This window comes from Paenibacillus sp. EKM10P, assembly GCF_011800655.1.
GTDB classification, from domain to species: domain Bacteria; phylum Bacillota; class Bacilli; order Paenibacillales; family Paenibacillaceae; genus Paenibacillus; species Paenibacillus polymyxa.
Genome location: NZ_JAALET010000007.1, coordinates 173,015 through 222,164, shown reverse-complemented (window position 1 = coordinate 222,164; position 49,150 = coordinate 173,015). Strand labels below are relative to the sequence as shown.

At 45.0% G+C, this 49,150-nt stretch carries 50 protein-coding genes and 1 rRNA gene; 9 read left to right on the top strand and 42 right to left on the bottom strand.

Annotation, left to right across the window (positions count from 1 at the left end; translation table 11 throughout):
* The 16 genes from HFE01_RS17790 to uptA all read right to left on the bottom strand — a co-directional run.
* Positions 1–64, bottom strand: a 16S ribosomal RNA gene (locus HFE01_RS17790); the annotation flags it as partial.
* 495 nt (positions 65–559) lie between these two features.
* On the bottom strand, positions 560–1,495 hold the full coding sequence (locus HFE01_RS17785) for a nucleotidyltransferase-like protein (protein WP_052132615.1): 936 nt from the start codon (positions 1,493–1,495) through the stop codon (positions 560–562).
* Positions 1,496–1,551: 56 nt separating this feature from the next.
* A complete protein-coding gene (locus tag HFE01_RS17780; RefSeq protein WP_019688588.1) occupies positions 1,552–3,270 on the bottom strand; it encodes a glycosyl hydrolase family 18 protein in 1,719 nt (572 codons plus the stop codon).
* A gap of 186 nt (positions 3,271–3,456) precedes the next feature.
* Positions 3,457–3,888, bottom strand: coding sequence for a Fur family transcriptional regulator (locus HFE01_RS17775; protein WP_013373015.1), 432 nt, complete (start codon positions 3,886–3,888; stop codon positions 3,457–3,459).
* 108 nt (positions 3,889–3,996) lie between these two features.
* Entirely contained in the window at positions 3,997–5,400 is a 1,404-nt protein-coding gene (locus tag HFE01_RS17770) for a DUF4097 family beta strand repeat-containing protein (protein WP_019688589.1), read from the bottom strand.
* Between the two features lie 7 nt (positions 5,401–5,407).
* On the bottom strand, positions 5,408–6,052 hold the full coding sequence (locus HFE01_RS17765) for a hypothetical protein (RefSeq protein ID WP_025365819.1): 645 nt from the start codon (positions 6,050–6,052) through the stop codon (positions 5,408–5,410).
* Between the two features lie 83 nt (positions 6,053–6,135).
* Complete coding sequence (locus tag HFE01_RS17760; protein ID WP_016820257.1) at positions 6,136–6,849, bottom strand: MgtC/SapB family protein; 714 nt, start codon at positions 6,847–6,849, stop codon at positions 6,136–6,138.
* A gap of 59 nt (positions 6,850–6,908) precedes the next feature.
* On the bottom strand, positions 6,909–7,370 hold the full coding sequence (locus HFE01_RS17755; protein WP_019688591.1) for a GNAT family N-acetyltransferase: 462 nt from the start codon (positions 7,368–7,370) through the stop codon (positions 6,909–6,911).
* Positions 7,371–7,504: 134 nt separating this feature from the next.
* Positions 7,505–8,950 carry an Asp-tRNA(Asn)/Glu-tRNA(Gln) amidotransferase subunit GatB gene (gene gatB, locus HFE01_RS17750; protein WP_016820259.1) on the bottom strand — a complete coding sequence of 482 codons (1,446 nt, stop codon included), beginning with the start codon at positions 8,948–8,950 and terminating at the stop codon, positions 7,505–7,507.
* A gap of 26 nt (positions 8,951–8,976) precedes the next feature.
* A complete protein-coding gene (gene gatA, locus HFE01_RS17745; RefSeq protein WP_039276213.1) occupies positions 8,977–10,434 on the bottom strand; it encodes an Asp-tRNA(Asn)/Glu-tRNA(Gln) amidotransferase subunit GatA in 1,458 nt (485 codons plus the stop codon).
* A 27-nt stretch (positions 10,435–10,461) separates the two neighbouring features.
* A complete protein-coding gene (gene gatC / locus HFE01_RS17740; protein ID WP_016820261.1) occupies positions 10,462–10,749 on the bottom strand; it encodes an Asp-tRNA(Asn)/Glu-tRNA(Gln) amidotransferase subunit GatC in 288 nt (95 codons plus the stop codon).
* 293 nt (positions 10,750–11,042) lie between these two features.
* The gene (locus HFE01_RS17735) at positions 11,043–11,429 is read right to left on the bottom strand and encodes a hypothetical protein (RefSeq protein WP_016324719.1); all 387 of its coding nucleotides are present in this window, start codon (positions 11,427–11,429) and stop codon (positions 11,043–11,045) included.
* An 80-nt stretch (positions 11,430–11,509) separates the two neighbouring features.
* Complete coding sequence (locus tag HFE01_RS17730) at positions 11,510–11,719, bottom strand: hypothetical protein (RefSeq protein ID WP_107734564.1); 210 nt, start codon at positions 11,717–11,719, stop codon at positions 11,510–11,512.
* A 244-nt stretch (positions 11,720–11,963) separates the two neighbouring features.
* On the bottom strand, positions 11,964–12,593 hold the full coding sequence (locus HFE01_RS17725; protein WP_016820263.1) for an MBL fold metallo-hydrolase: 630 nt from the start codon (positions 12,591–12,593) through the stop codon (positions 11,964–11,966).
* A 3-nt stretch (positions 12,594–12,596) separates the two neighbouring features.
* Positions 12,597–13,166: a thioredoxin family protein gene (locus HFE01_RS17720; protein ID WP_017425942.1), complete on the bottom strand. Its 570-nt coding sequence runs from the start codon at positions 13,164–13,166 to the stop codon at positions 12,597–12,599.
* 1 nt (position 13,167) lies between these two features.
* Positions 13,168–13,782: an undecaprenyl phosphate transporter UptA gene (uptA, locus tag HFE01_RS17715; protein ID WP_013373027.1), complete on the bottom strand. Its 615-nt coding sequence runs from the start codon at positions 13,780–13,782 to the stop codon at positions 13,168–13,170.
* Between the two features lie 145 nt (positions 13,783–13,927).
* Between uptA and HFE01_RS17710 the strand changes: the two genes are divergently transcribed.
* The gene (locus HFE01_RS17710) at positions 13,928–14,251 is read left to right on the top strand and encodes a hypothetical protein (protein ID WP_017425943.1); all 324 of its coding nucleotides are present in this window, start codon (positions 13,928–13,930) and stop codon (positions 14,249–14,251) included.
* Between the two features lie 80 nt (positions 14,252–14,331).
* Here HFE01_RS17710 and HFE01_RS17705 read toward each other — a convergent pair whose 3' ends face one another.
* Together HFE01_RS17705 and HFE01_RS17700 are read right to left on the bottom strand one after the other, a co-directional pair.
* The gene (locus HFE01_RS17705) at positions 14,332–15,546 is read right to left on the bottom strand and encodes a class I SAM-dependent methyltransferase (protein WP_019688593.1); all 1,215 of its coding nucleotides are present in this window, start codon (positions 15,544–15,546) and stop codon (positions 14,332–14,334) included.
* The gene (locus tag HFE01_RS17700) at positions 15,533–16,189 is read right to left on the bottom strand and encodes a DUF6483 family protein (protein ID WP_016820268.1); all 657 of its coding nucleotides are present in this window, start codon (positions 16,187–16,189) and stop codon (positions 15,533–15,535) included. Before HFE01_RS17700 ends, HFE01_RS17705 begins: the two co-directional genes overlap by 14 nt.
* Before the next feature lie 396 nt (positions 16,190–16,585).
* Between HFE01_RS17700 and HFE01_RS17695 the strand changes: the two genes are divergently transcribed.
* Complete coding sequence (locus tag HFE01_RS17695) at positions 16,586–17,152, top strand: pyridoxamine 5'-phosphate oxidase family protein (protein WP_016820269.1); 567 nt, start codon at positions 16,586–16,588, stop codon at positions 17,150–17,152.
* Between the two features lie 100 nt (positions 17,153–17,252).
* Here the strand turns inward: HFE01_RS17695 and HFE01_RS17690 are convergent, their stop codons facing one another.
* Positions 17,253–18,047, bottom strand: coding sequence for an alpha/beta fold hydrolase (locus HFE01_RS17690; RefSeq protein ID WP_017425945.1), 795 nt, complete (start codon positions 18,045–18,047; stop codon positions 17,253–17,255).
* Positions 18,048–18,135: 88 nt separating this feature from the next.
* On the bottom strand, positions 18,136–18,726 hold the full coding sequence (gene yyaC, locus HFE01_RS17685) for a spore protease YyaC (protein ID WP_026065353.1): 591 nt from the start codon (positions 18,724–18,726) through the stop codon (positions 18,136–18,138).
* A gap of 120 nt (positions 18,727–18,846) precedes the next feature.
* On the opposite strand from yyaC, the gene HFE01_RS17680 reads away from it, so the two are divergent.
* Positions 18,847–19,074: a DUF1128 domain-containing protein gene (locus HFE01_RS17680; RefSeq protein ID WP_013373034.1), complete on the top strand. Its 228-nt coding sequence runs from the start codon at positions 18,847–18,849 to the stop codon at positions 19,072–19,074.
* Positions 19,075–19,232: 158 nt separating this feature from the next.
* On the opposite strand, the gene HFE01_RS17675 is transcribed toward HFE01_RS17680, so the two are convergent.
* Positions 19,233–19,952, bottom strand: coding sequence for a pirin family protein (locus HFE01_RS17675; RefSeq protein WP_016820272.1), 720 nt, complete (start codon positions 19,950–19,952; stop codon positions 19,233–19,235).
* A gap of 230 nt (positions 19,953–20,182) precedes the next feature.
* Between HFE01_RS17675 and HFE01_RS17670 the strand changes: the two genes are divergently transcribed.
* The 4 genes from HFE01_RS17670 to HFE01_RS17655 all read left to right on the top strand — a co-directional run bounded on the left by HFE01_RS17670 (position 20,183) and on the right by HFE01_RS17655 (position 22,304).
* Positions 20,183–20,896: a phosphatase PAP2 family protein gene (locus tag HFE01_RS17670; protein WP_017425947.1), complete on the top strand. Its 714-nt coding sequence runs from the start codon at positions 20,183–20,185 to the stop codon at positions 20,894–20,896.
* Positions 20,897–21,036: 140 nt separating this feature from the next.
* Complete coding sequence (locus HFE01_RS17665; RefSeq protein ID WP_016820274.1) at positions 21,037–21,294, top strand: GlsB/YeaQ/YmgE family stress response membrane protein; 258 nt, start codon at positions 21,037–21,039, stop codon at positions 21,292–21,294.
* 42 nt (positions 21,295–21,336) lie between these two features.
* Positions 21,337–21,738 (top strand): YtxH domain-containing protein, encoded by a 402-nt coding sequence (locus tag HFE01_RS17660; protein WP_016820275.1) that lies wholly within the window; start codon positions 21,337–21,339, stop codon positions 21,736–21,738.
* 95 nt (positions 21,739–21,833) lie between these two features.
* Complete coding sequence (locus tag HFE01_RS17655; protein WP_017425948.1) at positions 21,834–22,304, top strand: DUF5665 domain-containing protein; 471 nt, start codon at positions 21,834–21,836, stop codon at positions 22,302–22,304.
* Between the two features lie 114 nt (positions 22,305–22,418).
* On the opposite strand, the gene HFE01_RS17650 is transcribed toward HFE01_RS17655, so the two are convergent.
* From HFE01_RS17650 to HFE01_RS17600, 11 genes are all read right to left on the bottom strand, one after another.
* Positions 22,419–23,378, bottom strand: a complete 960-nt coding sequence (locus HFE01_RS17650) for a magnesium transporter CorA family protein (RefSeq protein WP_016820277.1) — start codon at positions 23,376–23,378, stop codon at positions 22,419–22,421.
* A gap of 118 nt (positions 23,379–23,496) precedes the next feature.
* Positions 23,497–24,270, bottom strand: a complete 774-nt coding sequence (locus HFE01_RS17645) for a sigma-70 family RNA polymerase sigma factor (protein WP_013373041.1) — start codon at positions 24,268–24,270, stop codon at positions 23,497–23,499.
* Positions 24,267–24,719 (bottom strand): anti-sigma B factor RsbW, encoded by a 453-nt coding sequence (gene rsbW, locus HFE01_RS17640; protein WP_167442864.1) that lies wholly within the window; start codon positions 24,717–24,719, stop codon positions 24,267–24,269. Before rsbW ends, HFE01_RS17645 begins: the two co-directional genes overlap by 4 nt.
* A gap of 18 nt (positions 24,720–24,737) precedes the next feature.
* A complete protein-coding gene (locus HFE01_RS17635; protein WP_013373043.1) occupies positions 24,738–25,076 on the bottom strand; it encodes an STAS domain-containing protein in 339 nt (112 codons plus the stop codon).
* A 100-nt stretch (positions 25,077–25,176) separates the two neighbouring features.
* Complete coding sequence (locus HFE01_RS17630; RefSeq protein ID WP_107734563.1) at positions 25,177–26,847, bottom strand: response regulator; 1,671 nt, start codon at positions 26,845–26,847, stop codon at positions 25,177–25,179.
* Positions 26,848–26,866: 19 nt separating this feature from the next.
* Positions 26,867–27,736, bottom strand: a complete 870-nt coding sequence (locus HFE01_RS17625; RefSeq protein ID WP_126666652.1) for a CheR family methyltransferase — start codon at positions 27,734–27,736, stop codon at positions 26,867–26,869.
* Between the two features lie 80 nt (positions 27,737–27,816).
* Entirely contained in the window at positions 27,817–31,533 is a 3,717-nt protein-coding gene (locus tag HFE01_RS17620; protein WP_167438591.1) for a response regulator, read from the bottom strand.
* On the bottom strand, positions 31,517–32,698 hold the full coding sequence (locus HFE01_RS17615; RefSeq protein WP_016820282.1) for a PP2C family protein-serine/threonine phosphatase: 1,182 nt from the start codon (positions 32,696–32,698) through the stop codon (positions 31,517–31,519). The genes HFE01_RS17620 and HFE01_RS17615 overlap by 17 nt, the downstream gene beginning before the upstream one ends.
* A gap of 234 nt (positions 32,699–32,932) precedes the next feature.
* On the bottom strand, positions 32,933–33,274 hold the full coding sequence (locus HFE01_RS17610) for a YflT domain-containing protein (protein ID WP_013373048.1): 342 nt from the start codon (positions 33,272–33,274) through the stop codon (positions 32,933–32,935).
* 96 nt (positions 33,275–33,370) lie between these two features.
* Positions 33,371–33,889: a hypothetical protein gene (locus tag HFE01_RS17605; RefSeq protein ID WP_016820284.1), complete on the bottom strand. Its 519-nt coding sequence runs from the start codon at positions 33,887–33,889 to the stop codon at positions 33,371–33,373.
* A gap of 50 nt (positions 33,890–33,939) precedes the next feature.
* Positions 33,940–34,461: a DUF948 domain-containing protein gene (locus tag HFE01_RS17600; RefSeq protein WP_016820285.1), complete on the bottom strand. Its 522-nt coding sequence runs from the start codon at positions 34,459–34,461 to the stop codon at positions 33,940–33,942.
* Positions 34,462–34,722: 261 nt separating this feature from the next.
* Here HFE01_RS17600 and HFE01_RS17595 point away from each other — a divergent pair, with 261 nt between their 5' ends.
* A complete protein-coding gene (locus HFE01_RS17595; protein WP_013373051.1) occupies positions 34,723–34,890 on the top strand; it encodes a DUF1328 domain-containing protein in 168 nt (55 codons plus the stop codon).
* 128 nt (positions 34,891–35,018) lie between these two features.
* Here the strand turns inward: HFE01_RS17595 and HFE01_RS17590 are convergent, their stop codons facing one another.
* Positions 35,019–36,206, bottom strand: coding sequence for a C40 family peptidase (locus tag HFE01_RS17590; protein ID WP_107734560.1), 1,188 nt, complete (start codon positions 36,204–36,206; stop codon positions 35,019–35,021).
* A gap of 188 nt (positions 36,207–36,394) precedes the next feature.
* On the bottom strand, positions 36,395–37,264 hold the full coding sequence (locus HFE01_RS17585) for a cation diffusion facilitator family transporter (RefSeq protein ID WP_017425954.1): 870 nt from the start codon (positions 37,262–37,264) through the stop codon (positions 36,395–36,397).
* 474 nt (positions 37,265–37,738) lie between these two features.
* On the opposite strand from HFE01_RS17585, the gene HFE01_RS17580 reads away from it, so the two are divergent.
* Positions 37,739–37,924 (top strand): hypothetical protein, encoded by a 186-nt coding sequence (locus tag HFE01_RS17580; protein ID WP_016820288.1) that lies wholly within the window; start codon positions 37,739–37,741, stop codon positions 37,922–37,924.
* Positions 37,925–38,105: 181 nt separating this feature from the next.
* Here HFE01_RS17580 and HFE01_RS17575 read toward each other — a convergent pair whose 3' ends face one another.
* The 8 genes from HFE01_RS17575 to isdC form a co-directional block, all read right to left on the bottom strand.
* Positions 38,106–39,734 carry an ABC-F family ATP-binding cassette domain-containing protein gene (locus HFE01_RS17575; RefSeq protein WP_016820289.1) on the bottom strand — a complete coding sequence of 543 codons (1,629 nt, stop codon included), beginning with the start codon at positions 39,732–39,734 and terminating at the stop codon, positions 38,106–38,108.
* Between the two features lie 214 nt (positions 39,735–39,948).
* The gene (locus HFE01_RS17570) at positions 39,949–40,782 is read right to left on the bottom strand and encodes an ABC transporter ATP-binding protein (protein ID WP_107734559.1); all 834 of its coding nucleotides are present in this window, start codon (positions 40,780–40,782) and stop codon (positions 39,949–39,951) included.
* Positions 40,772–41,755, bottom strand: coding sequence for a FecCD family ABC transporter permease (locus HFE01_RS17565; RefSeq protein ID WP_016820291.1), 984 nt, complete (start codon positions 41,753–41,755; stop codon positions 40,772–40,774). The genes HFE01_RS17570 and HFE01_RS17565 overlap by 11 nt, the downstream gene beginning before the upstream one ends.
* A gap of 14 nt (positions 41,756–41,769) precedes the next feature.
* Complete coding sequence (gene isdE, locus HFE01_RS17560; protein WP_107734558.1) at positions 41,770–42,729, bottom strand: heme ABC transporter substrate-binding protein IsdE; 960 nt, start codon at positions 42,727–42,729, stop codon at positions 41,770–41,772.
* Between the two features lie 181 nt (positions 42,730–42,910).
* Complete coding sequence (locus HFE01_RS17555) at positions 42,911–47,299, bottom strand: NEAT domain-containing protein (RefSeq protein ID WP_107734557.1); 4,389 nt, start codon at positions 47,297–47,299, stop codon at positions 42,911–42,913.
* Positions 47,300–47,388: 89 nt separating this feature from the next.
* Positions 47,389–47,886 carry an NEAT domain-containing protein gene (locus HFE01_RS17550; RefSeq protein ID WP_107734556.1) on the bottom strand — a complete coding sequence of 166 codons (498 nt, stop codon included), beginning with the start codon at positions 47,884–47,886 and terminating at the stop codon, positions 47,389–47,391.
* 31 nt (positions 47,887–47,917) lie between these two features.
* Positions 47,918–48,385 carry an NEAT domain-containing protein gene (locus HFE01_RS17545; protein ID WP_107734555.1) on the bottom strand — a complete coding sequence of 156 codons (468 nt, stop codon included), beginning with the start codon at positions 48,383–48,385 and terminating at the stop codon, positions 47,918–47,920.
* 72 nt (positions 48,386–48,457) lie between these two features.
* The gene (gene isdC / locus HFE01_RS17540) at positions 48,458–48,973 is read right to left on the bottom strand and encodes a heme uptake protein IsdC (RefSeq protein ID WP_167438590.1); all 516 of its coding nucleotides are present in this window, start codon (positions 48,971–48,973) and stop codon (positions 48,458–48,460) included.
* Positions 48,974–49,150 lie beyond the last annotated feature (177 nt).

Below are 49,150 nucleotides of genomic sequence, written 5' to 3'. Positions count from 1 at the left end.
CGACTTGCATGTATTAGGCACGCCGCCAGCGTTCGTCCTGAGCCAGGATCAAACTCTCCATTAAAGACCAACCGAAGCTGGTTATAGAAAGAGCGATTAGCTCATTTTGAAACTGACGAGATAAAATATCTCTTTTTTGCTTCCATTTCATACAGCCAGATGGCATGTACCAAAATTTCAGCATTGGATTTTATAAAAAAATCCGTACTCACTCGTTGTTCAGTTTTCAAAGATCAAACTTTATTTTCTCTCACTTTGTTTCACCACCGCGTCTCAGCGGCGACTTAAATAATGTAACACATAACCTCATTTTTCGTCAAGCATTTTTTAAAAATTTATTTCCTTGCTTGATGCAACACCCTTTATCCTGCTTTACACAGTTCTAAATTATTCGTGTTGCTTAATGGGGCGAGTTATAACTTAGCACATATTTTACATACTCGTCAAGCTAAAATAATCATTTATATTTTTTAATCTCCTGTAAATTCTAATCACATAAGAAAAAAGGAAGAAAAGATCATTTATCGACCTTTCTTCCTGATAAAATAACCTCCGCTCATCAAAGAAGGGAGTAGCGCAGTTCACGATTTTGTCCGCGATCCCTAAATTCCCCGACGGCTGATTCTCTAATAAGCGAACGATAAACCAGTTTACGGAGCACGACGGTAAGATCTAATTGTAGATTCTTGAGCTCAGGATGATTCATAAGTTCATCTATAGACCAAGGTTCCCGTCTGCTGCCTAATATACGGAATAGCGGAGAGGAGCACTCCTCCATTTTCGACATGACTGAAAATTCACAAGCAAGCAGTACCAGTTCAACCCGTTGCTCCAGAGTCTCCGTACTTAATGTGAGCTCGTTATACAGCTTCTCAATTGTTCGATCCAGCGGCTGCATCTGAACCCATAAGTGAACCTTTGGATAAATCCCACGTTCAATGAGTTCAATAGAAGCCCAATGATCCAGTGCCTTCAGAACACTTTGATAAGCGTCAATGATCCGCCCTTCTCGCACTGCTTTCTTACCCTGAACGTAATTGACCAGAAAGCGGGAGAACTCATGAAATCGCTTCTGCTCCCGCAGTGGATCGTTAAATTCAATAATTTCCTGTCTTAAAAGACGTACCCTGTCATCCCGTTCCCAGACCATACGACCTTCTAGCACATAATCTATAATGTTGGCTTGTTCACCTGCGATAATCCAACCCTTCAGACAACTAAGCGTTGTGTACAACACTTGGCATTTTAATCCATTAATAAATAAGTGTTGTATAGATTGAACTGGCTCCCGGCCTTCTCCAATAATTAGAATGAGTTCATCAAAGTCATACAACATCGAACCGTGAAAATATTCTCCCGGCTTTCTGTACGAAATAACACCTATTGAATCTTCCTGCAACAATTCATCATGCATCAGGTTTAATTTGGTTAGCTGCACTTCACCCTCCATACCTGCAAGGCGGCTATAACCGCTAAATTGGATATTTGGATACATGTGATCATTTCTACATAAATAAGAGACTTCCTTCTTCAATTGTATAATTTTTTATCTTATTTAATTATTTCTTTCAGTGTTATCCAAGCGTCTTCATCTGCAAAGCTCCGACTCCACACACCAATTCCGCCCAGGTTCAGTGATTTGGCAAGTTCTACTCTTGCCTTCAGGGATATCTGATCCTCTAGCCAAATCTTTTTGACCACACCGTCTTCGGTATATTCGACATAATTCTGACCTTCAGAAGCTCTAAATTTGGGCTTCAACTTAAATTGGGCTACGATATCTGCTGCTGACTCCATACCAATTGATTTGGAGGTGACCTTAATCTTCCCTTCTTTGGGAGTCTCGGACCAAACGCGGGTATATAACGGAATACCTAAAACCACTTTTTGAGGCGGCACTTCGTCTTCCTGAATAATCCGCCGAATTGACGCTTCTGTCCATGGTAATGAGGCGACGGAACCAGCTTTTGGACTAGCCGCCCAATGCTCATCATACGCCATTACCATGAGATAATCTGTTATAGCACCCAATGCCTTTCGATCCAAGAAAACAGACCACATCTCACTTTGAGATTTAGGCGTAACATCAATGGACAGTATCAAATCATGTTCCCGGGCCATCGGTTTAAGTTCCCGAAAAAATTGGGTGACATTGGGGCCATCCTTCGTATGGACATTTTCAAAGTCAATATTAATACCATCCAGATCATTTTCTTGGGCAAGTGAGATTATCTGATCTACAATCGATTTTCGACGTTCAAAGGTAGATAGTGCCTCTGTTGTTATTTCGGGGTTAAAGCTGTTGCTCAACAAGCCCCATACCTCCATGCCCTTACGATGTGCCCAACTGACATATGCTGGGTCCGCCTTGCTTTCTACAGTACCCTCATGATCAACGACGCTGAACCATGTAGGGCTCACCACATTTACTCCAGGCATAGGGTCAAATTTGGAAGGATCAGGCTTACGATTATAGACGGCTTCCCAAGCGAGATTCACAGGTTTACCCTGCCAATGCTTCTCCGAGATTGACAAATCGTCCTTAACCGAAGGTATCACAAGTTCTTCTCCTTCAGAGATACAGTCTGACTTCATGTATCCTGCATAACCATTGTCTAACTGCACAAAATACCAATCGCCCTGTTGAGACCAGATGCGTACTTTCGTCTGCTGTGATACATCTGCCAAAATAAAAGATAGACTAGAGGCTTCTTTGCGTAAAGCAATTCTAGCATCCTGTTGCCCATCTTTCTTTTCTACACTACCTAGCCTGACCTTCTCTCCAGCTTTCATCAGAATGACAGCACCTGTTACAGGGTCTTCGTGGATGGATATACCATATACTTCACGTACAGCCTCAATGGGGATATATACCTCTCCACTGATTATCTGAGGGGCGGCGCTAAGTGCATATGTTTTACCATTCAGTTCGCCTTGTGTCTTTGCAACATTCATATGGAGCAAGCTTTGTCTCGTTGCCATAATGACGGTTTGGCTGTCATCCTCATAACGAATGGTAGGGTCAATTTGACCTTGTATCAATTTAAGCGGCATCAGCATGTTTTTGCCGGAGCTTTGAGCTTCATATCCGGTCAACTTGCCCTTCATAAAAATAGGTCGGACACTCCCCTGCCAATCGGGTTTCTCGTGAAGAGGATTACCATACCATACGACAGTAATTGCGCATATAATCGCTGCGAATAATAGCAGGCTTGCCGCTCCTTTGAATCGAGAACGTTTACGGCGGCGTCTGGAATGATTTCTGGCCAATATTGAACCTCCATTGTAAGAAATTTTGATTTCTGTATTTTGTAACTTTAACAGATTACCTGAGACAAAAAACAAAGTGATTTAAACAAAAAAACGCGGTAAATCCCCACTTATGGGGAATTCCTCACGTTTCCAATCCATTACAATATATACATACCGCACTAAAAACTTTTATCCCTTGTTTCGCTACGATTGTTTGTTACTACAAGCTTTGCATACTCCGTGTAACTCCATACGATGTCCATGCACCTCGAAGCCTGTTTCCAACGCGGCATGGCGTTCCACATCTGCCAAATACGGATAACTGAAATCTTCAATCTTTCCGCATTTTTCACAAATGATGTGATAGTGCTCCGAAATATTGGCATCATAACGACTGGCGTTATCTCCATAGGTCAACTCATGTACCATACCCGCTTCTATAAACATCTTTAAGTTATTATAAACCGTAGCCACACTCATACTTGGAAACTTGGACTCAAGCGCACGATATATTTCATCTGCAGTCGGATGCCCCATAGATTCCATTAAATAGTTTAATATGGCATGGCGCTGGGGTGTTATGCGTACACCTGTCTTCTTCAGAAGTTCCAAAGCATGCTGGACGCGTGCTGCCATATATGTCCACCGCCTTATCCCTTACTTGCAATCCTATCAATTACCACGCATCTATTTACAATTCACTTCTAAAGCTACTCACATTGTACGGTCTACTCAAGAATCTTGTCAACGCGCCGTATTGTCGCCGGATGTCCGTACAGAAGTATCGGTCGCAGGAACTTCAGATTCACCCGGAGAACTTCCAGTTGCATCGGGCGCAGTCGATCCTCCAGAATCATCCAAGTCGGGTAACGACGGCATCAGTAACTTTTTAATGGTTAAATTGCTGTTCCCCTCTACGTTAATCACATATTTGCCATCCCCGTTTTGACCTGAAATGCTTTTACTGTCTATCTTAAATGGAAAATCAGACTGAAGATTACCATAACTGCTTGAACCCTCTAACTGAAAATCTCCATTTGATGGAAGATCCAATACGATATCACCGACAGCACTGTATATTTTCCAATCTCCGCCCACCCTCTCGCTATGCACTTTGATAGCGCCATTAAGCGAATTTGCATTCAGCTTGGCTGTAGAATTCAGCACATTCATGTCACCATTTTGAGTATCAACGGTAATATCCCCTTCCGAACGAGCGACCTGAATGTCACCTATCATAGTGTGGAGTGACAAGGTCCCTTCAATATCCCCTGCCTGCATATCGCCACGGTTCGTGCGTACATCCACATCTCCAGAAATCCGATGCAATCTAATCTGACCGTTCAGGGTGCCTCCTTTGACATTGCCGATAGCGTCATTAACTGTGAGATTCCCATTACCGCTCTCAAGCCGGATGCTATCGATAGCGTCAACCCCATTTAAGGTAATATTCCCGTTGGAGGTTCTAATCTGCATATTGAAGCGCCGATCCTCTGGCACGGTGATCAACATGTTCATTCGAGGCTGACGTTTACTTGATGCTCCGTATGACTGTACCTCCGGACGAATCTGGATGGTCTTGCCATCGGTAGAAGTCAGTGAAGAAGCTTGAGCAATCTTGTCCGCTTCGGCAGCAGGCGCTTGATCCACCCATAGAGTCCCGCGTACCTCTATATTGGACACCGGCCTTCTGATTAGTGTTATATCCCCATTCACTGAATCAACTACTAAATCGGACGTCTGCATAGTTACAGGTATCAGCATACCACCCATATCATACCGATTCTCTTTAGCCTGGCTAAAATCCATAGAAGCCGATGTCAGATTGAGACTAACCCGGTTCCACAGGTACATATAATGGTTTTGCTGGGTCACGATAAAAACCGAAGCAGCCACTACCAAAGCGGACAGAATCCCCTTTAAGTCAGGTCTGAAACGTCGTCCGTTGTCAGGCTTGCCCTCTTTGCGATAATACACGCCAAAAAAAATCAGATACTCCAGACCCCAAAGCACAAAGATTACAGGCCACCACACAAGGAGCTGGAGCATATATTCCGTGTTCTGAAGCACATCTACAATCAGCAAAATGCCTACAGCCATCAACAGAAGCGAAGAGGTGTAGCGGCCGACTCTTATTTTGCGGTGCACGCCTGCTTCACCCTCTTTCTTTCAACTTTTTACGTTTAAAGGATAGAAAGGCTTCCCTTAGAAAAAGGAATAAACCGATAATCATTAATATAATGGCCAGCGTCAGGAACCCATAATCTTCGAAGAAAATGCTTAACCAGCGAGGTTTCATGCGGAACAGAATCATAAGTCCACCGCCTGCCACCAATAGCACAGCAAAAGCAAAGCCTCTTTCCCACGCATAAAATGGACTACTTTGCTGACCTCTAGCATCCATTCGTGCATATTGATCTGGCTTGCGCCGATAACGAACCATGTAATCCGCTGACTGTAAGACATCATATACATTATAAAAATATAAAACGGGTATGAACAAGCCAAGCAAAATTAGTAATGGGATGTTAATCCTCAATCCATCGGAGGAAACATACAGCATCGCAAAAATATCTAGCAGGAGCAATACAATAAATGTAAGCCCCCTAATAAATAGTCCTAAAAAAAGATGTCCCATTCCAGGTATCAGTGCTGCCATGATAATGGCAATTACTTTGCGAAATTTAGCGTATTGCAGACGCCCCCGCTGTTTCTGTCCATGTGGCTGTTCAGCCTGTCCGGACTCTCCCGACGGTAACGGTTGTTCCGAGTTCATGCCATCCTCCCCTTTGAATTCCATACGTAGCTCCGCTGTAAAATACTTTGATGGTTACATAGTACCCCAATCAGATTTGATAGTAACTGTAAAAAAAAGGGTTATGATCACTCAACGGAGACGGCAGCTATATCTTCCCATTGTCGTAAATCAGCTGCAATACGCACCGGATTAAAGTCATGTCGGGCCAGCACCTCCAGGGAAACCTCCATACTCTGACGATCCGGGTGCAATTCATGAAATGGAACATTTTCATGTTCTTTAATCATGATTTTACGTATTTCCACTTTTTCCTGCTCTAAATAAGTCGAAATTTGATCGAGCAATCCGTGAGAGGACAATCCGTACAGTGTAATAAGATGAGGCTTGCGTCCACGCATATACCGAAGTTCTAATTTGTTGAACACCCATAAATTTAAAAATACGAGCACAGTTGCCGCTATAGAGGGTAAATAGAAGCCTGCTCCGACCCCAAGGCCAATGGCAGCTACGACCCAAATGGAAGCCGCCGTTGTGAGTCCAGTAATGGATTTACCTGTGAACATAATCGTACCTGCGCCCAAAAAGCCTACGCCAGTAATCACCGCCGTAGCCAAACGAGCTGGATCTATACGCACATTAGCTTCTTTAATAAAATCAGCAAAGCCGTAAATGGAGAGTAGCATAATCAGCGCCGATCCAAGACTGACCATAATGTGAGTCCGTAAACCAGCAGCATGATTGGAACGTTCTCGCTCAAAGCCAATGAATCCACCGAGAAGCATGGACAGTAATAGCCGTAAAATGATATGTGAATCATCTATAATCCACGGATTATTCATTCGAGTCTCTCCTCCCGGTTATGTCGTGCTTCCCTGTCCGGGCACGCGGTTTGTGAGTATTATTCCACGTTATGCAAATGGTAGGTGGTTAATTCCACGCCTGGGGCCACTTCTGCTGCGGAAACAGGACGAAAACCATGTTTTTGATAAAGCGTCACCGCAGGAGTGTTTAAAGTTCCAGTGGTGACGATAAACAGGGGAACATTCCGATATTCATTCAAAACATGCTTCATTAAGGAGTCCGCAATCCCTTTGCGAAAATGATCTGGATGAACCATCATACGTGTAAGGGTAAGCGAACCAGATGACTCAGACTGCACAGCTAGTGCTCCTAGCAGTTCATCATCCTCCAGCCACCCATAAAAAGACTCCCCGCAGCTTCTCAGCGTCTCCAATGTATCCATCAGTGGAGGAATCTCATCAAATCCAATCAGTTCAGCTTCCAGTCTATAAGCGACATGCTGAAGACGCCATATCTGACTGACAATATTATCATCTTCCAATGAACATAGGGTAACCATGCTGTTTGCCCTCCTAAGGAAACTCATCATATGTCATCACGCTTCTAATACGTGTTTGATGCCCCATTCGTGTCTTTGCACCTATGCAAAAGGGGCCTGTCCCTAAAAGACAAGCCCCTGTCATAACTATGCCATTAACGGTTCAACACTTCTGTCAGCAACTTATTAGCGAGGCCAGGGTTAGCTTTGCCCTTGCTCTCCTTCATCACTTGACCGACCAAGAAGCCGATGGCCTTTTGCTTGCCAGCTTTGTAATCCTCGACCGATTGCGGGTTGGCTGCTACAACTTGTTCGACAATTGTCAGAATTGCACCTTCATCACTGATTTGCACAAGCCCTTTTTCTTCAACAATTTGCTGTGGCAGTTTATCACTTTCCAGCATTTCCTTGAAGACCGTTTTGGCAATTTTACTATTGATCGTACCCTTCTCCAGTAGTCCGATCATTTCACCCAAGCCCCGACCTGTCAATTTAACCTGCGACAATTCTACATTGGCACTGTTCAAATAGCCGAGTAAATCCCCCATAATCCAGTTGGATACGGCTTTGGCATCCTTGGTGTACTGAAGACTATCCTCGAACAAATCAGCCAATGGCTTGGAGGACGTAATTACCTGTGCATCATACTCAGGTAATCCATATTCCGAAGTGTAACGTGCTTTACGCTGGTCGGGTAATTCAGGAATCGAAGCACGGATACGCTCTTTCCACTCCTCATCAATATGCAGTGTAACGAGATCCGGGTCCGGGAAATAACGATAGTCGTGCGCCTGTTCCTTACCACGCATGGACAGTGTTTTACCCTGTGCCTCATCCCAGCGACGTGTTTCCTGTACGATCGTTCCACCTTCGTCCAGCGTCTGTTCTTGCCGGAACTGCTCATATTCCAGTCCGCGCTGTACGCCCCGGAAGGAGTTCATGTTTTTCAGTTCCGCTTTGGTTCCCAGCTCTTTTTGTCCATGCGGACGAAGACTGATATTCGCATCGCAACGAAGCGAGCCTTCCTCCATCTTCACATCGGATACGTCACAATACTGCATAATGGCACGTATTTTTTCCAGATAAGCCTTGGCTTCTTCCGGCGAAGATATATCCGGCTCCGAAACGATTTCAACCAATGGTGTGCCGACCCGGTTAAAATCAACCAAAGAAGCATAGCCACCATCAACGTGGGTTAATTTCCCCGCATCCTCTTCCAGATGCAACCGGGTAATGCCGATACGCTTGGTTTCGCCGTTCACTTCAATATCAATCCAGCCATGCTCACCAATCGGTTGGTCATATTGCGAAATTTGGTAAGCCTTCGGTGAATCAGGGTAGAAATAGTTTTTGCGGTCAAACTTGCTCACATCAGCGATGGTGCAATTGAGCGCCATTGCCGCTTTCATCGCATAATCAACGGCTTGACGGTTCAATACCGGCAATACTCCCGGATGTCCTAGACAGACCGGACATGTATGAGAGTTTGGTGGTGCTCCGAAGGATGTCGAGCATCCACAAAATATTTTGGACTTCGTATGCAATTCCACATGGACTTCAAGTCCAATGACCGTCTCATACTTAGATGTAGTTGTAGACATGAATAGGTTCCCTCCTTTTTGGCAAATTACAGCTGCGGACGCTGCTTGTGAAATTCAGTATTTTGTTCGAATGCATGCGCTACGCGCAGTACAGAAGACTCGTCAAAGGCTTTCCCGATAATTTGTAGTCCGACTGGCATTCCATCTGCAAGACCACAAGGAATACTGATCGCCGGCACGCCAGCCAAACTCACTGGAATCGTCAAAATATCGTTCAAATACATTGTCAATGGGTCGTCTACTTGGGAACCGATTTTGAACGCGGTAGTCGGTGCAGTAGGCCCGATAATCACATCATATTGTTCAAATACACGATCAAAATCCTGTTTGATCAGTGTGCGCACTTTTTGAGCTTTCAAATAATAAGCATCGTAGTACCCGGAGCTGAGTGCATAGGTACCGAGCATAATCCGACGCTTCACCTCAGGACCAAACCCTTGCGTACGGGACTGATGGTACAGATCGAGCAGGTTATCCGGATTGTCTGCGCGTACACCATAGCGCACGCCGTCAAAGCGGGCCAGATTGGACGATGCTTCAGATGAAGCCAGTAGGTAGTACGTTGCAACTGCATATTCCGTGTGCGGAAGAGATACCTCTTCCCATACAGCGCCCAATCCTTCCAGTGTTTTCAGTGCATCAAGCACCTTTTCCTTGACCTGTGGATCTACGCCTTCACCAAGATACTCTTTAGGCACAGCGATACGAAGTCCCTTCACATCTCCGGTTAAAGCGTTCAAATAATCAGGAATGTCTACCTTCGCAGAAGTGGAGTCCTTCTGGTCATAACCTGCAATGGCTTGCAGGACATAGGCTGAATCCTGAACATTTTTTGTAATTGGTCCGATTTGGTCTAAAGACGAAGCAAAAGCCACCAGTCCAAAACGGGATACCAGACCATAGGTTGGTTTTAAGCCAACTACGCCGCAATAAGAAGCGGGCTGGCGAATGGAGCCACCTGTATCGGAACCGAGCGTGAAATAAGCTTCACCTGCCGCAACAGCTGCAGCCGAGCCGCCACTGGAACCGCCGGGAACACGTTCTAAATCCCAAGGATTACGTGCAGGGAAAAAGCTGGAGTTCTCGTTAGAACCACCCATGGCGAATTCGTCCATGTTCATTTTACCAAGTGTCACCGTTTGCGCTGCGCGTAACTTACCGACAACTGTGGCATCGTAAACAGGATCAAAATTTTTCAAAAACTGACTGCCACATGTTGTGCGCAGCCCTTCCGTCACGATATTATCCTTAATACCGACCGGCAGACCAAACAACAACCCTCGTTCCTCTCCCGAAACCAGCTGATCATCCAGCTGACGTGCGGATGCCCGAGCCCGTTCCTCGTCGACAGTAATATAGGCCCTGATCTTCTCTTCCCGCGCATCAATTGTCTCCAGAGCGTGCCCCACTAGATCACTCACGGAAATTTCCTTTTGATGCAGCTTGTTATGTATTTCCGGCAATGTGTTATTAAACAAGCTCAATTTGCATCCTCCTTTCAAATGTGAAATCTATTCCAGAACAGCAGGAACTTTAAACTGTCCATCTTCTTCTTCAGGTGCATTACGCATCACTTGCTCATGCGTCAAACTTTCGCGAACTTCGTCGTCTCGCATGACATTGCTGACGTGCAGCACATGAGTGGTCGGTTTTACCTGCTCCGTATCCAGCTCATTCAGCTTCTCCGCATAATGGAGAATGGCGTTTAATTGCCCTGTCATGGTTTCTTCCTCAGTCTCGGTCAAATTCAATCGGGACAGCCTGGCTACGTGACGGACATCTTCCTTGGAAATGTTCATTCAAAACCCTCCTCATGTATATATAAAAATCCAATAAGCGACTGGAATCGGATTTTGCAAAATCCTGGTATCAAAAATGTTACACCGAACTTTGAAATAACGTTTTTAATTATAGGATAGAACCCTATACAATTCAATCTTTGACGCGGTACAGAAGCAGACTGTACATCAATGAGGTAAATGTTACTAAAAGAATATAAAAAAAGCACCTCTCGGTGCTCTTTCAAGAAAACTATAGCAGCTGAAATCGTGCCCATTATATATTGTTAAAAAGAGTCGGCAACAGCCGATTCCTATATCCAAGCACGCAAATTAACTTGTTTAATAAAATCAGCCTGTGACAACAATTCTGCCGCGGTTTCTTCTTCCTCAGTCTCTACTGAATCATGACCACCGTTCATCACATGTCTGAACAGCTTCTCATTATGAGTAGCAAGGGCGTAATCTATCAGCGCTTCACGCTCAATCCGCTCAGCTTCCAGCTTGAGAATACTTTCTTCCAGCTCAATGTCCCCGGATGGTACGAAAAAATTGCGATTCACCTTCGGTACGCGAATGACATAGTCAAAAGCATTGTCCGCATTACGGTCGTAAGCAATGATATAACCATGTTCGCCCACAGGAAGATTCTGCTCAAAAGCATCCGCGACGATCATAATTCTAGCTCCTAAATGATGCATCGTTAGCCCCCCCGTTTGTCTGAACTTATCTGCTAAGTCTACTAAAAAAAAGGTAGCTTGTCTATATCATCTATGTATCTTCATAATCGACCGTCTCCACGTACAAATCTATGCTCATTAAGCCGTATATGCCAGTTTTGCGTAAGGGTTCCGCCCTGCCGTTTCACCTTTTTCCAAGTTATGATCTTCGGTTCGGAACCTACCACAACATCTTCAATATCTACTATTTTGGGAAGACGGAAACTACCTTCTTTCTCACGGTGTACCTCATATATATGTTTTCTTTTCATTCTTGCTCCCCCTTGTGATCTGACGGCTTCATGCCTCTTTATCCTCTTAATGGGCAAAAAAAAGAACGCAAACCGGGATTCATCCACAGCTTGCGTGCTTCGCGAGTTTAGTATGTAACTTCAATAAATTTATGTTAACAAAAATAAAAACCTTTGTCTATACATAATTTATATTTTGTTGTCGAATTGAGGCAAAACCTGTCACTTCTTTGATTTTGCCTCAATTAATTAACGTTTATCAAATTTACCGGATATACGGATTGTTGGCTTTCTCATAACCAATGGATGTTTTGGGTCCGTGACCACAATAGACCGTAACGTCATCTCCAAGCGGAAACAATTTATTCTGAATGGAATCGTACAAATCCCGTTCCCGCCCCCCCGGCAGGTCGGTACGTCCGACACCCTGACGGAATAGTACATCCCCGGAGAAAAGATCTTTGCCACACAAGAAGCTAACACTTCCGGGTGAATGCCCCGGTGTATGGAACACCTTGAACGTGTGCCCGATTAGATTTAATTGCTGACCTTCCGCCAAATCATATTCGGCAGGTCCTGTCGAGATCGGTGGAGAAGCCTCTGGCCACATCAGGGAGCCATTCAGCTTAGGAGATGTGAGCCAGTCTTGCTCCAAGGCGTGCAGATAAACCGGGCATCCTTTCGCATTGCGAATCTCCTCCACTCCTCCAATATGGTCAAAATGGGCATGGGTCAGCAGGATAGCTTCAATGGTCAGGGATTCAATCGCTCTCAGCAAAGGACCCGGATTCATTCCTGGATCAATAATAACAGCGCGCTGTGGATCATCCCCTTGAAGCAAATAAGCATTCGTTTGAAGTGGACCCAGATTAAAGCTGCGAATGGATAAGGTCATAAGTTAAAATCCCGAGATCAGCTCGCGTAATTCCTGAACAATCACAGGATGAACCTCGGTTCCCTCCCCATATTTTGCAGCCATTTCTTTGCGAGCAACTGCGATTTTTTCTTGATAATCATCGGCTTCCCGATCTGGATTTTCACGTTTGAATTCGATCATAATTTGTTGGACATGTGCAGGACGTGGTCCCCAGTGACCCAGTACGTGGCCCCCAGTATCCGCAAAAATCACAATCGGCACAGCACGTCCGCCCATCGTCAGGAAGTCGTCCATCAGCGCCTGATGATTTTCCAAAATTAATACTTCAGTTGGAATACCGCTATTCTCCAGCGCGCGGAACACAACTGGCACATTGCGTACTACATCCCCACACCAGTCGGCAGCCAATATAAGCACACGCAGATCATCACGATGGTTCAGGCTTTCAAAAAACTCCCGATCCTCTTCGCTGCTCCACACAAACTGATCGTATCCGGAGCGGAAGGCTTCTTTGTTCTTTTCCATGCCCTCCATAAATTGTTCAGGACTCAAGCCCTTGCCGAAATATTGCGATACGTTAGTACGGCTCATGTTATACACTTCCTTTTTTGTTTTTGGCTACAATCCATTTGATAACAAAATAAATGATCAAGAGCGCAAGAGCAACTAGCAAAATGGGTTTGATGTAAGGTGCTGCCACTTCGTCAATTTGCTCCCACTTGTCTCCCAGCAGCATACCTAAATATATAAACAAAACAGACCAAGGTATAATCGCCAGCGTCGTCAAAATAATAAAGCGCCATACGTTCATTCGAGCCAACCCGGCAGGGATTGAGATCGCGTGACGAACAACAGGGATAAAGCGAGCTGTAAAAATGACCCCCGTGCCATATTTATTGAACCAGGCTTCAGCGTGGTCGACATGGCTTTTTTTAATGAGTATGTATTTCCCATACTTATCTAATACGGGTCTGCCACCATAGCGTCCAATCCAGTAAATGAACAGTTGGGCCAGCACCCCGCCAATCGTTCCGAACACGACTGCGCCAAAAAAATTAATATGACCTGAGGACACTAAAAAGCCGCCGTAAGCGAGGACAATTTCACTTGGAATGACCTCCACCATCAAGCCTAGCATAATACCAAAATACCCAAGACTACGAATGATCTCAAACAAATAATTAATGATACTAGATATATGGTCCATTTTTTCTTCCCACTCCCTGCCTGTTTCTCTATTTTCATTAGTGTATCACAGCGACAGAACACGCCGCCACTTCGCTCAAATAGGGAGGTCAGTGACCCCGGCTCCTCTGCCCGCATAAGTTGTGAGAGAGAGGAGGGGGTACAATATGCCTCCCGGCAAATTCCCCAAACATGACAATTCACAATCCCGTTTGCCCACGGCTCGCGGGATCCGCCGCGCATGCTGCAAAGAGCTGTACCGAACCTGCAAACGTCTGCCTGTTCACATTGCTCCTGATCTGGTCAAGCAGGGCGAGGAGCTATATTGCCGCAAGGTCGTCGGCCACCTCATCTGGATTGCGGAAAACCATAGCAATCGCAAACTACTGTGCGACTGGTGGGACGAAGATGTCAGCGAGGAGCTCGCGGCATTGTGGAAGGTGGATCGCGATGTTTTGTGCACCGCTTTTAGAAGTGCCTATGGCGGGTAGAGGTTTTCGTACAGCAACCATGAACTGTAATCTACAAAAAAGTGGAGCCACCCCGCAGTGGCTCCACTTTCACTATATTCTTAGCTGTGTGTCTGCTTCTGCCCCGCTCCTTCTGGAAGCAAATCCGCACAAGCACGTTCCAAATAAGGATCAGCATGTATAAAATCCCGAAATGCTGTGTACTCACGCCACAGAACGGACCGTTCTCCCGCTTGGCCTTTGACAGCACGAATCAGAATATTTTTAGGTGTGTGCTCCATGTCGATAAATTCCAAGAGCTGTGTCCGATACCCCATCATATCCAGCAGCTTGGCCCGGATTCCATCCGTTGCCAGTGCAGAAAAACGCTCCTTTAAAATGCCATGGGAGAGCAAAGGCTCCAAGACCGGGTTTTCCAGTTGGCTAAACAGCTCATGCTGGCAGCACGGAACTGATAAAATGACAGACGCTCCCCAGCGGACAGCCTTTTCCAGCGCTGCATCTGTTGCTGTATCGCATGCATGCAAGGTAACGACCATATCCACCTGCTCCAGTTCATTGTAGTCTGCGATATCTCCGACCAGAAACTCCAACTGTCGATATTGCAGCTTTTGCGCCAGAACATTACAGGTTTCAATAACATCTGCCTTTAAGTCCAAACCGACAATCTGCAAAGGTCGTTTTTGCTGTACTGCCAAATAGTGATACAAGGCAAAGGTCAAATACGATTTGCCGCAGCCAAAATCCACAATCGTCAATGGGCGGCCTACCGGAAGGCTGGGCAATACATCCTGCACCATTTCGAGAAAACGGTTGATTTGACGGAATTTATCGTATTTGCGGGCCAGTACCTTACCGTCCTCATTCATAATCCCCAGCTCAATCAGGAAAGGAATACGTTCTCCTTCCTCAAGCACATATTGCTTTTTGCGATTATGAGACAGATCGGCTTTACTTTTGCTCGGTGACTTTGTCAGAATGGATACTTTATATTTTTTACTGATCAGCACCTGATAGTCTGCATCCTTGGCACATAGAAGTCCTTGGCGGAATGTGTCCTCAAACAAGGCAGTCATGCGCTCATTAGCTTCATCAGGGGTCAGATTTTCATGAATGACTTTGTTGCTGTAATGAAAGGCAAACTGGTAATGCAGTTTGTTTTTCAATTCCACAGGTTTGATTTGCACTTTAGTAAAAGAAGCATCCTCACGTTTGCGCAGCTGACTCAGCGTTGCTGTTATGAGGGAGCCTCCCGTGGTCAATTGGTATACAAGTTCGCGCAGTGAATCCAAAAGGTACATCTCACTTTCTTTCATGTAATTGGGTGATCTCGGACAAACCCTCGATGATTTCCCGGCGTGAAATTCCACCCCGCTCTAGCTCTGCATCGGTCTTATCCAGTAACTGACTGTAAAATGCCTCTGCTTCCGATCCCAGCTCTGGCTGCTCCCATGCCAATCCAAACCAGACATCGGCGGCTTGGTCCAGTCTGTTTTCCCGCTCATAATGAACAGCCAGTAGCTTGCTGGTTTCAGGAGAAAGCTCATATTCATGAACCAGTTGTACGATACACGCTATTCGTTCAGGCAGGACCTGTAGATCACGATTCGCGCCATTCAGATCGCTGTACAAATATAAATGAAGAGATTTCATTAAAATTCGTATGCCCTCGTCTATTCTGCTGGTCTCCATGTATATAACAGCTTCTTCTTCCAGAATGCGAGCCACTTGCTGAAGCTCATCCGCTTCCATCCCAGGGCCCATTCGGAAAAGCTCAATAATTTGTTCTGGCGGCAATCGTCTGAGCAAATCTGAACGAAGGCGAAACTGCTTGTTGAGTAGGTCATCTAGCTGTTTTAGCGCTTCGACGTGTTTATTTTCACGCCTCAGACCGAGCACTGATGCTACTGCTGATGTCAATTCTTCCATCATACTAAGCAAATAATCTTTTCTAAGCAAGCCGTTCCCTTCCTTTCATCCTGATGCCTAGAGAACCAGCAACCCTGTCCCTTCTGATTGTAAGACATCCTTGTCTAAAAGCCAAATGCCGCCATCATGGCGTAATCCTATTTAGTACAATTACAAATCATTTATAGCATCAATGATCCGGCACTCAGAAAATCACGTATGACACGTAACATTTGGGTAGCACAATGTTTTGTAGCCGGTCATGTGATCAACTTCAAATACAAGTATTCGAAAATTTGATATTGATTCTCCGTTAGCCTCATGTTATTTTTGTTTCATGAGAAACAAAAATAATCATTGTAATGCATTAAATCGCAAAAATAAAATATAATATTTATTTTCGTAAGAAACAAAATTGCGAACTAATTACGGGAAGGATGTTGAAGTATGGGAAAACAATTTAGTTCGATACTACCGGAATATAAGGAGTTCATACAGCGACAGCATATTTTCTTTGTAGGATCAGCACCTGTATCTGAGACGGGGCATGTGAATATTTCCCCCAAGGGATATAATTCTTTTCGTATATTGTCAGATCATAAGGTAGCCTATCTCGACTTGTCGGGAAGTGGCAACGAGACAAGCGCACACATTATAGAGAACGGACGGGTAACCATCATGTTCTGTGCATTTGAAGGCGAGCCCTGTGTATTAAGGCTCTTTGGTACTGGCACAGTCGTGTTGCCCAACACAAAGCGTTGGAATGAGCTGTATCCTCTCTTCAATCCACTGCCTGGAGCAAGACAAATCATTGTTGTAGATGTTCATATGGTGCAACATTCATGTGGTTTTGCAGTTCCCTTCATGACTTACACGAGCGAACGGGAAAAGCTGAAGGACGTAGCGATTCAGATGGGCGAAGAAGCACTTAAAAAGTATGCATACGAAAAAAATTTAGAAAGTATTGACGGTTTGCCGACAGCGTTTGCCTTGAACAAAAACAATATGACTTAGGCATTTTACACATCAACCGATATGAAGCAACAAGTCAGCAAAAAACCGGATCTCTTCTGTTACCACATCAGAAGGTTCCGGTTTTTAGACTTACCCTACTCTACTTTTTCAAGTTCTGGTCCAAAAATGACAAGATGGCATTCGCTAATAACTGTGGTGCTTCGAACAAGCTCATATGTCCAGACTGCGGTAGGGTAACCTGAGTTACTCCGGCCCGATCTGTTGTAAACGTCCGGGCTGGAGGAACCGCCTGATCCTGCTCGCCTGCTACTAAAAGAGCTGGCAATGCAGAAGCCGACAGCACATCCCGACGGTCCGGGCGCTCGCGCATAGCCAGTGATGCTCCTACGGCTCCTTGTGGAGGTGTTTTGTAGCCAATTTCTTTGACTTTGAGTAGTTGGTTTGGCATCGACTCCACATGTTCAGGAGCAAACAACCCCGGTACGAGCCCATCTACAAAGGTTGTAATTCCTTCCGTTTGAATGGTGGATACAGCCTTGTTCCGCTTTTCTTTACCTTCGTCCGTATCTGCATAAGCCGTCGAATGAATCAATCCAAAGGCCGTAAGACGCTCTGCATGTCTCTGGGCCGCGGAAAGGGCTAAGTAGCCTCCTAGGGAGTGACCAAACCATGCAGCCTGAGGAATGTCCAATTGTTCCTGAAGTTTAAGCACATCGTCTGCCATTTGATCAATCGTATAGGCTCCGAGTGGAGCATCGCTGCGTCCGTGTCCACGCAAGTCTGGAACAATACAACGATAGCTTGGGGATAGCAAGGGAACAACCTCATCCCAATAGGAGGAGCTTCCGCAAAATCCGTGCAACAGAATGATCGGATCTCCTTTTCCTTGTTCGGCATAGCAGATCGTCGTTCCTTCGCATAATACCTTTTCCATGTGGAACCCTTCCTTCTCTGTATATAATCTATTGGTTCTGAATATATTAGTGAGTAGAACATGCTGATGTATATTATTAAGCAGACCATCAATATCTGAAACGGTAGCCCGCTGGAAAATCTTGCGAAGCTGTTTTTAAACCAAATTCACAAGCCGCTGCATCTGCAATATATGCAGCCATCGTCATGACCAGATGAAGCGACGTCATCTGGAGTGTCCAGTAGGGTTTGGGACTGCGCTCATTCACAATCGCGGCCACGCTATAATGCCCGACGGACGGCAGAGACAGCCCGACCGATCGCGCAGGGGTTAGCGGTTCACGGGCAACAAGGAACATTCCCGTTGAGCCATGCTGTCCAAGACAAGCATCTATGGCGATCACATGATGATCTTGGGGAATACGCTCCAAGTATGAAACCAGATGATCCGCATCACAAGGCTCCGTCATGGTGCCAATCACATGCGGAAAGCCTTGCTCCTTGAGCATGGTGCCTACCAGTGGCCCGAGTGAGTCACCCGACGAGCGATCTGTACCGATACATACAAAAGTCAACTTATCTATAGCATGCTGATGTTGAATTTCTCGAAAAAACGGTGCGAGTCCGTCGCGATCTGTTTTCTCTACATTAGGTTCTAAGGGCGAGCGACCAGATGTAGAAGCTCGATTATACAAAGACAACTTTGTCCATCCTCCTTCATTCAGTTGTATATCGGTAATCTGGCTATCAGTACATTCTACAACAAAAACATGATACAATACAGGCAACTTCCCCTGTTATGAAAGGATGGAACATTAACGATGGATTTGTCTGTACCGTCTCATGCCAATATTGAGTATATGATTGAGGGCATTAAAACCAAGCTTCGTATGGCGAGTGGTGCTGCTATGCAGGCTTCCGCTTTCTCGCTAGAGCAATACGAGGACATCCATGATGTCTACGATATGGTGATCAGCAAGCCTAACCTCAGCATTTCAGAGGTTGAAGCCATTGTCTCCGAACTGGGTAGATTGCGTAAGTCCTCGTAAATCAGCTTGTAGGACAGACAGCTTGGCTATTTTAAGTTTGTCACCACAAATAAAGCTCGTATCTCCGGTCGTCTTAACAGACGCGCAAGGGATATGAGCTTTATTTTTTCGATGCATATACGTATTTTCATCCACTTCTTCCTTTACCCATGGAAGCTTCAAGGCAAATCTACTAATACCAGTTCAGATACTTCCTCATTCCCTGTAGCTAGTATCTTTAATGTACAGTTATTCTGAATTCGCGCGGCATCGCCAGGTTTTAACTGAAATTCCCCATCCTGACACGTAACTTCAACATGACCGCTAATGATATAAATGTGAGTGCGGCGCTCCTCTTGCTGCGGATATTCAAGCTGCTGTCCCTTTTCCAATCTGCTCAGATACAGATTTATATCCTGTGCAATCGATAGGGCTCCCTCCACCTCTGAACCAGACACTACGGGCTGAAGTCGATTTAGGCGTTCACTGTGCTTGAATCTCTGTACCTGATAAGAAGGCTGAAGGCCAGGACTCTCGGGTAGAAACCACATTTGCAAAAAACGAACCGGTTTTTCATCCCCAGGATTTCGCTCCTCATGTTCAATCCCAGTGCCTGCACTCATAACCTGAATCGAGCCGCTTTTCAGATCCTGTTCGTGACCCAAGCTGTCGCTATGATGCAGAAGGCCTTCAATTACATAGGTGACGATTTCCAAATCATGATGCGGATGTCTTTTGAACCCTTGCTGCGGTTTAAGCTCATTATCATTATGGGCTAGCATACATCCAAAATGGGCATTGCTCGGATCTTCATAATCTGCAAACGAAAAGCTAAATTCACTATGAATCCATCCCTTATTTGAGGTATGTCTCTCTGCTGATGTCACTATTTTAATCATCTTAACACCTCCATGGATTCCAGTTCCGTAAAGCAGCCCTTACTTCGTGATTCCTAATCCACTTCCGGCCCTGGCATTACAAACGCTGTAATACGATCCCTTTACCCCGCACTTATATGCGTCAATCAGCCTATTGTCTCTGTCTGGTTTTGCTCTCCCGTTCATTATTCGTTAAGTTAATAGTACACAAAATGAATCTATCACAGCCATAAGGAGGCGATTTACTACATATGCTATCCCATGAACCTCAACGATTCCGATTCTTACCAAGCTTTTTGCGTCGCAGTCTGTCTGCATCTATGATCATGATCGCCGTCTTACTTCTCATTGCCTATTCAATAAGATGGATTGGTACAGCTCCTTTTCTATATTGGGATGAGCGTATTCAGGATATTGTTTTTCCAGACACAGCTGCTGCTCATTACCAACTGCTACCCGTCGCTATATTCATTACATCGTTAGGCTCATTCCGCATATCATTACTGATAGCAATCGGTACCGCAATCTTGTGCTGGGTCTATCTCCGCTCAAAAGCGTATTCCTTTGCCATCCTAAGCAGCTTTACGGCGATGTGGGTGCTAAATACGATCATAAAAGAATTTTTACAACGGGAACGCCCGTCTCTTCAACATTTGGTGGAAGCAGGAGGTTACAGTTTTCCCAGCGGTCATGCGATGATTTCCATGGGATTTTACGGAATGATATTTGCCATTTGGGCTATAGAACGAAAGGTTCATAAGCGTACATTCTTCCTTCCGTGTGTTCTTGGTGCATTACTCGTTCTCTTGATTGGCCTCAGCCGTGTATATTTAGGAGTTCATTTTCCTACCGACATTGTAGGTGGCTATATTGCAGGTATGATCTGGCTGGTATTTACCGTTCCCGTGGTCTATTGGCGAGCGCGTCTGTGGCGTTCCTTCCCTTCATTTCCTCCCCGACCATAAGCGCTTTAAGATAGCTTTTTTGTTTCACTCAGGGTCACAACGTTTATATACGAAGTAAGCAAGGCAAAGAAATAACGAAAGCTCAGCATTCATCAAAAACATTATCGTTGTGTGAACTCAGGATAAAGGAGGCGATCCTTGTGTGGGGAATTGTCCTAAGTATTGTAATGGCTATTATTATCGGATTGATTGGCGATGCACTGGCTGGTCATGAAATGCCTGGCGGCATTGCGGGCTCTATGATTGCTGGCTTTGTAGGAGCTTGGCTCGGTGCCATGATTCTAGGAGACTGGGGTCCAGTCATCGGAGATTTTGCAGTCATTCCAGCCATACTTGGAACCGCATTGTTCGTGTTCTTGCTCGGACTTGTGTCCAGGCTATTAAGAAGGGCTACCTAACATTTATATATATTTTTTATTCTATAAAAGGAGTGATATATCATGAGTAACATTGACAATCAAAATATGGCAAGCACTTCAGGTTTTGCAAAGGGTTTATTCATTGGAGGTTTGATTGGTGCTGCGGCAGCCCTGCTGTTCGCTCCAAAGCCAGGCCGTGATTTGCGTAGCGATCTGTCCGAAAAAATGACTGTTGTCTCCGATAAAACCAAGGATGTTGCATCCGTAGTCAGCAGTAAAGCGACGGATTTGGCCAAAACCGTTTCTACCAAAACAGCAGATGTAGCCAAAACGGTAGCCGAGAGCAAAGACAACATCGTATCCAGCGTAACTAAAGCCTCTGCTGATGTTGCTAATGAAGCGGCTAAAGCAGATAAAGAAGTTATGGATGCAACTGCTCAGGCAGCCAAGGACACTCAGAAGCAATTAAATGCAAATTCCTAATACGAATACATTCCGATTACAACCAAAATGAGCTCCAAACACTGAACAGCCAGCATGCAAGAAGCTGGCTGTTTTTAAATGATAGAAAGGCTGGGATGACAATGAACAAACCAAGCTCCTATGGAGATGATCTTGCTCGGAACAACAAGAGAACCTTTCACCCCCTACAGACACAAGATCAACCAGACAAGGTTTCATCCAAGCAGACCTCACCTACTCATGTTAAAAAGCATGATCATGAAAGAGATTTTGATGTGGATGAACATCCTTTTGAGCTACGCCATGAGGTCAAGCGGCTTAACAAACGTCTAGATCAAATCGCAGATACATTAGAAAAAGCAGAATTCAAAGATATTATAGAGAACTACTCCAGTACGAAAAGAAGAATTATTAGTAATCTGACGGCTGGGATTTCAAGGGGTCTTGGCCTTACACTGGGTACAGTGGTCGTACTCGCCTTACTCGCTTGGTTGCTTAGCTTCCTGGTGCAGTTAAATCTTCCAGTCATCGGAGATTTTATCGCCGAGTTGTTAGGATATATCAAAATGAGCCAAGGTACTAAGTGATTGTCTTCTATTTCATATAAAAACGATCCATCGAACCGGTAATGAGCTCCTAAAATGCCCCCGGTTGTGATGGATCGTTTTTTGAATGCACATTGTAACTGCCGTAAGCAGCCGCTACAATTTGTTACGCTTGTTTGTTTTTAATAAATCTCCTGTCCATCCCTTCATCATCAGCCAGCCGTACATCCCCGCCATACTTAACAGAGTAGCCATAATCACGAAGGTAAAACCCCAGCCTGTTTTGATCCAAGGCAGATTTTCAAAGTTCATGCCCCAGATAGCGCCTACTACAGTGGCCGGCGTAAATACAGCGGTCACGATCGTGAGTGTCTTCGTAATCTCATTGCCCCTAAATGCGGAAATGGCGTCATCAATGGAGATTAGTGTGTCGATTTCCTTCTCATAATGGCGGAATAGTCCCTCCATCCGAGTCACACGGTACAGTAACTGCTTAAAAAAGCGATTTTCCTCCAGCTTATCCAGATAGGCTTCGCGGGAAGCCGTGACCAGTTCTGAAAAAGGGATGAACATATTGCTCCAATACAACAGCTCGAAACGCGCATTCAATATAGAATCCATCAGCGTACGTGCGTTCCTTTTCTCCATGTCCTCTTCCAGTCTTCTCAGGTTGATCTCAAACTTATCCATTCCCGTATGAAAATAATGAAGCACAGCTCTCGCCAATACGAACATGCCATCAGCCGCATCCTCACACTGTTGCAGCATGGTTTGGCGTTCTGGGGTATGCATAATTTCACGGGTATTTTGGTCCAAATTTAAGGTCACTAGCTTCTGGTTTAGAACTAGAAAATAAAACTTGTTGCAATTGCGCTGACTGTCGATCTCCTCTTGAACGGAGTAGATCAACGATCCGCACATCAACGGCTGATTGCCATCTGGAAAGCGTACAGAAATAAAGCTGGATGGAATGTCCTCTACCTTATCCAGCCACTCTGCGGCCTCTGGGAGCTTCTCCTTCAAGTGCTGTATGACCGAATCCTGCCAGTCCGCAGCACAGATGTCCCACCATTCCCATCCTCCACGAAAGGTAGAAATCTGTTCAAATGCTGTCATGGATTCCATCCTTTCTTTGTTTTTTCCGCTTTATAAAAAGGACACGCTTCCCTAATTGGAATAACGTGTCCTTACGATGGGACGTCAAATATTATAAGCCATGAATTCAGCGATCTTGTCATGAAATAGAGGAATTAGACATAATCTGCTTCAACTTTTCTGTTGCCCGCTTCTGAATACGGGAAACGCTCATCTGCGATACGCCCAACGTCTGCGCAATCGCACGTTGAGATTGACCATCCTGAAATGCCAGAAGAAGCACTTTCTGTTCCTGCTCTTTCAGTTGGCTTAAGGCCTGCTGAAGATCCATCCGTTTTTCCACCGTGTCAAAATCGTTAGCATCTGAGCTAATAAGCTCACCTAACGTAGCTGCACTCTCTTCCTGGGATAATGGCGAGTCCAGTGAAACATAGTGGTAGCATTCGCGACCTGCAAGCACCTCGATCGTTTCCTCAACGGTAAGGTCCAAATACTCCGCAATCTCGTTCACATTGGGTGAGCGTTCTAATTTGACGGTCAGCTCATCAATCGCATGTTGAACAAGCGCTCCCTTTTCCTTGATACGGCGAGGGACCTGTATGTACCAGGATTTATCGCGTAAATAATTCTTCATATGTCCCAGCATACTTTTCATAGCGTACGGCTCAAATGGGATACCCAAGCTGATATCGTATTGCTGGAGCAGACGTATCAAAGCCATCTGACCGGTCTGATATAAATCCTCGTATAAGTCCGGGCGGTTACGGGATATCTTCCCGGCAGCCATCTTGACCATAGGCTCATACTTGCGGATCAGCACGGTAGCAATTTCGTTATCTTTGGTTTGCTGGTACTCCCAGATTAGACCAACGGCTTCATCCATCGACTCCGGGGGAGTTACCTTTTCATTCATACTCTTTCCTCACTTCTGGTCAGACGCTTTACCAACACCACTTCGGTACCTTTTCCTGTCTCATTCAAGATTTGAACATCGTCCATAAGCGCCTGCATGAGATAAAAGCCTAATCCGCCAATTTGCGCATCATTTAACTCCTTGTCATGCAAGGATGCGATACGAGACGGGTCCTCCACACGTTCAAAGCTCTCCCCTTCATCTTTGACACGAATGGACAACGAAGCTTCGTCAAATTCGAATGTTACTTCCACGACTCCTCCCTCATGACCATATGCATAAAGGACAGAGTTATTACAGGCTTCCGATACAGCCACTTTCATGTCTTCGATATCCTCATAAGAGGATCCCATTTTAGCGGCAATACCATATAAATTTAATCTTACAATATCAACAAAGTCAGCTGTGGCCGGCAAATTAAGAACTACTTTTTGAATTTGAGCATTCATTTCTTTTTCTTTCCTTTCCTATTGGGAATTCTCCTGGGGGGCAAAGAATTTGGCAATACCGGTCATATCAAACAGTTTTTGAATCTGAGGCGGTACCTCTTGAACCGTAAACCGGGACTCCATCCCATGCCTTGCTTTTAAAATGGATAGCAAAATACCAATGCCTGTGCTGTCAATGTATTTAAGGTCTCTCAAGTTAACAATCAAATCCTGGCTGGATTCCCCCACTAAAGGCTCCATGACCAGACGGAAATCAGGTGCTACCGAAAGGTCTAATTCTCCACTCAGATAAACGGTATTTACACCATCAGCTGTTTCTGTGATCGCATTGAACTTCTCATTTTTATTTGTATTCATAGGCCTACTCTCCCAAAAAAAGATTTCCCTACATACTAACCCAATATACGAGCGTTTGAATCACGTTATAACTTTTTATACACCTGTCAAATAACACCAGCTAAGCTTCATTGATTCGATCTTTACCTGGCTGCATTGGAAAATGGTCTGGAGAATGCCGGAGCAACGCCTGTTTTACACTGCTGATTTTAACGGGCTTACTAATGTAATCGTTCATTCCAGCTTCAATACATCGGGGCTGAATTCCCTCCATGACGTTAGCCGTCATAGCGATAATCGCAGGTTGAGATCTCCCCGCCAACTGTTCACGCACTCTACCCGTACACTCCAGGCCGTCCATTACAGGCATCTGCAAGTCCATAAAGATATAATCGTAATCCTGATTCGCAGTGACCATATCAAGCGCCTGTTGCCCATCTGCTGCCACGTCTGAAGCCAAACCAAGCTTATCCAGTATATTGACCATCAGCTTCTGGTTGATGGGATGGTCATCCACAACCAGTACAGGTCTACGGGTTTGGGGCTCCTGTTGTGGAATTTCCCAATCGTGGCTGGACTCCCCCTCCAGTTCATTTTCCTTGGCAAAGCCAAGCTTCATTGTAAAATGAAACGTCACACCCTGTTCTCCACTCGTATCCACACGGATATCTCCGCCCATCATATTCACTAAGGTTTTGCAAATAGCGAGTCCTAGACCTGTTCCACCATATTTGCGTGTCATTGAAGAATCCAGTTGGGAAAAAGGGTGAAATAGCCTTCCAACCTTGGCAGGATCAATACCAATCCCTGTATCCTTTACAGAAAACTCAACCGTAAGCCCATTGTCGCTACGCTCTTTAACCGATGCGAAGACATATACCCCGCCTTGGTCTGTAAATTTGACGGCATTGGACACCAAGTTAATCAGTACTTGACGCAATCTGCCCATATCTCCATATAACACGGGAGGCAACTGTTCATCGAGAAAATAAACCAGCTCCAAATTCTTGCGGTTCACCTCTACCGTAAACAGGCTGAAAACTTCCTTGATACAGGAAACCAAATCAAATGGATATTCCTCAACCTCCATCTTGCCTGACTCCAGCTTGGTAAAGTCCAGAATATCATTAATGACCGCGACCAGCGCGTCTGCACTGCGGCGGATGATATCGGCATATTCCTGTTGATCGTTTTGCAGCTCTGTCTCCATCAGCAGATCAATCATACCAATGACACCGTTCATAGGTGTGCGAATCTCATGGCTCATCATTGCCAAAAATTCGGTTTTGGCATTGGCAGCAATCTCTGCCGCCTCCTTGGCGGCAATCAGTTCGCTGTTCATCTTTTCCAGCTCCTGCGTCTTCTGATGAAGCAGCATGGACTGTGTTTTCAAGCGCTTGTTTGTCAGATACATTTGTACGAAGCCTTCAATTTTGGACTTGAGAATTTGAGGGATGAACGGCTTCACCATATAATCAATACCGCCCGCTGAGTATCCCGCAAACAAATGCTCCGCTTCCTTGCTGTTAGCTGAAATGAAGATAATCGGAATATCCTTCGTCTTCTCTCTGGCCTTGATTAGCTTTGCGGTCTCAATTCCATCCATACCCGGCATTTGCACATCGAGGACAACAAGTGCAAATTCGTCTTTTAATAGACATCGCAACGCTTCTTCCCCTGATGTGGCCTTTACCAGATTATATTGTTCACTCTCCAGCACTGCCTCAAGAGCGAGCAGGTTCTCAGGTCTGTCATCTACCAGCAATATATGAATCGGTTCATGAAGCCCCATGGAATCCTCCTAAGCATCTCTATTTAATCTTCCGGTATATTTTCTCTACCCGGTCCAGCGGCTCGTAGGAATCACTATAATCGGTGAAATGTATGGATTCCTTGGCCCCAAGCACCAACACACCAAAATGACTCAAGCTATCATAAAACAACCCATGTACATGGTTGCGAAGTTCATCATTGAAGTAGATCATAACATTCCGGCAAAAAATCACATTGAACTCGTTAAAAGACCGGTCTGTCGCTAAATTGTGCTCAGCAAAAATAATATTTTTTCGTAAAAAGGGATGAAACATCACCGAATCATACTTGGCTGTATAATATTCAGAGAACGATTGTGTGCCCCCAGATTCCAAATAATTTTTGGTATACAGCTTCATTCGGTCGATCCCATATACGCCTTCTTTCGCTTGCTGTAAAGACAGGTTATTCATATCCGTCGCATAAATACGGGCCTTATCATATAAGCCTTCCTCATGCAGCAAGATTGCCATTGAATATACTTCCTCACCTGTGGAGCAACCTGCATGCCATATTCGGATATACGGATACGTTCGTAAAATAGGAATAATTTTTTGCCTGAAAATTAGAAACAGCTCCGGATCGCGAAACATCTCGGTCACCGGAATAGAAAGACTCTGTACCAGTCTATCGAAGGCGCTGCGATCATGCAGCACCTTCTCCTGAAGTCCTGATATCGTGCTTACATTCTCGGACTGCGCATGATAATAAATACGCCGCTTGATCGAAGGCAGAGCGTAATTACGAAAATCGTAGCCGTACAGCCGATGTATACCTTCCAGCAACAGCTCAATCTCAATCATTTCCCGCTCATTGTCATTCGATTTCAATTCATTAGCAGCATTATCCGCCATATCCTTCGATGTCATAATCTCTCTCCAATTCCTAAATAGGTTTTGCCTGCACCGCTCTCAATCATGTGTCGTTTTATATTACCCATTTTTTTGGGTTACGAATACAACCACACTCGCATTAATGATAAAAGCTGTTCGGTTTGAATCGGTTTTTTTACATAATCGGAAGCGCCTGCCTCAATACACTTGGAACGATCATCTTTCATCGCCTTGGCTGTCAGGGCAATAATAGGCAACTTCTCGAATTGTGGCATTAACCGGATACGTCGCATCGCTTCATATCCATCCATTTCCGGCATCATCATATCCATCAGCACCAGATCAAAATCAGGTGTCTGTTCGAGCAGTTCTAGTGCTTCCCTTCCATTTTCAGCAAAGGTAACCTCCATACGATAGCTTTCCAGCACACTGGACAGAGCAAATACATTACGAATATCATCGTCTACCAACAATATTTTTTTGCCTTCAAACAGCTCTTCCTTGTTATAAAGCTTCTGCAAAATTTTACGTTTGTCCTCAGGAAGATTTGCCTCCACCCGATGCAGGAACAACGTAGTCTCATCCAAAAGTCGTTCCGGTGATTTGACATCCTTAATAATAATGGACTCTGCATATTTTCGAAGTTGTGTTTCTTCCTTACTATCCAGATCTTTGCCTGTATAAATAATAATCGGCAGATCGGTGAGCTGCTCATTTTCCCGAATGCGGTCGAGCAATTCAAAGCCTGTCATGTCACTAAGCATCAGGTCCAGTACCATGCAGTCATACCGCTGGGTGGCCAGCTCGTTTAGTGCTTCCTTACCTGTCGATACCGCCGTAATGGCCACATCATCATGGTCGATGAGCTCAATAATGGATTTGCGTTGATTATCGTCATCCTCAACCACAAGGAGGCGTTTTACCATTTGGTCCGTATACGACTTTATATGTGAAAATGCCTTATCCAGACTCTCCTTCGAGGAAGGCTTTTTGAGATAAGCAATTGCGCCCATCATCAAGCCCTGCTTCACATCATCTATGACTGAGATAACATGTACTGGAATATGGCGTGTCGACGAATTGCCTTTCAGCTCGCCCAAAATGGACCAGCCATCCATCACAGGTAACTGAATATCTAATATAATAGCGTCGGGCAAATAGGAATGAGCCATGTTCAGCCCATCGTCTCCTTTGAGAGCAATCAACGCCTTAAAGCCCCGACTACGGGCCATGTCGTACAAAATATTAGCAAAATTAATATCATCCTCAATAATCAGCAGCACTTTATCCTGCGGGGTAATCTCGTTTCGGTCGTCACCCGGATGTATGTCCTCCGCTCCGCTCTTCGCAGGTATCTGATACACAGGTAAACGTTCAGCAGGCATGATCATTGGCAGATCTGCTTCCGCTGAAGCAGCGGCGCCTTCAAAAGCCGGAGGCACATCTGCACTGTTAAACGCCTCTCTCGAATGAGAATCCTTATTATTTTCGGTAAGCGTTTGTTCCGGCAAATACAGTGTAAAGCAACTGCCCTGTCCCTGCTCGGATTCGACTGTAATGGCACCGCCCAACAATTTGGAAAGCTCACGGCTGATCGACAGCCCCAGCCCTGTTCCCCCGTATTTTCGGCTAGTCGTACCGTCTACCTGCTGGAAGGCTTCGAAGATCAGATCTGTCTTATCTGAAGCAATCCCGATGCCGGTATCACGCACAGATAGAGCCAGATAGGATTTTCGTGGATTTAGCATACCCGGAAGCTGCTCTCCATTTGCCCGAGATACCTTGAAACTTATAGAACCTTCCGTGGTGAACTTGAACGCATTGGACAGTAAGTTACGTAAAATTTGTTTGAGACGATAACCGTCACTTATAATAGCATCTGGCAAATTCTCTTCGATTTCGGTATGCAGTTGAAGCTCTCGTTTGGCTGCGACTGGAGCAAAATTCTGTTCTACAAACAGCTCCAGTTCCTTCAAATGGACCGTTTCATGGTTAATATCCATTTTTCCAGCATCCACTTTGGATAAATCCAGAATTTCATCAATCATTTTCAACAAATCCGCGCCCGACATATAAATGGTTTGTGCATATTCAACTTGTTTGGGCTTGAGATTGCCTTCCTTGTTCTCAGACAGCAGCTGAGAAAGAATAAGCAAGCTATTTAGCGGAGTACGCAATTCATGCGACATATTGGCCAAAAACTCGGATTTGTATTTGCTTGTGATCCCAAGCTGCATCGCCTGTTGCTCCAACTGGGCTCGTGCACGTTCGATCTCATCGTTCTTTTCTTCCACTTCTCGAACCTGTTCTTCCAGTGCTCTCGTTTTAGCAATCAGTTCAGTATTAAAATGCTCCAATTCTTCCTGTTGACGCTGTAATAATTCCTCGGAACGCTTAAGCTCCTCTGTTTGCTGCTCCAAATTCTCGTTAGAACGCTTGAGCTCTTCTTGCTGAGTTTGCAACTCTTCGGACTGGCATTGCAATTCCTCGGTAAGTGCTTGTGATTCGCGCAACAGTTGCTCAACCCGCATCCGTCCCTTGATATTGTTCAAAATGATTCCCAAACTCTCCACTAACTGAGCAAACAGCTTCGTTTCCAGATCACTGAAGCGGTCCAGTGACGCTATTTCCACGGCACCAATGCATTCATCATCGAACATAATAGGGAAAATCATAATTCCAACTGGCTTACTTTCTCCTAAGGCGGAGCCAATGGACAAGTATCCTTCAGGTGCCTCTGTGATCAAGATTGGCTTACGATCCAGAACACACTGTCCAAGCAAACCTTCGCCCACCTGGATAGCGTCTCTGATCGAGCCTTCGCCAGTCACCTTTGCATAGGAGCCGTATAACTTGAATCGATTGTCTTCTACCTCTTTTCCTTGCAGGTAGATGGCTCCATAGCTGCCCCCCAAAATGGGTGTAAACTCACTAATGAACATCTGAGCAACCTGCTCCAGTGAATTCACACCGCGAAACAGCTCAGTCAATCGAGCAGTATTGGCATTAAGCCAAGTTTGGTCCTTCTGCGTTTGAAGGACGGAATGCTCGAATTTCCTTTTTTCATCCAGGTCTCCAGCCAATTGTTGAAACACACGAGCAACCTCTCCGATTTCATCTTTGGAGGCCACACTCATCCGGCTGATAGCCCTGTACTTTCCCTTGCCAAAACCGTTCATCATGAGGTTAACGGTATTTAGACCTTTGGCAATGCTAGGAAGCACCCACAAAATAACCAGTAAGCCCATCATCAGACCGGCCGCCATCAGGATTGTGGTAATCTGCACAGATTCCTCATAAGCCTGATTGGCCTGCTTCATATCGTTATCAATTTCCCGGTCTTGGAAAACAGCTAGGGTATTAATGCTGTCCATTGCCTCCTCTTGAGCAGGCAGACCCGTGCTATTACGGAAAGCATTAGCTTCCTCAATACGATCTTGCTCCAATAAGGAAACGAGTCTCTCTTCATAGTTTAGATAATCTTTCCAGGTGACAGCCACCCGGTCAATCTGCTGTTGCTCTTCACTCGTACCGGAATCCGTTTGCAGACTAGCCAGCACTTTTGTTCCAGTAGCAGAAATATCATCCATCTCGCGCTTGGCCTCGCTGACAGAGGAGCCTGGATTCAAGATCAGATTGGCCATGACTTTAGCCATATCGTTCACCTGTCCGCGTATAGCCGTTGTTTTGCGGACCTTCACATATCGTTCTTGGTAAACCTGGTTCAGCTGTTCATTCAAGCTCCCCATCCGGTCATAGCTGATTAGCGTCAGCACAAGGAGGATCGCCATAAGCGATCCAAAGCCAATCAGCAGTTTATTTCTGATTTTCATGCAAGCTCTCTCCCTCTTTCAATGAAATCCAGATCAGGCACTTATCATCATCGCGATCCTGCGGCCCCTCGTTACGAAAAAACGCATCCAGCATCGCTTCTTCATTCCATTCCTCATACTTGCGCAGACAGGCAGTCAGATACTCCAATTGTTCCTCATATTCACCTTCTACCGTCTCCAGCAAGCCATCTGTATACAAAGCGATATGCCCAGTTCCTTCGTAATAAATCGTGTGCATCTCTGCATCAATTTTATCAAACAATCCGACCGGACTACACGCACGGTCTAATTTGGTTATGCTACCGTCCTGATTGAACAGCAAGCCGGGAGGATGCCCTGCATTTACATAGTCAATTCGCCGTGAACGAGTATCAATCACCATATAAATCGCCGTAAAATAATACTGTACCAGCTGCTTACCCAGGTCCAGTTGATTAAAACGACGATTCAGCTCTTGTATGACCTTCTCCGGCTCCACATACGTGGTCACCGTATCCTTGAGTACAGACGCAATGAACATGCAAAACAAAGAAGAAGAAATGCCATGGCCCATCATATCGAGCAAAATGATGGCATATCTCCCTTCTCCTAGCGGATACCATGAATATAAATCTCCCGCCAGTTCAAAGGAAGGCTGGTACAGTGCATTCGCTTGCAGCATAGGATCCTGAATGGCAGGACTCAGCACCGCCTGCTGCACCATCGCAGCCAGTTTCAATTCATCCTGAATTCGCTGATCCCGGTCCTTATGCCAATCTTTTTCCTGCTTAAGACGCAAGGCAGATCGAATTCGCGCCATTAGCTCTACCTTGTTGATCGGCTTTGTGACATAATCGACGGCTCCCACATCCAGAGCTTCGGCCAATTTTTTAGAATCGCCTACAGCGGTGACCATAATAATCGGAATATCTTTTAAATGTTCATATTCCTGTACAATACTGCAAGCTTCAATGCCATCCATTTCAGGCATCATCATATCGAGCAGCACCAAATCAATATCCGAAGGACGGGGGCGAAGACTAATGGTACGGTCGCCGATTCCCAGATGCTCCAGCATTTCTGCGGCCGAGCTGGCAGAGATCACATCGCGATAATTTTCTTTTTTTAGTATTTCACGAATAATAATGACATTCGTTGGATTATCATCAACAATTAGAATTCTCATTGCTCTCTCCTTATCTGTAACCCATGTATTATACTATACCTGCTTATGGGGCAACACCCTTGTTAATTAGAAATAGCGTTTCCGTAAGCAGGCATTCCAAAAACATAGATAAGGAATGAGGCTAAAACCCCATTCCTTATCTATGTTTTTGGAGGACCCGCGAAACACTTGGGCTGCGGCCAACATCCTCTTTTTCAAATCTAAGTTTGCTTAATCCTATGATGAGCTGGAAAATCACGCTTTTTTCGCAATAACCAGCACTTTACCCTGATCCAATTCTTTTTCATAAAAATCTGCTTCCGTATCTGTAAAACCCAGGGAAGTGATTTTAGCACGAAGCTCATCGCCACGGGAACGGAACAAATTCGCTAAGGAGTCAAAAACGCCCTCTTCTTTAATCCCGATTTCCTTGGCAGCTACCGTATCGGCGATACGATCCGTCCGATCCTGATCATGAGCGAGCACGAACACATCCTCATAACGATAGCCCGTGTTACGCAACTCATTCACAGCTTCAACGGCTTGTACACCGTTCTCTACCACCTTGGCATAAGATTTATGATTGGTCTGATTCATGTTTCTCACGCTCCTTTAAGGATTGACTTCTCTGACTATTACACTTCATTCATCCATTTGAAACTTCCATATGATGTCACGCCTCGAAAAAATCGACTACCACTCCGTTTCATCAAAAAACTCAACATACTTTGGCTTGTCAGACGTCTTATCCGTAAATACTTTGATCGCCCGCTGCCCGCGCACATACACCTCTCCGTCTTCTGCCGTAAATTGCGAGCCGCCTAGCTCCTGATCCAGCGTTTTCCGTTGCAGTGGCAGCCACTTATCATTCACTTTGATTCGACCGGCAGCAGGATCTACATGCACATAGGAGACGACGTCCTCACGCATACCTACGGTGACATCCGGGTATTGATATTCTGTAGAAAGCAGCAGCTTATCCTTCTTGATTCGAAGTGGCTTGCCCAGTTTTTTCAATACATCCGCACGAGTATCATCCAGAGATATGCCATTTAAGGTATGAAAATCAGTTGGCACAGCATGTGGATCAGTTATCGTCTGAACAGCCCTTACCATATGCCCCGCTGTCTGCGGGGAGACGGTTTGCTGAACCGTATCCTGTCCGGAAAAGGGAGTGAGCAAACCAGCGGCTAGTAATAATGTCTTCATCATAATTCTCACCCTTTCAATGAATTTCCTATAGTTTACGGTTCAGCACTATACTACTGACGCATTTTCTGCCACACCCCAGCAGCGATGTCTACATAACCCAGCCAGTTCTTAGCCGGCTTGCCCGCAGGTTCCCCATAAGTGGCATTGTAGCTCTGAACCGTCCGCTCTGTTGCAGTCAAAGGTCTGTTCGATCCCGTTGACTTGATCGCCTTCTCCGTTCCGGAAGTGCTGCTCGCAGTGCTACGTGACTTCTGAAGGCGTGTCATTAACGCTGTTGAAGCCTGTTTGGCGGCCAGCGTCACTTCGCTGAGTACCTCCCCCAGGTTTTTAACCGACTCCATCACAGGTTCCACTTGCTTCAATTTATGATCAACGTCTGCGGTGATGTCATTTGCATGTCGAACCGTTTGTTTTACTTCATAACTTAGTTCATCGACTGTCTTTTGTACTTCCTGCAAGGTTTGAGTTACCTTATCTAGAGAACCTTGAGCTGCTTTCAATGTCTTAATAAGGTAAATAACGAGAACGGCAAATGCGATAGCAATAATAAAAATGCTGACCTGTGTTAACATAGCGTAACCTCTCTTTCGTCTTTCACGATGATGTTTATGATTACTGCATAGTTACCCTCTACATTCGGACACGAAACAACGTCCAGACTGGTATCTTCTTGTGCTCCAAAGGTTATGATTCACGGGCCCTCGCACCGTTTAAAACAACGTATAATGATGGCACAGCCACACTTAATCTGTAGAAGTCACCGTCATCTGCTGCCACGCTCTATCGGGGCGCGAGTATGCCACATTATATACAATCAAAGGAGGATACAGAACATGCTGAAATGGTCGGCTTTATTCTTAGTTTTTGCTGTGATCGCCGGGATTTTAGGTTTTTTTGGTATCGTCGTCTCCGTAGCAGCTACAATAGCCAAAATGTTATTTGTGCTATTTTTGGTCTTATTCGTTATTTCACTTTTTACCGGAAGAAAACGAGCTTCATAGACGTTGGAAATAGCTACACCCAAACGTGATATGTATCATATGCTTATCAAAAAAGGATGTTCCCACCCTGGTCAACAGAGATGTGGAACATCCTTTTTTGATGCAGCTTTTAACAGTGAACGGCGTTTTTATTGGATCACGCTGCCCCCAAACAGGAAACGATCCTGCCAAGGCTTGCTGAAATCCGTAACTTTTACACCACCGGCCGCTACAGAAAACGTATGGAGAAGCTTGTTGTCTCCCAAGTATACAGCTACATGCGTAATCGTTTGGGAGGAATTATCCAAGGACGTGTACGCCCCGGAAGATGCATTATAATTTGTAAAAAAGAGCAGATCGCCACGCTTCAGTGTAGTCATATCTGTATTCGGCTGACTGTTCTGCTTGATCCACTCACCTTGTGAACGAGAATCTGCCGGGAGCTGGATCCCTACAGCCTGACGGAAAATTTGGCGAGTAAATGCCGAGCAATCAAAAGTAGCCGTACTGTTGCGATCAGAACCATATTCATAAGGTGTTCCAAGGTAAGTCATACCTGTGTCAATAACCTGTTCGATTGAGGCCGCTGCATCACCAGAAAGCAAGCTAACCGTCGAAGCAGGAGACGCTACCGCAGGTAGAGCAGTAGTATCTGAAGCGGGTGCAGCCGAAGAGGCCACAGGCTGCTGCACAACAACCCCCTCACCAATACGAATATATTGTGGAGATGAGCTGACATAGCCTACTGTACCATCAGCAGTGGTGATCTTAAACCAATACGCGTTACTGGAATCGGTAATCGTAACGACATCCCCTGTATTCATATAGCCCAGAACCTCGGAAGAAGTGGATGCCTCCGCCCGCAAACGAACGGACGTTTGAATCGTAGCTTTCGTTTGACCGGCAGAACTATTCACTGAAGCCGGAGCCTCTTTAGTTGAAACATTTTTAACTGAAGCTGAAACAGTTTTAGCTGACTCTGAGGCTTCCGTTTTACGGCTGGCAGACGGGGTGACAGCAGCAGCGACGCTGGTAGCGCCAACTTTTATGTACTTGTCGGAGCTGCTTGTGTAGCCGGTTACTCCATCAGAGGTCTTGATCTTATACCAATAGCTATTCGTTTTCTCCAATACCGTTACGGCCTCTCCCTGCTTCATAAAGCTGACTACATCGCCCGTAGTCGAAGGATCGGATCTAAGCTTTACAGCCGCCTGAATAACCGCCTTCTGTCCTGTGGATGCTGTCGATGCCGCTGCGTCAACCTGACCCGGCGCCACATGAATTGCTGCCAACAGCGCGGCTGACGTCATGAGCATTCCCATCACGCGTCTTCTCAATGTTGCACCTCCTGGCTGTTTTTACGAATTTGAAGAGCATAATTCCGACGAATATAGCCGGACATGCCTTCATTATAGTAAAAGCAGCAGGAAGAGAGATATAATCCAAACGTCACAAAAGATAGCGTGTACACCTTTTTTGATATAGGTCTAAAGTCACTTTTAATACTAATTATTTAATAATTAATCTATAATTTAGGTTCTACATGGACATGAACGTGCATTGTATTATGAACCTCTTGTAGACGTTCCTCAATCCGGTCGCTAATCCGATGTCCTTCGATCAGACTGAGTTGTGGATTCACCTCAATGACCACATCCACCAGTGCGTGGTTACCGTGTACCCGTGCCTTAACGTCTCGAATTCCTTCTACTCCAGGTATAAGAGCAATCGTACTCCGTAAGTCGGACAGTTCTTGCTCATCAAATCCATCAGTCAAGCTATGTGTGGAATCCCTAAAAATCTCCCACGCCGTTTTACAAATAATGAACCCTACCACGATCGCCGCCACAGTATCTAACCACGGCAGCCCGAACTGTGCGCCGATAATGCCCACTGCTGCTCCAACACTGACGAGTGCATCTGATAGATTATCCTTGGCCGCAGCCAGCAACGCCTTGTTGTTGATTTGCCGAGCGAGCCTGTTATTGTACAGGTACACCCCGAACATAATCACTGCGCAAATCACAGCCACACCCGCAGAGGTAATATCCGGTATTTGCTTTCCTCCCTTGAAAATGCTTCCGATTCCATCAATCAGCACCTGCAAACCAACGACAGCCATAATAAAGGACGCCAGCAGCGCCGCAATCGTTTCGGCCCGAAAATGTCCATAGGCATGGTCGGAATCTGGTGGTTTTTGCGAAATTCTCAGACCAATTAATACAGCAACCGACACCACAATATCGGTGACATTGTTGAATCCATCGGCCAGCAACGCGCTAGAGGCAAATATATATCCGCTAATCAGCTTAAAAGCGGACAGCAAAAGATAAGCAGCAATGCTTACCCACGCCCCTCGCTCACCTTTTCGTATTTCATCATAGACATTTACCACAACGGAGGACACTCCTTCAAATAGATAGTTCGCAGCGTAAAGATCTGCCCAGAAATAAAAATAGCAGCATAGCTGCCCTTACACTCCCTCTCAAACAAGCAGCACAGCTGCCCTTACACTACCCCTCAAACAAGCAGCATAGCTGCCCTAAAAATAACAATTCGCCTGTGGAAAACTGTTATTTTTAGGATAACAGACGAACTTTGTGTGGGTCTAGAGAAACAGTCTTTCCACTCTACATCGCTGTAGGAACAATGAAAAAGTATTGCCAGGCCCCATCCCTGTAGGTTACACAAAACAATTTTTCCTTCATGCAAAAAACAGACATTTCTCCTCTTACCTCACTCCAGCGATGTGTTATCATTGTTGCCCTTGTCCCTTCTTTTAAAAACGTATAAAATGAGGACACAGCCGCGTTTTTCTTCAATCCAGCATGATTGACATGAATCTGGCGGCAACAGGAGGAATTTATTCATGAGCGATGCTAAGGAACCACGTAAAATTAATCTCGCAGATGCCATTCGCGAAAAGCTGGCACAAAAAAAACAGCAGTCCGGCGCTTCACAGCAGGGCGGCTTTCAAGGCGGTTCCACCAAAACACTGAAAAGCCAAAATACGAAGAAGCCGAACAACCAACGCCGTCGTACAGGCGGATCATAAGCCACTCCATAGACTTTATAGGGTACCGAGATCAGGCGGGATCTATCTTGACTCACTCTCGGAACCAAGTAAGCTAAGGGTCATGGCACAAAACGAAAAAAGAGGAGTCTCCCGGCCAAGGCAATGGCCTGATGGAGCTCCTCTTTCGTTTAACTATTTGCTGAAATTAGCGGTTCGGATGTTAGCCGATTTCTACCGGATACATGCGTTCACGCAATTGAGCGATTTCTTCATTTTCCAAGTATTCATCATAGCTCATCGTACGGTCGATTACGCCGTTTGGTGTAATTTCCACGATGCGATTCGCGATGGTTTGAATGAACTGATGGTCATGAGAAGTGAACAAAATAGTCCCGTCAAAATCGATCAGACCATTGTTCAGCGCTGTGATAGATTCCAAGTCCAAGTGGTTGGTCGGTTCTTCCAGAAGCAGTACGTTAGCACCGTTCAGCATCATTTTTGCCAGCATACAGCGAACCTTTTCTCCCCCGGACAGCACACTTGCTTTCTTAAGCGCTTCTTCGCCTGAGAAAAGCATACGTCCCAAGAAGCCGCGCAGGAACGTTTCATCCTGATCCTTGGAATATTGACGCAACCAGTCCACCAGATTCAGATCCACACCTTCAAAATAAGTGGAGTTATCTTTCGGGAAATACGCTTGGCTCGTTGTAATCCCCCAGGAAAATTCACCATTATCCGCTTCCAGTTCGTTCATCAAGATCTGGAAGAGCGTTGTTTTAGGGAGACCGTTCGGACCTACAAACGCAATTTTATCGCCTTTGTTCACGACCAGACTGAACTCGTTCAGCACTTGCTCGCCTTCCACGGTTTTACTGAGGCTATCTACAGTCAGCAATTGTTTGCCCGCTTCACGCTCAGGCTTGAAGTTAATGAACGGATATTTACGGTTCGATGGACGGATGTCGTCCAGCGTAATTTTATCCAGTTGCTTTTTTCGCGAAGTTGCTTGTTTGGACTTGGAAGCATTCGCAGAAAAGCGCTGAATAAAGGCTTGCAGTTCTTTGATTTTTTCTTCCTTTTTCTTGTTCGCATCGCGAGCCAGTGTAAGTGCAAGCTGGCTGGACTCGTACCAGAAGTCATAGTTGCCGACATACATCTGGATTTTACCAAAATCAATATCCGCAATATGCGTACATACCTTGTTCAAGAAGTGACGGTCATGGGATACAACGATGACGGTGCCTTCATAGTCCATCAGGAAGTTCTCCAGCCACTGAATGGATTCGAGGTCCAAATGGTTGGTAGGCTCATCAAGCAGCAAATTGTTCGGACGACCAAACAACGCTTGTGCCAACAGAACGCGCACTTTGTCATTGCCGCTCATTTCAGCCATTTTTTTGTCATGCAGATCACGCGGAATCCCCAGACCGATCAACAATGCAGCCGCATCCGGCTCGGCATCCCAACCGTTCAGCTCTGCAAATTCGCCTTCCAATTCACCAGCACGTAAACCGTCTGCTTCGGAAAACTCCGCTTTGGCGTACAGTGCATCCTTTTCCTTCATGATTTCATACAGACGCGTATGACCCATAATAACGGTTTCCAGAACCGGAAATTCATCGTATTCATAATGGTTCTGCTTGAGGACAGCCATCCGTTCGCCCGGTGTCATGTGAACCTCACCTGAATTGGCTTCAATTTCACCGGAAAGAATTTTCAAAAAGGTGGATTTACCCGCGCCATTCGCCCCAATCAGGCCATAGCAGTTCCCAGGAGTAAATTTGATATTTACGTCTTCAAAAAGTGGGCGTTTACCATAACGAAGCGTTACGCCGCTTGTACTGATCATATAAGCATACCATCCTTATCATTAGTAAAGTGCTAAACACAAAATTACCGACGGCAATAGTATAACACACAAAAGATCGGATTCGAACCGTAGTCTAAGCAGAACTGCCCCTGAATCTCATCCAATATCTAATAAATAAAATAAAAAAATGCTTCTGTCCTCACGATTGTCACCTGACAAACACCTGGATCAGAACCATTTTTATGTTTTAAATTCAATGAGATAACTCAAGGACAGATACCTTACCCTCTCTCTGTGCGTGTAAATGTTCGGAATCTCCGACGCCTATCGGAATAAGATACATGCCCGCCTCCTCGTCCTGTCTTATGACTACCTTCACACCATAGACTGCCTGAATCAGTTCGGATGTAACGACCTCTATAGGCGAACCATTCGCTATTATGCGTCCTTCTTTCATAGCGATCATCACATCACTATACCGAATAGCCTGATTAATATCATGCAGCACCATCACGATGGTCAGTCCGTGCTCCTGATTGAGCTGCCGAATAAGCTCCAAAATCTCAAGCTGGTAATACATATCCAGATAGGTGGTCGGCTCATCCAAAAATAAAATCGGCGTTCGCTGTGCCAAGGCCATTGCAATCCACACGCGCTGCCGTTCTCCTCCTGAGAGCTGATCCAGTGTATGTGTCCTGCGTTCTTCCAGATTGGTGCAGGCTATAGCCCATTCGACTGCTTCCTCGTCCTCGTCCCGGCTGGATGTGAACATGCTCTTATGAGGCAGTCTTCCGAAGCTGACAAGTTTTTCTACTGTCAGGTCAGAGGGCGCTTCGTTCTGCTGATGAACTACCGCCAATTGACGGGCCAGTTCCTTGGGCTTGTAGTGGGCTATCTCCTTGCCATCCAGAACCACCTGGCCCTTGCGAGGAACGGCATTGTTGGACATCACACTGAGCAGTGTCGATTTGCCGCATCCATTGGGCCCAATAATCGTAGTAATTCGTCCCCGTTCAATAACAGCATTGATCGCATGTAGACGATCTGTTTTCCGATCATAGGAGAAGGTTATATTTTTAATGTCCATAGGTGCGATCCGCCTTTCTGATCAGGAATATCAGGAATGGTCCGCCAATGACTGCCATAATAATAGAGGCCGGAATTTCATTGGGAGCAAGCACCGTTCGCCCCAGCGTATCCGCAAGCAACAGCAGCAAACCGCCGCATAAGGCAGAAAACGGAATCAGCCACTTATGATCCGAGCCAACCAGATAGCGGGCACAATGCGGAACGAGCAGGCCGATAAAAGCAATTACTCCTGCTATAGCTGTAGCCGTTGCTGCAAGCAGCACTGCTATCACAGAAATTAAAAGTCGTGCACGTGTCACGTTAAGGCCCAAATTTTTAGCCGTTTTATCTTGAAGGGACAAGAAATTACACCAAGAGAAGACGAGCATGGCCAAAATTAAACCAATTCCGCCATAAGTCACAATCACCTCGACATCTACCCATTTTTTCATAGACAAGGTTGAGGTGGTGACCTGGTTAATGCTGGTGACCGCATAACTGCCCCGATAGTTAAACGACTGACCTAGGCCGGAAAAGATGGCGTTTACTGCCACCCCAATCAGAATAAGTCGAATGGGATGCAAGCCAGATTTCCATGAAAATCCGTAGACCATTAGGCAGGCCAACGCACCGCCGATAAATGAAAAGAACGGCATCCAGAAATAAAGCGCCGGAAAGAGGGTCACCGCGATCAGCGAGACCAAGGCCGCTCCCGAAGAAATGCCGATCACCCCGGAATCTGCCAGCGGGTTTTTCATGACGGCTTGCAGCAAAACGCCCGCCACTGCAAGGGCTGCACCCGCCATCACAGCTACGATAATTCTCGGTAGTCTAAGATCCTTGACCACATTCACCTGATCATCTGTGCCTGTCCACAATCCGGCCACCAACTGACTCAAATTCACCTTGAGGCTGCCTGTCATCGCTGAGTACAGCATGACACCGACGAGTAAGACAATTACAACAATAAGGCTCCATAATTTTTTGGACATGTCATCAGCTTCCTTTAATTCGAAGGATACAGCATTTTCATCAGCTCATCCAGCGCAGAGCTTGCCGCTAAATTCCCTGTGGTGCCAAACAACGGTTCAGGCAAATCATAAACATGCCCTTTTTTCACAGCGTTGAAATGCTTCCAGATATCGTTAGTTTTGAACTCTTCATCGAACATTTTTACGACCTCATCCGGCATCCCGTGTGCAGCGCGCAAAATGATATCAGGATTGGATTGCTGCAAGGCTTCGGTATTGTGGGCTATGAACTCCACCTTCTCACCTTGAACCACATTTGTCCCGCCTGCAATTTTAACCAGATCCCCAATATAGGAATGTTCGGTAGCCACCAGATAGCTTCCCGGAACACCCAGTAGAATTAGTACTTTAGGAGACTTCTTGCCTTTAATTTTTTGCTGAATCTCAGTAACTTTGGCATCCAAGGCCCCATTAATCTCTTTCGCCTTTTCAGCTTTATCAAATCGGTCTCCCAGCTTTTGAATTTCCTTTTGCATATTCGCAAGGCTTTCAAAATTCAAAAACTCAGCATTAATGTTTAGGTCCTTAAACTTAGGCTCCAAATCATATTTGAGTGTGGTCACCGAAAGCACATCTGTAGGTTTCAAGGACATTACTTTTTCCATATCAGGACTCATCGGATTTCCCACATCAGGGACATCCTTGTAACGATCAGGCAATACTTTGGTGCTTGTCGGCTTGCCAGCCAAATCCAAGCCCAGCGCATCCGTAATTTCAGAAATGGCTACTGTAGTCGCCACTATACGTGGAGTTGCTGTTTTATCATCAGACGACTTTCCGCTTGCATTTGATGCTGCTGTTGAAGTCGAACCATCGCTATGGTTCTGTCCGTTCTGTGCTCCCCCGGAACATCCGGCCAGCAACAAGATCATGATGCCGATTAACATATAGAAACCAAACGCTTTCCTTTGAGCCAAAGCTGCATACTGTTTCATGAAAATCCAATCACCTCAATTCAAAATATAGAGCAACAGCGTGAGTCCCAATTTTTTCGGGTGGATTTTTGCAAATTCCTCGGGTATGTAAATGCTGACAAGTCTTGATGCCGGGGCACCAAGACTTGCTCGCATACAAACTTTGCTGTTATTTAGGCTTCATTGATGTCATAACCTGAGATTATTTCACCTTTAGGCTTGCTTCATCAAATTGGAACTGAACCGTATACCAGTGATCATACGGTACTCCGCCAAGGACCAAACCAGGCACAATAACGTGTGTGTAAGCACTGATTTTCTGAGACAAGTCCCCTACCTCAAATTGAACGATACGTGTATCACCGGATGTCGAGATCACTTCCACATCTTTTAGGGTACCGTTTTGCTCCACTTGTAGAGTCGGCATCCAAGAGCTGTTTTTCAAAGTGATTTGGATATAGCGCTTGTCTCCCTTTTCAATCAATGTGGCTGGCTTATCGAGATAACCATCCATAACGGACGCTTCATTCGTTTTGTCTTTAAATACGTTGTAATTGATCGTGTATTGCTTCTCGGAAGCAGGTTGAACTGGTTGCTCAACTGCTGGTTTTGCTTCAGCTACCGAGGTGGTCGTTTCTGTTGCTTTGTCCGTAGAAGCTGCTGCCGATTCAGTAGCGGTTGCAGTTGTAGCTACATTAACTCCCTCACCTTTGAGCGATGCACGGTCAAATTGAATCTGTCCGCCGAATTTCTCATTAAAAATGTATTTCTCAGGCAGATATACCTGTGTGTACACACTCAGCTTTTTATCCAGATCGGGTACTTCGAAGGCAATTGTGTGTGTATCACCTTTTGTGTCGGTACCCACAATCGTCGGATTCGCGTAGCGGCCTTCAAAGTCCGTTTGGAATAATTTCAAAGCTTGATTGTCTGTTACGGTTACATGAGCCTGGACCTTACCATTTTTCACAATCAACTTCGCCAGACTCTGTACAAATGGAGCCACCAAAGAATCCTTGTCCGTTCCGTTTGCAAGCACACGGAAGTTCGCCGTGTACTCTCCATCGGCTAAGTTATTTTTCCCCTGTTCTACTTCGTCTGCTTTGGTTTCGTTGTGATAAGATACATTACTGGTATCGAATTTAAATTCAAAATCATATACCTTTTCTACTCGATCCTCCGCCTTGAAAACCATCGGAGCGCTACTTGCCACTTTTGGAGCTTCGTAGACAACCAGTTGACCTTTTACGTTGTTCTTAAAGTCACTTACACTGAAACGAACGTCCTTCGTATTACTTGCTGCATCTTCCCGGGTCACTTCTGCATCCTGATAACCTCCACTTGCGTTATCCCAAATGCGCAGCGCCTTAACTTCATTGCTGTTTTGCAGCTTCAGACCTACAAACCGTTTGTCGCCTTCCACAACCAATTGCGCTGGTTCATTAGTGATGAAGCGTTGAGCCGGAGATTCAGATCCTGTGATGCCATCTGGCAGCACAATGGTGAATTTCAATGCATATTTCCCATTGGCAAGCTTGTCAAAATCCAATTTAACGATAGGATCAGCCGCACCTGAAGAGGTAGGCTCAACAAAGCTACGAATGGTAGCAGGCTCGAATTGGAACTGCACATCATATACGTGGTCATAAGGGATGCCACCCAAATCTAATCCAGGTACGATGACATGCGTGTTCACTGTAACTTTATCTGACAGATTAGGTACTTCAAATTGTACTGTTCTTGTGTCTGCAGAGGTGGACTGTTCAACCACCTGAGCTTCAGAACCATTTACTTTAAACGTTTTAATCCAGCTGCTCTTGTCCATTTTAATCTGAATGATATTTTTACCAGACTGTTTTAACAGTGTGGCTGGCTTTTGCATATATCCATCCATCACAGATATTTCATTGCTTCCATTTTTGAGTACGGAGAAATCAATGCTGTATCTGCCATTTTCAACTGGAGTCGTTGTTCCGTTATCCGGACCTTTAGCTGTAACGCTACTGCGATCGAATTGAAGACGAAGCTTATGATCCATCTCATAAACCCCACCTGGATAGGTCGTGCTCACATGCACCTGTGCATTCAGAATAGCGTCCAAATTGGCCACCTTGAATTTCACAACACGTGTATTCGCATTCTTATCCTCACTAACGATATCTGCATCTGTCAACGTCCCGTTTTGTTCTGTTTTGAACTCTGTCACGGTGGTGCTGTCTTTAATCGTAAAGGAGGCTTCATACTTGCCCTTCGATACCGTCAGCGTAGCCGGAGACAATAAATATTGCGCCATGGCCGATTTTTGATCTTTGGTTGCATGCAACGCATCGAAATTGATTGAATACGTTCCATCAGCTAAATTCTTTCCAGGCGTGCCTGGTGTACCTGGCGTCCCAGGATCAACCGGGGTTGGAGCATTCGTAATGCTGTTTTTGTCAAATTGAAGTCGAAGTTTATGATCCATCTCATAAACCCCACCTGGGTAGGTCGTGCTTACATGGACCTGTGCATTCAAAATCGCGTCCAAATCGGCTACTTTGAATTTCACAACACGCGTATTGGCTGTCTTGTCCTCGCTTACAATGTCTGCATCCGTTAATGTCCCGTTTTGTTCTGTCTTGAACTCTGTTACGGTAGTGCTGTCTTTAATGGTAAAGGAAACCTCTTTTTGTCCTTTTGCTACCGTTAAAGTCGCTGGAGATAACAGATATTGCGCCATTGCGGATGGCTGATCTTTGGTTGCATGCAGGGTATTAAAGTTAATAGCATACGTTCCATCTGCCAAGCTAGGTGATGTAGGTGCAGAAGCCAATTGAAGATCTACATTATAGGTATGCACGTAGCCCAGTTCAGGCCAGTTGATACTTACCCATGCGCTTAACTTAGCAGGTATTTCTTTAACCTCGAATTCAATAACTCGTGTATTCGCAGTTTTGTCTTCACTTACTGTAGCAACATTAGTTAATACTCCGTTTTGTTCTACCTTAAAACCATCAATCTGCTCACTCTTTTTCAAGGTAAAACGAACATACTTCTTGCCATTACGTTCAATCAAGGTGCCTGGTTTCTCTGTATACCCATCCATCATAGAAACTTCATTCGTTCCATCCTTCAAAAGAGTGAAGTCCAGATTGGATGTCGTTTCTGGAGAGCTTCCATTTTCTGTGATACTATTTTTATCGAACTGAAGACGAAGTTTATGGTCCATCTCATAAACCCCACCTGGATAAGTCGTGCTCACATGGACCTGTGCATTCAAAATCGCGTCCAAATCGGCTACTTTGAATTTCACAACACGCGTATTGGCTGTCTTGTCCTCGCTTACAATGTCTGCATCCGTTAATGTCCCGTTTTGTTCTGTCTTGAACTCTGTTACGGTAGTGCTGTCTTTAATGGTGAAGGAAACTTCCTTTTGTCCTTTTGCTACCGTTAAAGTCGCTGGAGACAACAGATATTGCGCCATGGTTGATGGCTGATCTTTGGTTGCATGCAAGGTATTAAAGTTGATAGCATACGTTCCATCTGCCAAGGTCGGTGGTGTACTAGGGTCAGGTGTAATACTTGTGTCAAACTTGATTTGAACATGATACCAATGATCGTAAGGTACTCCTCCCAGTTCCAAACCAGGCACAATCACGTGAGTGTAAGCATTTAAGCTATTGGACAAGTTATTTACTTCAAACTCAACTGTACGCTGATTAGCGTCACTTACCTCCGAAATAGTTGCCGCTTCTACAAATTTACCGTTTTGCTCTGTTTGAAATGAAGGAATCCAGCTACTGTAATTAAACGTTAGTTGGATATACCATTTATCTCCTTTTTGAACGAGCTTTGCAGGTTTTAAAGCGTAACCATCCATCACAGAAACTTCTTCCGATTTGTCCTTCAGTATTGTGAAATTAAGGACACCCGGCTTTAAGGGAACTTCCGGCTCAGGTGAAGGGGTAGGAGGAGTTACAGATCCCTCTTTTACAGCTATAGTTGATGGGTCGAATTCAATCCAATTTTGTCTAAGTCTGTTATTATAAATGTAGTTCACATCAATTTTCTGATCCAAATTATACACATCAAATGTTACTGTTCGTGGTTCATACGTCTTGTCCCCTTTGACTAAATCTGAAATATGGGCAGGGACGTTTTCTCCGTTTTGTTTAAATTCGATATCGGTAAAGGGTGTATTAGGATTGTCGAGAATTAAAGAAACATGATAAGTATCCTGTTCAACTGTAAACGTAGCCGGTTTAAGGAACATATCATTATACGGGGAAATACCTACTCCCGATGCTTTACTTTCGTTTTTCACCACGTAGTTAATAGAATATACATTAGAATCTTGCATAATGCTGGAACTCGGTGTCTCAACAGCTGCTACTGTGTAAGTACTTGCTACATCTTCTGTTGGAATCACTTCTACTGGGCTCGGCTCTACCGAATATACATCTTGAGTCACTGAGGACTCGGAAACACTGGATTCAATTGATGGGTTTGTCTCATCAGACGCAGATGCAGTCGGAGCAAATGGGAAAACAACTGAAAGTAGCATAATAATAGCCACAAACGTCATCAAGTATTTTTTAAATTGCCTTTTCAAGTGTATTAATCCCCCTACTTAAAATATACTCATTTGGAACTCTAGGGAATCCCAAATGAGTATAAGATCAATGTATAATTACTCCATTATTAAATGGAATCTTCGTCAAACAAAAATTGAACAGTGTAGTCGTGGTCATATGGAATGCCGCCAGTGTATTCTTTTGGTACACTTACATGCAACTTAACGTTCAATTTTTGAGCAAAATTACTTACAGGAAACTCTACTATTCTTGTATCACCCGATGTACTTACCACAGTCGCGTTCACATACTGGCCGTTTTGTTGAGTTTTGAATTCAGTGACCCAAGCACTTTTAGTAATAGCTACTCTAACTTTGTATTGACCATTAGTAGCGATTAACGTAGCTGGTTTGGCGACATAACCGTTCGAGTCCATATAGGAGGTTTCATTGGTACCATCCTTGTACACTGTATAGTCAATGTTGTACGTTCCATTAGGCAAAGCCGCGTTCGCTTGATTAGCTGAGAATGGGGCTAGTACCACAAAAACAAGCGCAGCCATCAATACAGTAAGCATTACTTTTTTTAGAGACAATTTCTCCATACGATTCATAATCATGTTCATGTTTTAATCTCCTTTTACGTTTTATTTTGGATTAGATTTCGTCGAATTGCAGTTGTACATCGTACTTGCCTGTGTAGCCAATCACTGGGATGGTAATTTCAGCGTAAGCATTTACTTTGACATTCAGGTCAGCCACTTCGAATTCCACGACACGAGTGTTGTTCGCCGTATTTGTGCTTACTACAGTCGCATCTTGCAATACGCCATTTTGCTCTACTTTGAACGCCGTAATCAGATTGCTGCTTTTCACAGTCAGACGAACAACATTTTTGCCATTAGCTACCGTAACCTGAGCAGGCTTCGTCAGATAGCTGTCCAATCGAGAAGTTTCATTGGTTTGATCCTTCAGAACGGTATAATCTACGTTATACGTGCCGTCGGCTGCTGCTGCTTTAGCAGAAAGTGGAGCCATCAGTGCAAAAACAAGTGCTGTCATGATCAGTGCTACGAATGCCCTCTTGAAAGAAAATTGCTCAAAGCGATTCATTACCATATTCATATCTACACACACTCCTCAATTTTTTATGCTTGAATTTATGTTGATTTTATGAACGATAAAGATGGCTTCAATTTACTTTTTGGAAGATTTGGCTGATTTCGCTGACTGGACGGCTGCCACTTTTTTGATGCTTTTGGAATCAAAAGCGAAGCGGATCGTATAGTCATGATCGTAATTGTAAGCAGGGACAGTAACATGGATTTTAGAGATCAACGGGCTGTTGACACTCGCAATGGGAAATTGCACGGTGCGAGTATCGGCTTTGGCATCCTTTTGGATGACCTTGGTATCGATGATTTTACCTTTGTAATCCACTTTAAACCCGGTTGTCCATTCGCTATGATTCAGCTTAATTTGCATGGTCATTTGACCTTTTTTTACATACAACTTAGCTGGTTTTTCAAAATAATCATTAGCCATGGACACCGAATCATTTTCTGCCTTGAGAATATTGTATTTGAGCGTGTATGTACCATCCGCCAATTTTGGAGAAGCCGCAGCGGCTCCTACAGATAACGAAGTTGGCCAAAAGCTCAGCACACTCACCAGCAGAAACACAGCAATAATTGCAGAATACCCCTTCTTCATTTTGACAGCAGTCCCTCCCCACGAGAATAAACTAATTGATTATCATTCTCAATTGATAATTTAAAAAAAATAGCTCTTTTCGAGCTTGTCTCCCCACCTCTCTATTCCATAATTTCGCAAAATCAAGTAAACCCATCACCAATATATCTTACACTTTTCGAAAATGTCAATATGTAT

Excerpts from the sequence above, each read along its gene's own strand:
- HFE01_RS17785 (WP_052132615.1), bottom strand. The coding sequence starts at position 1,495 with ATGTATCCAAATATCCAATTTAGCGGTTATAGCCGCCTTGCAGGTATG.
- HFE01_RS17775 (WP_013373015.1), bottom strand. The coding sequence starts at position 3,888 with ATGGCAGCACGCGTCCAGCATGCTTTGGAACTTCTGAAGAAGACAGGT.
- HFE01_RS17765 (WP_025365819.1), bottom strand. The coding sequence starts at position 6,052 with ATGGAATTCAAAGGGGAGGATGGCATGAACTCGGAACAACCGTTACCG.
- HFE01_RS17760 (WP_016820257.1), bottom strand. The coding sequence starts at position 6,849 with ATGAATAATCCGTGGATTATAGATGATTCACATATCATTTTACGGCTA.
- HFE01_RS17755 (WP_019688591.1), bottom strand. The coding sequence starts at position 7,370 with ATGGTTACCCTATGTTCATTGGAAGATGATAATATTGTCAGTCAGATA.
- gatB (WP_016820259.1), bottom strand. The coding sequence starts at position 8,950 with ATGTCTACAACTACATCTAAGTATGAGACGGTCATTGGACTTGAAGTC.
- gatC (WP_016820261.1), bottom strand. The coding sequence starts at position 10,749 with ATGAACATTTCCAAGGAAGATGTCCGTCACGTAGCCAGGCTGTCCCGA.
- HFE01_RS17735 (WP_016324719.1), bottom strand. The coding sequence starts at position 11,429 with ATGCATCATTTAGGAGCTAGAATTATGATCGTCGCGGATGCTTTTGAG.
- HFE01_RS17730 (WP_107734564.1), bottom strand. The coding sequence starts at position 11,719 with ATGAAAAGAAAACATATATATGAGGTACACCGTGAGAAAGAAGGTAGT.
- HFE01_RS17725 (WP_016820263.1), bottom strand. The coding sequence starts at position 12,593 with ATGACCTTATCCATTCGCAGCTTTAATCTGGGTCCACTTCAAACGAAT.
- HFE01_RS17720 (WP_017425942.1), bottom strand. The coding sequence starts at position 13,166 with ATGAGCCGTACTAACGTATCGCAATATTTCGGCAAGGGCTTGAGTCCT.
- uptA (WP_013373027.1), bottom strand. The coding sequence starts at position 13,782 with ATGGACCATATATCTAGTATCATTAATTATTTGTTTGAGATCATTCGT.
- HFE01_RS17710 (WP_017425943.1), top strand. The coding sequence starts at position 13,928 with ATGCCTCCCGGCAAATTCCCCAAACATGACAATTCACAATCCCGTTTG.
- HFE01_RS17705 (WP_019688593.1), bottom strand. The coding sequence starts at position 15,546 with ATGAAAGAAAGTGAGATGTACCTTTTGGATTCACTGCGCGAACTTGTA.
- HFE01_RS17695 (WP_016820269.1), top strand. The coding sequence starts at position 16,586 with ATGGGAAAACAATTTAGTTCGATACTACCGGAATATAAGGAGTTCATA.
- HFE01_RS17690 (WP_017425945.1), bottom strand. The coding sequence starts at position 18,047 with ATGGAAAAGGTATTATGCGAAGGAACGACGATCTGCTATGCCGAACAA.
- HFE01_RS17680 (WP_013373034.1), top strand. The coding sequence starts at position 18,847 with ATGGATTTGTCTGTACCGTCTCATGCCAATATTGAGTATATGATTGAG.
- HFE01_RS17675 (WP_016820272.1), bottom strand. The coding sequence starts at position 19,952 with ATGATTAAAATAGTGACATCAGCAGAGAGACATACCTCAAATAAGGGA.
- HFE01_RS17670 (WP_017425947.1), top strand. The coding sequence starts at position 20,183 with ATGCTATCCCATGAACCTCAACGATTCCGATTCTTACCAAGCTTTTTG.
- HFE01_RS17660 (WP_016820275.1), top strand. The coding sequence starts at position 21,337 with ATGAGTAACATTGACAATCAAAATATGGCAAGCACTTCAGGTTTTGCA.
- HFE01_RS17655 (WP_017425948.1), top strand. The coding sequence starts at position 21,834 with ATGACAATGAACAAACCAAGCTCCTATGGAGATGATCTTGCTCGGAAC.
- HFE01_RS17650 (WP_016820277.1), bottom strand. The coding sequence starts at position 23,378 with ATGACAGCATTTGAACAGATTTCTACCTTTCGTGGAGGATGGGAATGG.
- HFE01_RS17645 (WP_013373041.1), bottom strand. The coding sequence starts at position 24,270 with ATGAATGAAAAGGTAACTCCCCCGGAGTCGATGGATGAAGCCGTTGGT.
- rsbW (WP_167442864.1), bottom strand. The coding sequence starts at position 24,719 with ATGAATGCTCAAATTCAAAAAGTAGTTCTTAATTTGCCGGCCACAGCT.
- HFE01_RS17635 (WP_013373043.1), bottom strand. The coding sequence starts at position 25,076 with ATGAATACAAATAAAAATGAGAAGTTCAATGCGATCACAGAAACAGCT.
- HFE01_RS17630 (WP_107734563.1), bottom strand. The coding sequence starts at position 26,847 with ATGGGGCTTCATGAACCGATTCATATATTGCTGGTAGATGACAGACCT.
- HFE01_RS17625 (WP_126666652.1), bottom strand. The coding sequence starts at position 27,736 with ATGACATCGAAGGATATGGCGGATAATGCTGCTAATGAATTGAAATCG.
- HFE01_RS17620 (WP_167438591.1), bottom strand. The coding sequence starts at position 31,533 with ATGAAAATCAGAAATAAACTGCTGATTGGCTTTGGATCGCTTATGGCG.
- HFE01_RS17615 (WP_016820282.1), bottom strand. The coding sequence starts at position 32,698 with ATGAGAATTCTAATTGTTGATGATAATCCAACGAATGTCATTATTATT.
- HFE01_RS17610 (WP_013373048.1), bottom strand. The coding sequence starts at position 33,274 with ATGAATCAGACCAATCATAAATCTTATGCCAAGGTGGTAGAGAACGGT.
- HFE01_RS17605 (WP_016820284.1), bottom strand. The coding sequence starts at position 33,889 with ATGATGAAGACATTATTACTAGCCGCTGGTTTGCTCACTCCCTTTTCC.
- HFE01_RS17600 (WP_016820285.1), bottom strand. The coding sequence starts at position 34,461 with ATGTTAACACAGGTCAGCATTTTTATTATTGCTATCGCATTTGCCGTT.
- HFE01_RS17595 (WP_013373051.1), top strand. The coding sequence starts at position 34,723 with ATGCTGAAATGGTCGGCTTTATTCTTAGTTTTTGCTGTGATCGCCGGG.
- HFE01_RS17580 (WP_016820288.1), top strand. The coding sequence starts at position 37,739 with ATGAGCGATGCTAAGGAACCACGTAAAATTAATCTCGCAGATGCCATT.
- HFE01_RS17575 (WP_016820289.1), bottom strand. The coding sequence starts at position 39,734 with ATGATCAGTACAAGCGGCGTAACGCTTCGTTATGGTAAACGCCCACTT.
- HFE01_RS17570 (WP_107734559.1), bottom strand. The coding sequence starts at position 40,782 with ATGGACATTAAAAATATAACCTTCTCCTATGATCGGAAAACAGATCGT.
- HFE01_RS17565 (WP_016820291.1), bottom strand. The coding sequence starts at position 41,755 with ATGTCCAAAAAATTATGGAGCCTTATTGTTGTAATTGTCTTACTCGTC.
- isdE (WP_107734558.1), bottom strand. The coding sequence starts at position 42,729 with ATGAAACAGTATGCAGCTTTGGCTCAAAGGAAAGCGTTTGGTTTCTAT.
- HFE01_RS17550 (WP_107734556.1), bottom strand. The coding sequence starts at position 47,886 with ATGAACATGATTATGAATCGTATGGAGAAATTGTCTCTAAAAAAAGTA.
- HFE01_RS17545 (WP_107734555.1), bottom strand. The coding sequence starts at position 48,385 with ATGAATATGGTAATGAATCGCTTTGAGCAATTTTCTTTCAAGAGGGCA.
- isdC (WP_167438590.1), bottom strand. The coding sequence starts at position 48,973 with ATGAAGAAGGGGTATTCTGCAATTATTGCTGTGTTTCTGCTGGTGAGT.